The following is a 42,563-nucleotide window of genomic DNA, read 5'->3' as shown; positions in this document are numbered from 1 at the left end:
AAGGCTGGCCTGTAACCGAAATCGAAGCTCTTATGCCTTGGAACTTCAAGTCTAACGCCATCGGCTGACCGCTTACATCACATTGGTTTCAATGAGATGTGAAGCGTCTTTATCCGCACATCCGAAATAAAGCATATAATTTGCCAACGCTGCCGAAACCCCTGCCGTGCCATGGGCATATCCGATCAACGTATTATCACGCATCAGACTGTTGGCATTTGCTTTCAACACCCGATAGGCAAGACCAGCAACGCGCTGGATCGCATCTGCGAGCGGAAACTCTTTGAACTGTGAGTGCAAACGGATCAACATCATTACGGTACCGGCAACGCCACTTATGATGTCCATTTGAAAGTAATTTTGATAATCAGTGGCGACCAGCGCATAAGTAAGCTTGGCGAGTTCTGCTTCTACTGTTTTCAGGACCCTGATAGGGTTATTCTGGCTAATTTCACACAGTGTCCACAGTGTACCGGCTGTACCAGTATACGCTCCGAGCGTAGCATGGGGTATAAGTGCTAACTGTTGAGAAATTTGTTGTGCTATTTGCGTTGCAAACGCTCGAAAATCGGCACGTTCCAATCGACGGCCAATGATATAATAAGCTAATGCTATACCGGCCAGACCGTCATAAAGACTTATTTCGCTAATACCGGCTCGAATAGCTTTATCTTCCATGGCGTTGATTTGTCGCCAGTAGATAATTTGATCGTGTCTGCAGGATTTCTCTTTTACTGTATCCATTGCATAGTTTGCGTATTCATTAAACCATGCAATATCAGCTTCTGCGCAGGGCGCGAATTTTGGTGAAGATGCGGTCGATGCAGAGTTGGTATTTGCGCCAACCCGAACATTAAAAGCGCAAAATGCATGCTCAATATCATCAGTTATTAGCTTAACAACATCAACACTATTGCGCGCCAGTTGATGCTCAAATTTGCGCAGCGGGGAATGGTGGATAGGGATATCGAGCAAATCTCCGTTGCCGTCGATGATTCTGTTTCCGCCAAAATCAATTTCAAAATAGGGTACATCGCCATTTAGCAATTGTGTGATTTCAGATGAGAGAATGCTTTCATCATAATAGTCCCCACACAAAACATTAGCATCTTTATGCATGCTATTTCCATGCAAGGAAATGGGATGTCCCATATTATATAATATTTTTATGTATTCAACTGTAGCTCTGAAAAGAATTCGCACGCGTACTGTCTGAAATATGCTACTTATAATTTTCAGGAATTCTTCTTTATTTTGACTTATTAATTTAAGACTATCCTCGCATCCGCGAATGATGTCCTCTTTATAATCTCTAAAGTCAATCAGCTTTCCGTTGATCTTGACCTCAATTTCGTTTTTACCTGTCACAAAGACGGCGGCTTCCATTCGAAGAGAACTGGTTCGCCGCTGTGGATTGATCATCGTTTCAAGGTCAGTCTTAGTTTCTGGCGAAGCACTCAGCGGGCTTGTCTCAACCTGATCCTCCACGGCGTGGGTGGGCAAAAGCAGGGATGAATAGGAATGATAGTAGCTTGGGTTATCCTTTTTCATATCGGGTGTGCATGAAAACAAGGTTTCCAGGTCAACAATAACCGGAAAATCACCGTGAGCGATGACATTTTCCATGTGAAGATCAGTGGTCCCAAAAACTGACGCAAACGCAAGAAGCGACCCATAACGTCGGTAATAATCATGGATATTATCTGCCGCACATTCGAGATGATTGATGGCTTCGATCCACCCATAATCTCCTTTGTTTATTACCCGCGGTGCCTTATGGATGATTGAGCTCCGACCATTCCACCAGTCGATAAACTGTGCGTATCCTTGGTCGATATTCAGATTGCGGGGTTTGTAATAGACTCTTCCTGAAAAGCCAGTATCTGTTTGATAATCAATGCGCGCGGCACACTGCAAACCACGATGATAATCTCCGATAGGTGCTATTTTTCTCACTTTAAGTGCAGAACAATCACCACCCAGGTCGCAGATAATGTCATGAAAATCTGATGCGATGCGCTCAAGAAGGATCAATACATTTGAACAGATAAGTTTAACTTGCTCTTGCCAAAGAGACTGTAGTCCTGGATATTTTTTATAAAAAGCATCCAGATTGTTTTGCGTTAAAACATTTATAGAAAAGTACTCAAAACGCTCTTCCTCAGTTCTCCCTTGAAGCACGCCTCTTTTTTCAGCGTGGTTGAGCTCGAGGATCAGTGTGCGTTCCCACAATCTTCGAAAAACAGGAATGAACGATAACCGAATAAAATCGTCCAATACATCAATAGGAACCAAATCTGTTTCATGTGATCTGATTTCTGCAATTTCTTGAAGTAGTATTCTCTGATATATAGTAGAGAAGGCCTGATCGAAAAAAATCTCATGAGAATTTTTCACGTGAACACTACCGTAATTAGAGCACATCCCGAAAGGTGTGAAACGGTTTTCGGATAAGATGCGCGTAAAAAACAAACAGTTAGACGCCTATCTGATTCAATCAGATCGAAACGCGTTCTAATTTAAAAAAACATCGATTTCGATCTCAAACACAGCACTGCTTCCATTGATTGTTCCGGAAAAAGAGAACTGTGCTTTCCTGCTATTCTCAAAAGCACAATTATATTGTGCTTCTATTGAGACAGACCGATGGGGCCTTATTGGGCGCAGAAACTGCCAGTTCACGCGTTTAAGAAACAGAAAACGGAAGATCTGTCCTTGCTGAGCAAGTAAATATGAACAAGCCTGAAAGCCAAGGCTTTGTGTCGCACGATCAAGCAGAAGGAATGGTAAATTAAAACGATCTATTGTCTGAAAACTTACAATAAAAGTAATTATATTTCCGTCAATTTCGGCTTCAGACAGGTCAAATTTTTCGGTTTCGAAGCCTTCAGTGAAATAAGAATACTGATGCGTCTTGAGCGTTTCGATCAACTTCATGCGTCGATCCTATTTTGCGGTTGTCTGGAGTGATTATAAGAGCCATTCCAGACAACCTTTAGATGGTACTCAGACTATTGCCCGCAACCACTGCCGCCGCAACTGGAGCAAGCCGCCGTTCCGCAGCTATTCTCGCTACAAAGATCGCTGGAATGCCTGAACGAAAGCTTTTCGCCTACAACTTCTGCTGCAAGTGCAATGTCAAGAAATGAAACAATCATTGAATACGATCCTTATTTGAATCAAATTAGGCTTACATGCTCCGCATGAAGCAAAGCAGTAGCGATATAAATATTAGCAGAATGGATCGCCACGTCCTATTCCTATAAAGCGCTATAAATATTGTAGCGCTGGTTTGTGCCGCGCACTTTGAGCCTCAAAACCGAACTGAAAACTAAGTTAAGCGATTTCAGTAGCTTATGATCCAAAGCTACGGACAGTATGGCCTAGGCCGAAACCGCCAGGCCCGGCTATGTCAGACGAAGCTTACGTTATGCAAGCGACTGCACCGACGGGACTGTCGAGCTCTATTTCAGTAGGAATCGGGATCTACATGCCGCCAAAATTTTGCTGAAAGGCTTTGACCTGACACGGCGGATCAGAACGGATCACCATTGATGGCAGCCAGGCCAATTACAGCCCGAACGAATATTGCCGCAGAATGCTCAATTGAGTGTTGTGCACCGGAATGTTTCCAGCAATGCCTTGTTATAGGCAGGATACAGGGCACTGAAATCCAGTAGGAAAGACACAGATTTTCCTTGCGCAGCAAACGAAACACGATATTGCCCGTCCGTAATTTGTGTCACTTTTCCCTGATCAAGCAGCCGAAACAGCGACCAGGGGCCGTCTGCACTGGCAATTTCATGCCATTTATCGGTAAAGATTAATACTTTTGACGAGTTCTCATTGTTGGAAACCGGCCCGCTTACCGAAACTGTATCATTTTGCTGAGCGCTTGCGCTAACAGATGTGTCTCCGATCTGCATGATTGCTATGGCAATATTGTCCGGTAATTTTTGAGCCCTGATTTTTACAGTAAAGGATGGCATTTTCTGATCCGCTTGGAAAAAACTGCGACGGATCAGATCAGCCTTTTCAAACATGTCCAGACTGGCCTTGTTCAAAAATCGTGCGGAACTCTTCCGCCATCGCCAAGGCAATGATTTCGTATCGACATAGGGCTGCAAAGCTTCATTGGTAAAATGTGCGAATATACCGTCAGGCCCGAATAAACGGGTAAAGTCTTCCAGTGCAATTTCGTCTGATGTATTTTGCTGAAACGGGTAGCGGTTTGTTGTGAGCATTTTACAAATGCCATAATTTTGCTTATCCCATAAATTGCCAAGTGATTTCTTGATGGCTGTGCCCAATGTCGGTTTCGCATTCTCAGAAAACTGCTCCATCCACGGACGCAGTGGGAAAGGGAGTTCCGGTGTGAGTTCCTGTAACCGCCGATACTGCTCAAGCAGCTTGGTTTCGAGATCAGCACTCCCATCGGATGTGCTGTCTGCAGTGTCTAGACGAGCCTGAAGTTTTTCAATCCCGCTAAGGATTGAGAATAGCTGATCGGACAAAGGCAGCTCTGTTCCCGTGGTTTTATTATTCTTAAGAAAAGCCCGTAAAGACGCAAAGGGCAGTTTATCTTTCCACGATGAGCGATTATTTGCCAGCTCCAGATCACTGCTGACTTTGGTGTCAAACGGTATAAGCGCCGTTTGCTCCGCAATATTACTGAGCAATTTAAGCAAAGGGGCTTTGTAAGTCCCACGTATTTGCATGCCCTGTTGATTTGATACGACTGTAACCTCCGGTGGATTAATGCTAATATTCAGCAGATATTCTGTCCAGCGTTGATAAAAGTGAGTAGAATAAGTTGTGAGTACATCTTGTGCCAGCGTCGATGGATCTGCCGGTCGTATTTTTGACCAGACTTTCTCCGTCTTTATGACACTCTGAATAGCATCCGAAAAACGGGGAATAATAATTGTATCAAATCCGCTTTTTGTATAAAGTCCTGGTATTCTGTATTGGCTGGTTTCTGGACGGCGAAATGATATTATATCATCCGCATCCGGTCCAATAATCTCTGAGGCCTGCCAAGGGGAGAGACCTGCAGCCTGACTATACTGTTCCAATAGATAAAGCGCGCGACTGGCTTGGGAAAGATCAGTGAGTTGTAATTGGGCTTGTTCGATTAGGGCGTTATCCGGCCTGATCGGAACTCTACCTGCTCTGAACAAGTCTTTAATCTCACGCATCATCTGATCGTTTTGCGCATAATCTTGCCCTAATGTTTTAAATACATTTTGAGTTAGCTGCTGTAGGTCCTGCTCCGAAAGTACCAATCGTCCGGCAAGACTCAGATAGAGGGCAAGCGCATCAAAAAGATGATTCCGGCTGCTATAATTCGTTCCCGTAATACGCAGTTCTGTCTCCAGCTGCTGCACTATTTGCGGTAACAGATATTTATCGGCCAGTTGGTCGTGGGTTTCTATCAGGCTGCGGCGGAGGTCTGAGCCGACAGCCATCCTGCGCAGAAGGTTGGTATTTTGTTCATCCATCAGCTGTCGTGTCATGAGCAGCGGGGTCACAACAGATGTGAGAGAAAAGCTCTTTTGAGGATGCTTGTTCATATCAGAAAGAGCGGCATCGGTAGCGCTCAGTTTTGCAGAAAAGGCTGCAAGATATTCCCGTGACTGCCAGAATATATATGTCCATACACCGGCCGAAAGGCCTATAATCAGCAGAGAAGCAAGTACAAGGCCAGTTCGTCTTTTTCGTCTGCGTTGGCGTATGGCTGCAATATGTTCTGCTGTAGCTGTATCGTTATGAACATATAACAGGAAACTCTTCAGAAATCTGACATGATCTGTCGTGCAACAAGCTATTGCGGCAGCCCGTGGCGGTAAGCCTCCTATACCAGACAAGAATAAAGCCAGTTGTTCAAGGCGTTGTTTATATTGGTTGAGAAAATCAGCAAACCGAGCGGGGAACCAGAATAGAGCATGAGGCTCGTGCTGACCAGAAAAACGGTTCAGCTTTTCCGCAATCTGCGCTTCAATATCTTTTTGTAACGTTTTGAATCCTCGGGCGAGCATTGCCTCATATGCCGCCGCGTCGATTTTTGCTGTCACCGGAATGGTAATCCCCAGCAAAGCGTGGTTTTGTAGATCACTCACGGATTGGAAATATTCGGAAAATCCACTGATTGTTTGAGCATCTTTCAGCAGAAAATAGACCGGGGGAACATAACCGAGTCTGTGGTGCAGCTGTTTCGTCATGTCCATGATTGCAGCTTGCACATTCTGCCATTGCTGCTCATTGGTAATTGTTGCGTAATCGGTCGTTATGATCAAGCTGTTCACGGGCAGGGTCGTTATCCGCCGCGCACATTGACTGATAAGGTCAGTCCATAAAGCAGATAATTTCTGATCGGCAGACCTTATGGTTGAACAGCATTCCGCATAGATGGCAGAGGTGAATTCGGCCCATCCCGCTTGTCCGCGCCGGTCAAATTCGGAAGCAATGAGCTGGCCGCATGGGGCCAGCCGGATAATCTGCGGAATAAGAGGCGATGGATTTGCCTCACCCAATTGCATAATCAGGAACAGACCTTTTTTCTTGTTGCCAAGTTTGACTTTATGCTTTGCAAAAAAATGCTCAGTATCTGTATCGGTTGCTATATCGGGCTGTGTCGGTTCAATATCCGCCGCGGCGGTTTCTGAGAGAATAGATTTTTTTTTGACTGTCAGATAATATAATATTCCCGTCATCCAGAGCAGGAAAATTACTGCCAGCGCATAGAGGCGGTGGAGGTTATTTGCCAACGGATGATAACCGTAAAAAGACAGCAATGAACCCCAGCTCCAGACTGCTGAAGAAATCAGACTAGCCCAGATGAAAGTTACGCAAATCCATAAATATGAAATGGAGTATTTTTTATAATCTTTCATTTTAAAGATCATTACGGTTTATGACCAATTTTTGCCGCTTGGGCGTCAGATAAATCTCAACACGGCGATTTAGGGCGCGTCCCTCCGGCGTTGCATTGTCGGCAACCGGGTCAGCGGCACCCTTGCCGATAGCCCGGATGACAATGTCTGGCATCGCAGGCTGCAATAATCCGGCAATGGCCTGCGCGCGAGCCTGCGACAGAACCTGATTGGAGGGAAACCGGCGCGAACGAATTGGCTGGCCGTCTGTATAGCCCACCACGGTAACATCCGCGCCGGTCAGAGCGACAGCTTCAGCAATACGTTTAATTAAATCGATCGCATTCGGGGCAATCTTATCCGAGGCGGAGGCAAAAAGCGGATTTTTGAGAATACGTATGAACGGCGTTCCGCCTGCCGGTTTGAACAAGGCAATATCTCTGCCGTTAATTTCTGTCGCCAGAATTTCATCCAGTTGAGGAGCTGCCATAGCAGTCTGTACAGGAGCAGGTTCTGGATCCGGATGCTCATCGGCGGGAGAACGAACGGATAGTTGATAGCGCGTCAATGCATGGAGCTGCTCAGCCGCCTTGCGCTGTGCAGGCAAGATAGACATATAAAAAGCGACACTTGACAGTACATTTGCACCGATCAGCACGGAGAGTAGAACCGGCAGAACCGGCAGCCGTTTCCTGCGCGGACATGCCGGAAGCTGTTCAGCACTCAGCCCGACAATCGGTAATCGGCTGCCATAATCTGTAGCAAGCAGCTGGTAAAGCCGGTCAAGAATACGTTTTTTTTCTTGCGCCTGATGACCATGTAGACGCAGCCTTCCTTCAAAGCACAGTGCAAGGCAGTAATAGAACAAAAGCAGGAGTGGTTTATTAAGCGGTTGCGCCGCGAGCGCTTTGTTGAGAATTTCAAAAAAACGATCACCGCTGTTCACATCGCGGTGAAAATATGCGGCCAAACCATATTCCGCCCAGCCCGCCCTGACACGCCATGACTGACTTAAGACCGCATCATCAATGGTAGCGCATAAAATGTAATGGGCGACAGTAATGTCGTGATCTTTTACCTGCAGCTTGCCGAGGGTCTGACGGTAATGGGACAACATGCGCATGGCGAGACGATGCAACCGTCCGAGATCATGTATTCGTTTGGTAGATTTGAGAGAAATAGCAAAATTAATCAAAGATGCCGCATGGCCGACGAGAGCAGGATGAGTGTCAGGATCAAAACAGAAGTAAACCGGTCTGCTCTGTATTTTTCTCGCCACCGGATCGTGCTGCATCACTTCGCTGGATTGTCTGTTTTGTGCGGCAATATTCATTGTTTGAGCACCCATATCTGCATTTCGATATCAGGAAAGGGTGCTGCCAGATGGAGGGCAATGGCTTTGGAATGCAGGAGATCCCCCCAGATCAGTGCGTTGCGGTCCAGTTCAAAATAGACGGTAGATGGCTGATAGGGTAACTGGCGCGGAACGACGGTAAGTATCCGCAGGCCGATGCCGAAAATGGCCAGTTTCACCAATTTGACAATCTCTTCGATCGGGCCGATCTTGATCTGCGATGGTAAACGGCTCCGTATGTCTTCTTCAGGCAAAGAAGAACGAACGGCAAGAATACAGGTGGCATTCTCAAGTAATGCCGGATTGCCCAGTTTCCCGATATAAAGCCCGAATTGTTTTTTCACGAGATTGATCGAAATGACGCGCTTTTCAATCATGGAGGCCAAATCATTACGCAAAATCCGCAGCAATGCCGGAAAACACCGGTTCAAATCATCATGGTCATAAACCGGCAGCGGGACAGGGCGTTTTTCCACTCTTGTGAGTGCAGCTATATCGCCGGTCAGGGCAAGACATAGCTCGAAGAACTCTGCTGGCGGTGTTGTCGCAGCATGATCCAGCATATGCTTGAGCCGTGGTTCTGTGCGGTTGAGCGCTGACAAAAGCAGAAAATCCGCTGTTTCGGAAAGACTGAGTTGTGCCGGGCTGCCAATTCTTTGCGCGAGGACTTCCGCACGCCTTTCAATAAGCCCGATAAGCTCTTTCATGGCACTGATAAGGTTGGGACTTGCAGCACAATTCAGGCAGCAGGGAATAAAATTCTCATCCAGTTGCACGGATTTATCCGGCTTCACCTCAAGCACGCGGGCAATTTCAAGAACTGCCAAGCCGGTTAGCCGCGTGTCAGCGGCATCCGTCCGCTCGCTTACCAACTGAAGATTAAATTGCCCAATTTCAACTGGTGCCGTCGGGCTGATATCACCATTGGCATCCGCTACGTCAATTTCTTGCGTCCGGATACGACAAAATTTGCCAGTCTGCAGTCCGGGAGCATCGCTGCGCGCGATACCTGGTTCCTGCGCTTCACGGCGAGGCAATGCCAGATACACTGAATAACCCGCAGAGGTTTCCTTCAATTGCAAGGGTGCAGGCAAGGCTGCGTCAATCGGCGCTTCAATCATGCTGCCATCGGGCATGACAACGCGCAGCGCCAGTAGCGCCAGCTCACCGCGGGTCAGAGCACCGGTATCAATTTCCAATTTGGCAATACCGCGGAAATAGCCGGGCATCATATGCAGCAGAAGGTGCGTCATCCTTTCTGTCCAGCGGTCGGCCTGCTGGAAATGTTGGGGACGCAGAAACATACCTTCTCCCCAGATGACTCTGTTCTCACGATGCATAGGTTATATCCCGTGATTTGTTATTGGAGATCGTTCGCTCGTCAAATACCGCATCGCTACGATGCCATTGATGTGTGTCTGTAGCACCCAGCCAAATGTGATAACCAAGACGGCAATCTGCGGAGAGGCAGGCTGGAAGCACTGCAGTTTTTTCAAGTACCAGCTGAACGTCGAAGCTGAGTCCAAAGCCACAATAAAACCTGATCAGGTCGGCAAGCTGTTGTGCTTCAGGCTGGTCCGGCAGAAACCGGCGGAATTGCGAGTAGTCAAGCGGGCCGAGAATGACGCGAAAATAGGCAGCTGCATTTCTAGCCGAGGCGCCGATGCAGCTATCCGCGCCAAGCCGGGAACGTCCATTAAGAAAACTGCGTTCATCTTCCGGAACCGGTTGCCAGCGCGGCTGGAATTCAGCAATCTCAATCGGAATGCCGAATATATCTGTGAGCATAGCTTTGAGGCTTTCGGCATTGCGCCGGTCATCGGCAAACAACGCCGCATACTGCATGGCGAAAAGCTGCGGTTCATTTTTCTCATCCCTGTGCTCACATCCGGCAAGTGCTAGAATGGCATTCGAGAATGGATTTTGAGCGGGTTGGGTCCGGCGGCTTTGTCGGTGCGCACTGTATTTGGCGCTTGCCTCAACGAGCAGATCGGCCAGATTTCGCTGAAACAACGCAATAAAAGCAGCATAAGAATCGTTCCTGTTCAAAGTCTGCGCCAGCGCTGTTTCCTCATAACAAGGCGGCAAACATCCTGTGGCGCCGGTCAGGGCGGCGAGTGTTGTGGCAATATGGCTGCCATGCTGCCGGTCCTTGACCAGTCTGACCGGTAGCGGACTCAGCGATAGCTGCAATTGCATCATTAGTGCATCGTCTGGCAAATGCTGCCTGAGACGACGATAGGTAACGGCCGTGTCAAAACCGGAAATTTCCCGCTCCTCAGCTGTCGCTTTTATGGTGACCGACCCGCTCATACCGGCTTCCGAATAGATGGACAGAAAGGAAAGCGGACAACCGGCTCAGCAAGGTTCTCCATCCGCGCGGTTACACGGCTGAAACTGTTGATGGAGGTGTAAAGCTGTAAAAATCGATTGAGGACGGAAGCGAAGATAAAGATTCCGGCAGGGGATATGGTATCGGCGGAGAAGCAGATGTCAAAATCGGTCGCAGCTGCAAAACCGCCTTGTCTGAGCCGGTACATGGACGAGCGAGGTGTAACAGATTGAACCGAGTCGATAAATTTCTGGCCGTCGGCATCCTCATTTGCCTGATAAAGACGCAGAATTTCGCGCAGAGTTTGACCTGTATCATTGCTGATGGAGAGATGATTTACCCGCAGATGCGCAATAAACCGCCATAATTGATCACCGGATAATGGTTTTGCCACCGATGATGTGAAGGGCATTAGGCATCGGATTGCAGCAATCATACTATGCGGCTTTGCCGGCAAAAGTTGCAGACTGCCGTTGTTGTAAGGCAACTGATTGGGCAATTGTCCGTTGGTACAAAGCGCCTCAATCTGTGCGACAAATGATTGACCGCGATCCAGCGCGCTACCGCTGAAGCCGATCATACAATCCTCATCTTCACCGGCCGAGGAATCTCTGACAATCTGCCAGACCAGGCTGCTACTGCCGCTGCAGATCTTTGCATGACCAGCAGGATGGCAGAGAATCGTTGCTCCGTTCTCACTCACAGCAGTCACACAATCGACGGAATGAAATTTACGAGTCTGACGGAAGCGGTAATCTGGCACAAAAGGATATTGTTCCCGTTCACCGTTCACATGCACAGGCTCGCAACGCTGTTGGAACAGATTGATCACCGGTGTGGTATTGAGACTGATACTGTCGGCAGTCAGGTTTTTTCTCAGTGCACTATCCTGTCGGTCGAGATAAATGGTCAGCGTCAGTTTTTTGCTTTGCCAGTTTTCAAGGCCGGATATATCGAAGAACAAAAATTTGTGCTTAAGAGCGAAGAATTCACTCAGCAGCCGCAAACCGGTATGAAAATGAGCGGATGGCTGTAACAAACCCTCTTCATCTGCGAAGCCTGCCGGTACTATGTGATCGCTTGATAGAAATTCCGGTTCTTCCGTGTCCTGTGTATTGCAAAGGCTCATGCCCACCGCATTTGCAAGAATGCGCATATAAAGCAGGCTTGCCTGTTCCCATGTGCCGGAGAGATGAAAGCGAAGGGTCTTCAGACCGGCTGCTCCGAGATGGCCGTCCTTCTTTAATGGCGAGAGCGATATTATGAGTGCGCTTTGTGCTGTGTCGAACGGACATGATGATAGGACCTCCCTATCCGTTTCATAGCGGACATCAATGATCTTTGCGGGAATGAGGTCCACGGCCTGCGTGGTGCGAAAACGGCATTTATCGCCGTTTATATCATCGCTTAAAAGTTCAAATCCGCGCGGCACCCGCTGTACTGCTGTGAGATCCGGCGAAGGCACCAAACTGACAAGGCTCATCGCGGGACGCGGCGCCAGAAGATGCGGATAAATCGCCTCAATCAGACCCGCAGATAATTCAGGAAAACTATCTTCAAGCTTGTGTCTGATCCTTGCGGATATAAATGCAAAGCTCTCAATCAACCGCTCAACATGGGGGTCATCTGCAAGACCCTCCACCAATCGCAACTTCGCTGCCGCTTCCGGATATGTGCGGGAAAACACGGTTGCACGTCGCCGCAACGTCTGCAACTCATCATGATAAAACGCCAGAAACTCTTTCTGCATAGTGCTCTTCCAGTTGAATATATCGGGATGAAAGATCAATCACAGACCGGAAAGCCAATATTTGCAGCTCAGGCGTGCAGCAAAGCTCAGCCTCGATTATCAGTTCCAGACATCTTGGAGAAATACGCTTCGTATCAGACAACGAGACATAAACCTGCCGCAGCCGCGGTTCAAAAATCAAAATCTGGCGCTTGATCATCGCTAGAAAACTATTGCATGCGGTCTCGTCATCCACGCTTATTGCAGCCATTTCCGGCAAGCCATAAAGGGGCAGTGCTCCGATGTGATCATTACCTGATACTGATGCAAACCCAGGATAGCGGCGCGTATTAAACAAGGCGATGAGATTGCGGCGAATATCGTCGGCAACTTCATCCTGTATCGCTGTACCTGACGGCATAGCAATCACAGGTTGTATCAGGCGATCAAGGACTGAGGGGATAGAGCGCATTTTCTTCATGCGGAATAACCTTCCGCAACGCGCGCAGTGGCAGGCAAGGTTTCGTCAATAAGCAGCCGGAATGTTGCATGGAGTTTATCCAGATGCAGATGGGGCTGTAATTCCAACATGCAGCTATACAGACCGGGCCGCCCTGCAATCTCACGCACAGATACGCGAGAGGCGCGCAAAGGATAGCGTATCCGTAACGCAGCGTCACGATTATGGCCCGCCAGCGTATAGGTAAGCAGCCAGTTTTGCAGTCGGTCTTGTAATTTATCCACGCTCGTATGGCTGCCGATTTCATCCCTCATGATTGCTTTCAAACAGTGGGCAAAGCGTGAGACACACAGCACATACTGCAGCATACCCGACAAGGCTGCATTATCATGAGCTCGTAGGTCCGGCGGCAGATACAGGCTCTGACTGACGTTAAAAACCAGACCCGACATAAGATAAGAGGTTGCAACCGGAATGATGCCTGCAGCGCAGAATTGCTGTTGCTGATCGGTAGTCAGGCGAACTTCAACCGGCGGCTGGCAGAGTATTCTGTCGAGATCATCCGGCCCTATATAAGGCGGCAGTATATTTTCACCGATATAGCCGCCTTCCATCGTATTCTCAGTGATCCCGCAAAGCTCGGAGAACCAGCCGTGCCGGATAAAGTTGCGCATGACATTGATCGCAAAAGCAAAACAGCCATTACCAAACCGCAACGTTGACCCATCGGGCGCGACATATTCCTCAAAATGAAAACTGTCTTGTCGCAAACTGGCTCTGTAAGGACTGCGCAATAAAATGCCCGGCGCAACAAGACCGAGAAAACGGCTATCCTCGTGCTGCCGCAATTTATTCCAGCGGGTAAATTCCAATCTGGTGATCCGGCTGATCAAATCCGGTAGTCGGTTCAGATCCCCGTAACCGGACAAACCCAATGCACAGGGCGCTGCACCGGCCACAAAGGGGCAGAAGGCTGCAGCAGCAATGGCGGCAAGTACCGTAAGTATATTTTCGGTACCATCCGGTCCGCTTAGGTCGGGACCCAGCATATAGTCACCGATGAGGAGCCCGAAAGGTTCTCCGCCGGGCATGGCAAATTCCTGATTATAAATCAGCTCAAAAAGCCACGTGTGATCAAACTCGCAACGGTTGCAATCCTGGCTGATTTCCAACCAATCCGCTTGCAATAACTTCAGACGGACCTGATTGCCTTTCGGCAATGCATGGACCAACAAAAGCACCCCCCGCCACCGACACTCTGCAGCAATGAAATCGGGATGCTGCATAATGGCATTGACTTGAGCATTGATCAGCTGATCGAGCCGCACGATGACACGATCAGCAGTCAAAGGCGGTGTTTCCGGTTTGTTGCTACTTGATGCCGGACTCAATGATCAGCCTTTTGCAGGGATACGCGCCACAAGCCGCAAAGATGTGGTCAGTTCTTCCATTTGCAGCCATGGGCGCATCCATGCCACCGCATTATAAACGCCAGGTCTGCCAGGCACTTCCTCTACGCTGATACTGGCATCTCGCAGCGGATATTTGGCACGGGTATCCGCGCTAGCATCTTCATTGGCATTGACATAAGCCGATATCCACCGGTTAAGCCATGCCTCACAGTCGGATGCCTCCATGAAAGAGCCGATTTTATCGCGTCCCAGAACCTTCAGGAAATGTGCGAAACGCGAGGTTGCTAGAATATAGGGCAGACGCGCTGATATAGCTGCATTGCTGGTTGCTGCATAACTGTCGTATATACTTGGCTTCTGCGTGGTTTGTGCACCAAAGAAAACCGCATAATCCGTGTTTTTGTAATGGCACAGCGGCATGAAACCCAGTTTTCCAAGTTCTGCATCGCGTCGGTCTGTAATGCCGATTTCTGTTGGGCATTGCAGATCAATATCGCCATTATCACTGATAAAGGTATAAAGCGGCAGATTCTCGGTCTTGCCGCCGTTTTCAGCGCCTCGAATAGCGGTACACCAGCTGTTTTTGGCAAAAGCATCGGTCAGGCGCGCCCCAAAAACATACGCAGCATTCATCCAGCAATAATTCTCATGCGGCAGTTTTCCCTGCGGATAGGCAGCGGTTTCGTCAAAGTTGAATTCTTCAATCTGTGTCGCATTGGGTGCATACGGTAACCGTGCCAGAACGCGCGGCATTGTCAGCACCATAAAGCGCGCATCTTCCGTTTCACGGAAACTGCGCCACTTGATATATTCAGACGTCTCAAAAATTTTCGCCATATCGCGCGGGCGGCTGAGCTCACGATAATCGTCAAAGCCAAACATTGCCGGTGCTGCGGCAGCGATAAACGGCGCAAAGGATGCGGCGGCAACACCGGATATGTTGCGCATCAGATCAACATCTTCCGCAGAGTAGCCGAAACTGTAATCACCGATCAGCGTGCCGATCGGTTCGCCTCCAGGGCTGCCGAACTCAGCCTCATAAACAGCTTTGAAAAAATGCGACTGATCGAATTCAACCGCCCGTGCCAGATCTTTTTGCAGCTCCTGTTTCGTAACATTAAGCATACGCAGCTTCAATTGCGTGCCGGTTTCACTGTTTTGAACGAGATAATGCTGCCCGCGCCAGCTGCCTTCCAGAGAGCTGAATTCTGGTGCCTGCATGATCGCGCCCAACTGCCTTGAAATCAAAGCATCGAGCCTGTCAACGGCGTCACGGATTGTTATCGAAAAATTGCGGTTGAAGGTGACTGTTCCAGCCAGCGCCTGATCGGTCAAGGTGCGCAATAATTGTTCCACCCGGTCCGGCGCTGTTTGTTTGGTCGCTGCAATGATCTGCGGCAACAGGCCTGCTTCCTTGGTGTCTGTTTTGATATCCGTATCGGCCTCTAATTGTGCACTCATGTCTGAAACATCCTGATTGGGGGGGGGCTTTATACTGAACCTTTACGAGCTTTACTCATTGAGGTCCGGTTAAGTCCGTGCGGCGATTGAGCGTTTGCAAGGCGTGATGCGTCAGCATCCTAGTGCCTTGATATTATTGTGGATTTTCGTCGGAAGCGATCTGAGCTGTGGTTTGGCCTGCAGGCTGCGCATCGCCGAGTTCCGCGATCAGTTTTTCAAGATCGACCTTGTTTTGCAGTATATTCTCGAGCATGGACTCCAGATCCATAGAGAGATCGGCCTTGCTCATCAGGTCTCGCAGAATATTCCGGATTTCGAGCAACCGCTTCAGCTCCGGTACCTGCTCCACAATCGCAGCAGGCTCAAAATCGCTCATTTTCTCAAAATGCAGCGTGACCGGCAGATCGGTGCCGGTGTCTTCCAGCATATTGGGCACGCGCATGGAGACGGCCGGCGCGATGTTGCGCATTACATCATCAAAATTATCACGGTCGATTTGAATGAATTTCCGTTCATTGAACGGCTTTGACCTGTCGCCGGCATTCCCGGAAAAATCACCGAGTACGCCAACAACAAAGGGCAGTTCCTTCTCGACAGATGCCCCCTCGGTTTCAATTTCATACTTGATGTGAACCCGAGGCTTCCTTACGCGGTCTATCTTGTCATATGTACTATTCATTGCCGATCTCCTTTGCGGGACGAAAATTTAACGATTGTCGGAGTTGTCAGGTTGAATGCCCGCGCTCATCAGAATGACGCGACGCGTATCGGCATCGGGCAGCAAATCCTCAAGCAAAGCGTCAAAGGGCAGATGTCCGCGGCGGATCAGCGTTTCCAATGCAGGCGCAAGCGGGGACTGCGGTTCGTGGCGCCGAAAAAAATGCGCGACATCACCGAGCAAACGCAAAGCCAGCTCACGATTGGTAATCTTTATGGGATAAAGTTCTGCCGCCTGATCTGCAGGCTCTGGAGGGAGTTGCAAGACATCATTCGAAGTCTGCTCAGCCTGAGAGTCGGTCTCATTAAAACCGGTTAGATCATTAATGGCGCGGGTGCACGCATCCAGGGTGGCTAGAAGATTGGTGCGTGATGCAGGATGGGCAGGCAGCAGGCTGTCAAGGTGGGCCAGCATTGCCTCATAGGCCCTGATGCATGCGCCGATTTCCTCACGTTGCGCCTGCATCGCGGAACTGCCCGTATCGCGAATTGTTTGTGAGAGTACACGAAACGGTTCTTGTTCCCGCGCTGACATTCCGCATTGATAATGCCACAAACTATGCTCGCCATAACGGCTTTGCGGCACAAGCGGGCAAAGGCGCAGCGGCTGAATGAGCACACCTTCACAGCCCTCGCCGCTGAGTTCGGTAATCGGTGCGATCCAGTATTGCGGGCTATCCGTTATCGGTTCGATAGAAGTGAGAGCAGTGCCGTGATTATCGGCAAGTCCGTGCGTAAAGCTGAAGGCTTCTGCAAGCCCCGCAAACCCTTCGAGGCGGAGAGCCGCTTCTGCCAGCCAACTGCATAATTCCAGATCAGCGCAACCGGCGGCGAAAAGATCCATCAACTGCTGACGGATCATTTTCCAATGTTCAAGTGCCGTCGCAGATATGTCGCCATGCTTTTCTTTCTGCCTGGCAGACATACGCAAATCTTTAGCGGTATAATATAAATCTCGCACGGCTGAATCGTAACGCGGGTCGAGAATACTTTCTGCATTATTTTGCATTATTATATTCTATTATAGATGTTCTTGAACAAAATGTGATGGCTTAACTATATATTCTATATTAAATACGAGGGATGAGCGGTATATCAATAGCAATATATAGTGGGTCGTATATTGTTATTTTTCTAAAATTTAAAATATGCAATTCATGGAATGCTCTTCTTTGTAGAAAAGATAGGCAGTTTTAATCCTTTTTCCTATTTAGTTTGATCAATTCCAGCAATTTGCTTTGCGAAATTCATGAATTTAAGGAACCGTAAGAATGGGGCTCTATCTTAAGATTGACGGCATTGATGGCAATGCGACTCACGAAGCACACAAAAATTGGATCAATATCGCTGCTATTGATTTCAACATCAGTCGTTATATCACCAGTAACACCGGGGCTGTATCCAATCGAGAGGGAGTTCAGCCCGCCTTCAGCGATCTTCATATCAGTAAATACTACGATAAATCAAGTATAAAACTTAAGCAGATGGCCTCGTCAGGGATGCCTTCAAAGAAAACAATAATTCATTTTGTTACTACTGGTGATCCAGGTGAGACTTATTTGGAGATTACATTAAATAATACCCTGCTATCGAATTATACGTTAAGCGGCGGCGGTGATCAGATGCCGCAAGAGCAAATTGCTTTAAATTTTACTGATATCGAATGGAAGTTCATAGAGTACGATCAAAATAACAAGGCTCAATCGCCTTTAGTTGCAGGATATGATCTTGCGACCTGTAAAGTAAAATAAATGAGATAGCACGGGTGGTTTCAATCTAGGAATATTTGGAGATACGCGGGCTTTTCCCTAAATCTAACTTCATAATTCAGAATTTTTATTCTTACCGCAGCATATTACGGAGTAAAAAAGGGAAATGTTTGCAGAAATGCAAAGTACATATAGTTCGGATAGTCGTTGTCTGCGCCTGACCGTGCCGGGCCTATCCGGCGAGTTCCATGCTGTATGTGCTGAAATCCATGAATACGTGAATCAGCTATTTCGGGCAGAAATAGAGTTTACAAGCTTTGAAGAAATCCATCCCGAAAAACTTATTGGCAGGAACGTCGAGATCGAATTCAGCTTCTCGACATCTGTTTCACCTGAAACGTCTGCCAGGCCAGTCAGTAGATATCTTAACGGCATTGTGACGCAATTGCAGTTTCAGTCTCCAGACACCCAGAAACCGCGTCATTGCCGAATAGTCGTTCAACCCGATCTGTGGCGGCTCAGTCAGTCTTCAGACCACCGCATTTGGCAGCATATGAGTGCCGTTGATGTGGCTGGGGCGTTAATCAAAGAATATAATCAATCCTCTCCTGAATTCCGTCTGCAGACACAGCCTTCGGTTGTCGAATATAGTGTGCAATACGGTGAAACGGATTTTGAGTATATGGTACGCCGATTGGAAGAGGCGGGGCTTTTCTGGTGGTTCCATCATGACAAAGGCCGGTGTCGGTTTTGTATCGGTGATCGGCCTGCGTCCTGGATGAGCGCGCAAGAATGGGCGGATGGCACAGCCTCGTTTTTTCTCAATAACCGTCAGAACGGGCGGGAGCATATCTTCTCATGGCAAGAAGCATTCCAATATGTACCGCGCAGCCGTGCTGGCGCGGACTGGAACTTTGAAATGCCAAATGCAGCTATAACGACACAAGTGCCGTCACTTATTCAACAGGCAGATTCATCTGGAAAGGGTTTTTTTTCTTATCCTGTTGGCGTTCAGACAAATGAAGAGGCAGAGAACAGACAAAAATTGCTGCTGTTGGCAGATGAAGCTCAGTATTGCATGATTGACGGTCGCAGTACGGTGCATTTGCTGGCGCCAGGGCGGATGTTCACGCCGGCCTATCTAAAGGGTGGACAGATGCCAGATCACGTCATTATCGGTATCACCCATTACATCTCCGCAGCTGCCCCCTCATCGGGAGAGCAGAATCCAGTATACCATAACAGGTTCACAGCAATACCAGCCAATATACCACTGATACCACATAACAAGCGCGCTGCACCTCATATTGAAACTACGCAGATTGCCGTTGTGGCAGGGCCTGACAATGAGCAGATTCATTGTGATAAATATGGTCGCGTAAAATTATGGTTTCCATGGGATCGCAAGGCCAAAAAAGATGGTTCGGATACGTGCTGGATACGTGTTGCGCAGATTTGGGGCGGATCGGGCTGGGGCGCGCAAATCATTCCACGTGTGGGAACTGAAGTTGTGGTGTCCTTTCTGAACGGCAACCCGGATAAGCCGGTGGTAACTGGTGTGGTGGCAAATCCCCAGACCATGCCTGCTTATAAATTGCCAGATTGTAAGACGCGGCTGACAATTCGCTCCCAGAGTTATAAAGCCGAAGGTTTTAACGAGATTTCCCTTGAAGATGCAGCAGGTGAAGAGCATTTCTTTATCGCTGCACAAAAAGAAAAAACTGAACTAACTGGCGGTAGCCATATGAGCCGGGCTGCTCAACACGCAATCAATGCCATCGGTGGCAATCAATCTCACCGGACTGGCGGTAGCAGTAAGACGGAAACGGCGGGATCCGTACATATTGCGGTTGGTGCAGATGGCGCCGATGCAAGGAAAGTATTCAATGATCTTTCGGCCTTGAATCGGAAAACTACGGAGCTTTTGGACCAGGGGGCAGGGCTTTCCAGTGGCAACGGAGCCGACGGTTTAAAGGCTCTGGCGCAAGCTTTGCGTACGCAAAAACTCGGTTTCTGGTCGCCTGACGGCCTCCAGAAACAGAACGATTATCTGAAGGATGATGGGCTGAATGCCGGCAAAACATTGGCAGAACTGGGTGTTGAGCTTGGCAAAGATATCAACCAGGCCTTTCAAGGTACAGGTGAACATCATACCATTATCAGCCGCCTGCGTTCCGAAACTATTGGTCATGCCTGTGTCGATCAGGTTGCTGGAGGCAAGGTTCTTCATGTCGGAGGCATTTATCTGAACCATACGGCACAGGAAAAAATAACCACTGTCGGCAAGAAACTAAGCATGCTTAGTGGCGAAGCTACTGATATCCAGTCAAAGAAAATTGAAATCTTTGCTGATAACCATATACGCCTTTCCACTCCAGGCGGTTACATAGAACTGAATAAAAGCGGCATCATCATTCACGGGCTTAAAATAGATATTCAAGGTAATCAGGTTGATTTTCAGCAAGGCGGTGCGGGCACCGGAGTGACAAAGTCACTCCCGGACGGTTGAGGGAACAGATATGGTTGGAATGCCAATCGCACTATTGGGACATAACCATATGTGCCCGCGCACGGAAATGGTGGGCAATGTTTCTATTCCGCACACTGGCGGGCCGATCATCAATACGCAGCAAAGCTTTGTCACCGTATATGGCATACCGGTAGCCACCGTTGCGGACAAGGCGATTTGTTCAGGCGTCGGCCAGTTGGACGAGATTAAGGGTGGATCATCTACTGTTCATATTCAGGGCAAAAAAATTGCCCGCATGGGTGATCGTTGCCAACACGGAGGACTCATCGTGCAGGGCATTGCGTGGATCACACTCGCATAAATCAGAAATAGAGCGGCTGAACTTCAAGGCGATAAAACGTACACCAAAAGACTGACCGAGGACCATTATTCCTCATTCAAGTCAACAATAAATCCGTGGTAACATCTCAATTCATTCGTTTGGCATGATTAATCAAAAATGAAATGATCATTTTTTAGTTTTTATGAGACGAAAAATCACGACGCGGAGAACAGGATCGCCGTGTTGCGATTGACACCCGTTAATTCCGCTGCTGAGCGAGCCTTGGTATCGCGCAAAATACTTCGAGAGCTCAAGTTGAATCCTTTTCGGGAGCCTGCTTTGCCGCCTACTCTGAGCATCCGACAAAATAGCCTTTCTGAGCTATCTATCTCCGCGCCTTGATTAAATTACCGTCTCCCCCTTCATAATGGACCTTATCCGGAGGATGAGAGGTAGTTTGCGGTTTCCAGTGGGCGTCAATGAGTTCTACGAATCTTCCAATCCTGTCCCAAAGGCCGCTGACGGGTTGCTTCGCGGCTTGTCGTAGGAGAGCTTGTGATTTGAAAAAGCCTTTCTATGGGATCCAAGCCCGGACTGTAGGGCGGCAGAAAATATCAGCGCCGCGCCCGTCGCTTCGATTATCTCACGTTTTACCGGCTGTTTATGACTGGAAAGATTATCGACGATGACGATATCGCCTGGCTTTAGAGGCTGAATCAAAAAGCGACAGGCCGTGGCGAACATGGTGATTTTCGAGTACCGGAACGCAATGTACTTAAAGTACATGAGCACCGGAACGCAGATAAACGCCATTTACAGACCGGCATGGCGACTTTTGGAACAGGCTTTTAGTGCCGCAGTGAGAACTTGACTGACATAAGCCACGAACCATTCACCATTGATAAGTCCATCACTGACGAGGGGCAGGACCATTCATCGTGTTTCACTGTTCGGCAAGTTATATGTACGCGAACGCGCAAGCAGCTGCATTCACATGGCCGATCATTGGGCGCTGCGGCCGGGTTCTTGCACCCGAGCCGTTCAGCAGCAAATGTAGGCTGAGCGCGGCGCAGTAGACATGGAGCGGCGGCGCGTTAGTTCGGGCGAGTGTCCGCTAGGTTCACATCAGGTTCGCTGAACCTACCGAGCGCTACATATCTGTAGCGCACTTTGCAAGTAAGTATTTGATTGTCTTGGAGTTCGAATGGTGGGCGTGACAGGGATTGAACCTGTGACCCCTACGATGTCAACGTAGTGCTCTCCCGCTGAGCTACACGCCCATTCGATGTGGCGCATACACCATATCGCGTTGCGCCCGTCAATGCCCTTTTATGAAGTTTTTTCGTCTTTTTGTTGATGACCAAACAAAGGGGCCCAAATCGGCGAAATCCCCTCAGGCGGCGATCAGCATTTTTTCGATTTCGTTCACCAGATCACGCAGGTGGAACGGCTTGGAAAGCACTTTCGCGTCGCGCGGCGCGTCCGAATCGGGGTTGAGGGCGACAGCGGCGAAGCCAGTAATGAACATGATCTTCAGATCCGGGTCGATTTCTGTCGCGCGCCGTGCCAGTTCGATACCGTCCATTTCCGGCATGACAATGTCGGTCAGCAGAAGGGAGAAAGGCTCTTCCTGCAATCTTTCATAGGCACTCGCGCCATTGTCGAAGTGCGTTACGTGATAACCGGCTTTTTCCAACGCCTTGACGAGGAAGCGGCGCATATCATTGTCATCTTCAGCTAGAAGGATTCTCTTCATTGTTCCGTCCGAATTCTGTGTCGTGTTCATCGCCCAAAAGCTGACCCTTAACGACTCAATATCCACCGTAGAAAACGCTTCTTTGGTAAATATGGAATGAATGCTCGCGTGAATGTTAATTGTTATGGCGCGTATTTGGCAACAAGCTGTTCAGTGTGACAGGATTGTCGCATATGCACGCTGTGCAAGGAGGCAAGATTCGTCTTTTGGCCATTTGCACGTATGGGCTGTCTGACGTAATTTATTGTGTTACTGACGTGGATCGTTGTCGGATGGCCTGAGGTTTCGGTCGAGAACGGATGAAGAATGAGTTTGGAGCGCGATTTTAGTCTGATACCGCCCTTCGAGATATGCGCTCCGGCGGAACAGCGTATTCCGTTTGTCTTCAATTCACCGCATAGTGGGCGCTACTATCCACATTCCTTCGTTGAGGCCTCGCGTCTCGACGCTCTGAGCATACGTTATTCGGAAGACTGCTATGTCGATGAGCTTTTTGCTTCGGCCATGCGGCTCGGTGCCCCTTTGCTCAAAGCGCATTTTCCGCGTGCGTTTCTCGATGTGAACCGCGAGGCCTATGAACTCGATCCACGCATGTTCGCAGAGCCGTTGCCGCCTTTCGTCAATAGTCAGTCGGCGCGCGTTGCAGGCGGGCTCGGCACAGTGCCGCGGCTGGTCGGTGAGGGGCAGCTGATCTATCCGGGGCGCATTCCGCTCGCCGAAGCGTTCTATCGCATCGAAGGTCTCTACAAGCCTTATCACCGGACGCTTGATGTATTGCTTCAATCCACGCGCCAGCGTTTTGGCTATGCGGTTTTAATCGACTGCCATTCAATGCCTGGCGGCACACGACTCGGCGAAGTCGGGTCACGCCCGGATTTCATCGTAGGTGATCGTTTTGGCCGGTCATGCAGCGAAAGGTTGACGCAGGCTGCAATCGATTTGCTGCAGGATCTGGGCTACACCGTCGCACACAACAAGCCCTATGCGGGCGGGTTCATTACCGAGCATTACGGGCGCCCTGCCATAGCCTGCCACGCTCTCCAGATAGAAATCAATCGCAGTCTCTATGTGAACGAGCAGAACCTGCACAAGCTTGCCAGTTTCGAAACGCTCTGTGCCGATTTGCATGGGTTTCTGAGCGACCTGACATCTCTGCCGGATGATCTCTTTATCGCGCCGCCTCTGGCTGCGGAATAATCCGTTCCGTTGAGCGCTTCTCGCAGATAAAAAGAACCGCGCCCGAACGATACGAGCGCGGTCAAAGACTAGGGAGGAAATGCCCCGAAAGGCATCGACAGGAAAACCTGTCTGAGATTTAAGTTACGTCTGAATGGCGTTAACGTCAAGAAAGCGCGCATATTTTTTGAGCTAATTTCACCATGCTCATTATATAGGCAAAATTAGCATGGTTTGCACAAGTGTGCGCCATGTCTTGGAAACAGGAGTTCGGGGTTGCTGATCGACAAGGCATTTTTTTCTGAAGTGGCTGCTGCCGCGGCGCGCGAAACACTTCCGCGTTTTCGTCAGTTGACGGAAATCGACAACAAATATAGCGTCGGTTTCGATCCGGTAACCGAAGCGGATCGGGCGGCGGAGCGTGCGATTCGTGCAGTTATTGGCAATGCTTTTCCCGACCATGGTATTCTTGGGGAAGAATATGGGCCGGAGAATATCGACCGCAGTCATGTCTGGGTTATCGATCCTATCGACGGAACCCGCGCCTTCATTTCCGGCCTGCCGGTCTGGGGCACGCTTCTGGGGCTGACTGTCGATGGCGATGCCAAAGCGGGAATGATGTCGCAACCCTTCACAGGCGAACTGTTCTATAGCGATGGTGACGGCGCTTATCTCCAGCGGGTTGATGGTGCGCCACGCCGCCTTTCCGTACGCAGGAATGCCGCCTTGGCCGATGCAACGATGTTCACGACGACGCCCGCTCTTTTCAAAGGTGAAAGCCGTAAGGGATTTGATCGTCTGGAAGGCGCTGTTCGGCTGTCGCGTTACGGGGTTGATTGCTATGCCTTCGCTATGCTGGCAAGCGGCTTTGCCGATATCGTGGTCGAGGCCGGTTTGCAACCCTATGACATCGTTGCTCTTATTCCGCTAATTGAGCAGGCTGGCGGTGTGGTGACGCAACGCGATGGCAGCCCGGCGGAAAAGGGCGGTGATGTCGTGGCAGCAGCTTCTCCTGAACTGCACAGGGCAGCGCTTGATCTGTTGAATAGCTAAAGCATGTCTCCCAAAAGTGGGAACCGGTTTTGGGAGACATGTGTAAAAACAAAAGCTTAAAGCGTGTCGCGTTTGAATATGATAAAACGCGACACGCTTTAAATACCGGAGGCTAAGGGTTCAATGGTCTCCGGCATGGTTTCCACTTCCGATGATCCGGGAATGAAGGCATCGAAGGCGGCCCAGAGCTGCTCACGATAAAAGTCAGTTTCCTGAAGCATTTCATGACGTGCGCCGGTAATTGTGGTTAATGAAACATTGCGTGTTCGTGCGACAAAACGCTCGATCACCGACGTGGAAACCACACGATCTGCTCCTGCGGCAATGATGAGGACAGGCACCGTCGGTCCATTATAGAAATCCGGTTGGTTGATGCGTCGCGAGGTATCGAGTGCGCTCCAGAGCCAGCGTGCTGTTGGACCGCCGAGCGCAAGTTCCGGGTTAAGGCGTGGGATTTCCATATTCCGCATGAAGCGTGCCGGGTCGCTGGTTAGCGGATTGCCTGCAAAGGGACGTGAAGCCAGCCTGCGTCCGCCGGAAGCATAAACCCGGCCAAGGCCAAGCCATCGAAAGGCAGAGGCGATGCGACGTACATTGTCATCGCTAAGCCTTTGTCCATCAAGCCCCATGAAGGGTGCGCAAAGAACCATGCGGCTGATGCGCGATGTCAGCCTGCTCATCGAAGAAAGTGCCACGAGCGCACCTGCGGAATGGCCGAGAATGTAGAAGGGTGGGGGACAATCAGGCAGAGCGATCTGGTTCAGGATCAGGTCGAGATCGTCCGAATAATCGTCGAAACTGCGAACATAGCCGCGCTGGCGATCCTTCAGTAGCCGGTGCGAGCCGCCTTGCCCGCGCCAGTCGAAAGTTACGACCGCGAAGCCGCGTTCGCTCAGATCGGTCATGGTTTCGAAATATTTCTCGATGAATTCGTTGCGTCCCTGAAGCAGGACAACGGTCCCCCTTATCGGCCTCGTTTCCGCTTTCAGGATGGCATAGCGCAGGGTTTTGCCGTCCTTCGCTTCAAGCAGGCCAGCCTTTATTCCGTGCGGAATCGGATTCGCATCGGTTTCGAAAAGCAGTTCCGACATCCGATTGCGGGCCTTTCTGTTTCTGGTTGGGATAGTGCTGTCAGCATAATGGGGCAATTGATGATAAAAAGTAACCGGAAGTTCGAGAACGAACTTCCGGCTCAAAGAACAGCCGGTGCAAGGGACGTTACGCCAGCTGGTCTGTAGAGAAAATTTAAAGAAGCGCTCAGTACCTGCCGGGACGGCGTTCGCCGACGATGCGGCCTGAATAGGCATCGACCATCACGATGACGCGGCGACCGTTCGGCCTCGTGGCACGCACGAAATAAGTGTCACGGTTGAGGCGCATATCGCCGACATCATAGCCGCGGCGTTCCAGCGAGCGCGCGATACGGCGCGGTCCCATAATGTCGCGACGGCCATAGTCATCACCCCAGCTTGGGCGGCGGTCCGGGCCACCATCCCAACCGGGGCGCGGGCCTGGATAAGGACGCGGCGGACGATAGCCGTCATCATCATAGTACTGAACCTGAACGTGCAGTCCACTATCGGCTGCAAGGGTGGGTGTCGTCGCGATCCCTGTCGCGACAGTAGCAAGTGCGGCAAAAGCGAGAACAGCTTTTATCATAACCGTGATCCTTTGGTGAACCCGCTTTGCAGCAGGCATGGTGGGACATTAGCCCCAAGCGGCTGAACGCTCGCCAAAGATGATGTTCATTTTGGGTTCATTGTGCGGCGGATCCCCTAAAATGTAGGCCCCTATCGATCAGGAGTTGTTACGCAAAGTGACAGCGCGTGTAGGACGCGCTTCGCGATCGTTACGCGGGTGCGGCCTTGAAATAAAAAAGAACCGTTCCCAAATGAGTTTTGCGGTCGCCTGAAAGGGGCCGCCGGCATCAAGGAATTCGCCAGAAGGGAGTTTCGCCGCCGTGTATGATCCCGAAAACGCTTAGCGTTTTTCGGAAAAGTCATGCTGAAACAAGCATCCTGTCGCTCTAAAGGAGGGCTAACACATGCGTCACGTAGATTTTTCCCCGCTCTATCGTTCCACGGTCGGTTTCGATCGGCTTTTCACCATGCTTGATACGCTCGCTTCGCCGGAAGGTAACCAGTCCTATCCGCCGTATAATATCGAGCGCACGGGTGAGAACACTTATCGTATCACCATGGCGGTTGCGGGCTTTTCCGAAAGCGAACTCGAAATCGAAGCACATCGCAACCAGCTGACCATCAAGGGTCAGAAGGCAGATGAAAATGCTTCCGATGTTGGCGAAGTTCTCTATCGCGGTATTGCTTCGCGCGCTTTCGAGCGGCGTTTCCAGCTTGCCGACTTCGTTGAAGTCGCCGGTGCGAGCCTGAAAAACGGTCTCCTGCACATCGATCTCAAGCGCGAGATTCCTGAACAGATGAAACCGCGTAAGATTGAAGTTACCAAGGCTGGCTCCGACAGCGCTCAGCAGATCGAAGCCAAAACTGCACACTAACAGTGGATGAGCCTATCGGAATAAGAAAGGCGGCTCTGCAAGGTGCCGCCTTTTCTTTGTGCTTAAACGATCATTTGGCCGAAGCGGTCTACGTCTTCTTCCGTATTGGCGAAACTCGTTACGAAGCGGGTGAAAATTTCGCCGTCGCTGATGCGGTTCAGTTCTGAATGCGGAGGGTTCCAGTCGTAGAAGATTGCGCCGGCATTGCGCAGGCGGTCATAGACCGATTGTTTCATGATGGCGAAGACCTCATTGGCCTCTGGCTTCCAGGCAAGACGCACCTGGCTCGACGTATTGATATGACCGGCGAGGCGCGTTGCAAGCGCATTGGAATGACGCGCCAGTTCCAGCCAGAGATTATCCTGAAGGTAAGCGTCAAACTGGGCCGCCACAAAGCGAGTCTTTGAAAAGAGCTGTGCTGCGCGTTTGCGAATGAACGGCAGATCCTTGGCGCGGGCGGGGTCCATGAAGACCAGCGCTTCCGCACACCAGCAGCCATTCTTGGTGCCGCCGAAGGAAACGATATCGACGCCCTGCTTCCATGTCATTTCGGCCGGGGTCAGGCCAAGCGTAACCAGAGCATTGGCAAAACGTGCGCCATCCATATGCAGCGGCAGACCGGCATCGCGACAGATCTTGGAAATGGTGGCGATATGTTCGGGCTGGTAGAGCGTACCAACTTCGGTCGCCTGCGTAATGCTGACAGCCATGGGCTGTCCGGCATGAACGAAGGCCGGGTTGAAGCGCTTCAGTTCGCGCTTGAGAAGCTCGGGGTCGATGCGGCCATGCGCCCCATCAATCGGGTGCAGACGTGCACCGCCTGTAAAATACTCAGGCGCGCCGCATTCGTCTTCAATCATATGTGCCTCGCGGTGCACCAGCGACACGCCGCCCGGTCGGTTAACGCTGGCGAGCGCCAGTGAGTTGGCTGCTGTACCGGTTCCGACGAAGAACACTGCAACTTCACGTTCAAACAGTTCGTTGAAACGCTGTTCCACACGTTTGTCGATCTCGCTTGCGCCATAAGCTGCCGCAAAACCCGCAGCATGCAACGAAAGGCTCTCGGCGATTTTCGGGTGGGCACCTGCCCAATTGTCTGACGCAAAATGCACGTGTTCCTCCAGATGGGTTGAATGGGCTGTCGCACAGTCGATGTTTCTATAACCTGTCTGACAGAAGCGGGTAAGGCCCGGCCAGCGCGAAAAATATCATCAATTTGCCTATTTATTAGGCAATCAAGAAGTGTGCGAAAGCGCATCAAACTGACGCAACGGTAGTAAAACGCAATTAAAAGCCGAAGGATAAAGCGGTTTCGATATTTTATTACGGAAGTTGCCGAAAAAAATTGCGTTTCCATCTTGTGAGGCAATTTGAATTCTGTCATACATAATTAGGACAGCAATGCTGTCCAATTAGACGCTGATATGTTCCGAAAGCGATCAAACGCTCTTCGTAAAGTTTCAGAGATAAGCGCCGGACTGGCAGGCTGTGGGCCTGACGGTGACAGGCGCTCCGACTGCGATAGGGAGGATTCCGTGCGCCGATTCCGGTGGACAGAAAACTGTCTGTCAAAAGCCTGATGAGAATAGGTGCCAAACATCGTTCCCGGCGGCTTCCCGCCTCTGCGGAACCTCGTCCAACGCCTTGTCGATAAGGCTTTTCATAGAATGAACACACCTGCGGGATGGTTGTCACGTCATCCCGGTATATACTGATCGCGCGCCTCATGATGAGGGCCAAACGGAGGGAATGACGATGACGCATTTGACGCCATCTGTATCGAATGTGGTTTCACACAACGTACAGAACGAAGCGATCAAAGCTGCGACGACGGCTTCCACCCGAACGACGCGAAAAACGAAAGCCGCGGGCGTCCCGCCAGCTCAAGGTCTCTACGATCCGCGCAACGAGCATGATGCGTGCGGCGTTGGCTTCATTGCCCATATGAAGGGCAAGAAGTCGCATGAGGTCGTGGAAAACGGCCTCAAGATGCTGGAAAACCTCACGCATCGCGGCGCTGTCGGCGCCGATCCGCTGATGGGTGACGGCGCGGGCATTCTGGTGCAGATTCCGGATCGGTTCTTTCGCGAGGAAATGGCGCGTCAGGGCATAGACCTGCCGCAGCCGGGCCATTACGGCGTCGGCTATATCTTCATGCCGCGCGACCCGGACCTGCGCGCCCATGCGGAAGAGATCGTCAAGGAAGTGATTGCCGCCGAAGGCCAGACCTTCATCGGCTTCCGTGAAGTGCCGGTCGACAATTCCTCGCTTTCCAAGGCTCCGCATATCGCGGCCACCGAGCCGTTCCACATGCAGGTCTTCATCGGGCGCAGCCCGATGTTGGAAACCGACGACGATTTCGAGCGCCGCTTGTTCGTTCTGCGTAAGGTCATTTCCAACCGTATCTATCAGGAGAATGACGGCGACGATAAGGGCTTCTATGTCGTGTCCATGTCAGCCCGTACGGTTGTCTACAAGGGCATGTTCCTCGCCTATCAGGTCGGCGCCTATTATCAGGATTTGAAGGACCCCCGCTTTGAAAGCGCCGTGGCGCTGGTGCATCAGCGCTTCTCCACCAACACTTTCCCGTCCTGGCGTCTTGCTCACCCCTACCGCATGGTTGCGCATAACGGCGAAATCAACACGCTGCGCGGCAATGTGAACTGGATGGCGGCGCGTCAGGCTTCGGTCGATAGCGAACTGTTCGGCAACGACATTTCCAAGCTCTGGCCGATTTCCTATGAGGGCCAGTCGGATACGGCCTGTTTCGACAATGCGCTCGAATTCCTGCATCAGGGCGGCTACAGCCTCGCTCATGCGATGATGATGCTGATCCCTGAGGCATGGTCCGGCAACAAGCTGATGTCGGGCGAACGCCGCGCCTTCTACGAATATCATGCAGCGCTCATGGAGCCGTGGGACGGCCCTGCCGCCGTGGCCTTCACCGACGGTCGCCAGATCGGCGCGACGCTCGACCGCAACGGCCTGCGTCCGGCCCGCTACATCGTGACCGACGACGATTTCGTCATTCTGGCTTCGGAAGCTGGCGTTCTGCCGGTAGACGAAAAGAAGGTCGTCAAGAAGTGGCGTCTTCAGCCGGGCCGCATGCTGCTCATCGATATGGAAGAAGGCCGCATCGTTTCCGACGACGAGATCAAGTCGCAGATCGCGCAGAAGCACCCCTACAAGCAGTGGCTTGCCAACACGCAGCTCATTCTGGAAGATCTCAACCCGGTCGAGCCGCGCGCGCTGCGCAAGGATGTGAGCCTGCTCGACCGCCAGCAGGCTTTCGGCTACACGCAGGAAGACACCAAGTTCCTGATGGCGCCGATGGCAACCACGGGTCAGGAAGCTATCGGCTCCATGGGCACCGATACACCGATTTCGGCCATGTCGGACAAGTCGAAGCTGCTTTACACCTATTTCAAGCAGAACTTCGCGCAGGTGACGAATCCGCCGATCGATCCGATCCGCGAGGAACTGGTGATGAGCCTTGTCTCCTTCATCGGTCCGCGCCCGAACATCTTCGATCTCGTTGGCACCTCGCGCCGCAAGCGTCTGGAAGTGCGCCAGCCGATCCTGACCAATGGTGATCTGGAAAAGATCCGCTCCATCGGCCACACGGAAGACCGCTTTGACACCAAGACGCTCGACATCACCTATAATACGGGCGAGGGTGCTGCGGGCATGCATGGCGCTATCGAGCGCCTTTGCGACCGCGCGGAAGCCGCCGTCCATGGCGGCTACAACATCGTGATCCTCTCCGACCGCCAGGTCGGGCCAGACCGCATTCCGATCCCGGCCCTGCTGGCGACGGCCGCCGTGCACCATCACCTGATCCGCAAGGGGCTTCGCACCTCGGTCGGCCTCGTGGTGGAATCGGGCGAACCGCGCGAAGTGCATCATTTCGCCTGCCTTGCAGGCTATGGCGCCGAAGCCATCAACCCCTATCTCGCCTTCGACACGCTGCTCGATATGCATCGCCGCCGCGAATTTCCGCCGGAAGTGGACGAGAACGAAGTGGTCAAGCGCTACATCAAGTCCATCGGGAAGGGCATTCTCAAGGTCATGTCCAAGATGGGCATCTCGACCTACCAGTCCTATTGCGGCGCGCAGATTTTCGATGCGGTCGGCGTCAAGACGGATTTCGTGGACAAATTCTTCTTCGGCACGGCCACGACCATTGAAGGCGTTGGGCTGGAAGAAATCGCGGAAGAAACCGTGCGCCGCCACACCGATGCGTTCGGCAACGATCCCGTTCTTCTGACCTCGCTCGAAGTCGGCGGCGAATATGCCTATCGTATGCGCGGCGAGGCGCATTTGTGGTCGCCGGATGCGGTGGCCAAGCTGCAGCATGCAGTGCGCACCTCGAACCCGGATACGTTCACTGAATATACCAGCATGCTCGACTCCAAGTCGGCTCAGGCCAAGACCATTCGCGGCCTGTTCGATATCCGCTTTGCCGAGGATCGCGGTTTGAAGCCGGTTTCCATCGATGAGGTCGAACCGGCGGTCGATATCGTCAAGCGCTTCTCGACGGGGGCTATGTCCTTCGGCTCGATCTCCAGAGAGGCGCACACCACGCTGGCGCGCGCGATGAACGCCATTGGCGGCAAGTCGAACACCGGCGAAGGCGGCGAAGAACCGGATCGGTTCTATCCGCTGCCGGACGGAACGGCGAACCCGGAACGCTCTGCCATCAAGCAGGTGGCATCGGGCCGTTTCGGTGTGACGACGGAATATCTGGTCAATTCCGATCTGATCCAAATCAAGGTTGCGCAGGGTGCAAAGCCCGGTGAAGGCGGCCAGCTGCCGGGTCACAAGGTCGATGCGACCATCGCCAAGACCCGCCACTCGACGCCGGGCGTCGGCCTCATTTCGCCGCCGCCGCACCACGATATCTACTCCATCGAAGATTTGGCGCAGCTAATCTACGACCTGAAGAACGTCAACCCGGTGGCCGATATTTCGGTCAAGCTGGTGTCGGAAGTGGGCGTGGGCACCGTTGCGGCGGGTGTGGCCAAGGCGCGCGCCGACCATATCACCGTGTCGGGCTATGACGGCGGCACGGGCGCTTCGCCGCTGACCTCGCTGAAACATGCCGGTAGCCCATGGGAAATCGGCCTTGCCGAAACCCACCAGACGCTGGTGCTGAACGGGCTTCGCTCCCGCGTGGCGCTTCAGGTCGATGGCGGTCTGCGAACCGGACGCGATGTGGTCATCGGTGCGCTGCTCGGGGCCGACGAGTTCGGCTTCTCCACCGCTCCGCTGATCGCGGCTGGCTGCATCATGATGCGCAAGTGCCACCTGAACACTTGCCCGGTGGGCGTGGCGACGCAGGATCCGGTTTTGCGCAAGCGCTTCAAGGGCACGCCGGAGCACGTCATCAATTTCTTCTTCTATCTGGCCGAAGAAGTGCGCGCGCTTTTGGCTTCGATGGGCTTCACCAGGCTGGAACAGATCATCGGCGAGACCGAGCTTCTGGAAAAGCAGGCCATGATCGACCACTGGAAGGCGAAGGGGCTGGATTTCAGCCGCATCTTCTACAAGCCGGAGGCCGAGAAGCACGAAATCTACTGGACCGAGCGCCAGCAGCACCCGATCGACGATATTCTGGATCGCAGGCTGATCGAATTGGCCGCGCCCGCACTTGAAGACCGCCAGCCAGTCAAGATCGACATCGACATCAAGAATGTCGATCGTTCTGCCGGTGCGATGCTTTCCGGTGAAGTTGCCAAGCGTTTCCGTCACAAGGGGCTGCCGGAAGACACCATCGCCATTACCCTGCGCGGTACGGCTGGCCAGTCCTTTGGCGCGTTCCTCGCACGTGGCATCTCGTTCGAGCTGATTGGCGATGGCAATGACTATGTCGGCAAGGGTCTCTCGGGTGGACGTATCGTTATCCGCCCGCCGGAAGATACGCGTATCGTCGCCGAAGATTCCATCATCGTCGGCAATACGGTGCTCTACGGTGCGCTTGAAGGCGAGTGCTACTTCCGCGGTGTTGCGGGCGAGCGTTTCGCCGTGCGCAATTCCGGTGCGGTTACGGTTGTCGAAGGCGTGGGCGATCACGGCTGCGAATACATGACCGGCGGTGTCGTCGTGGTTATCGGTCAGACGGGTCGAAACTTCGCGGCGGGCATGTCGGGCGGTGTCGCCTATGTGCTCGACGAGGACGGTGATTTCGCCCAGCGCTGCAACATGGCGATGGTCGAACTGGAGCCGGTGCCGGAAGAAGACGACATCCTCGAAAAGCTGCATCATCATGGCGGCGATCTCATGCACAAGGGCCGTGTGGACGTTTCCGCCAACATGACCCATCATGATGAGGAACGTCTGGTGCAGCTGATCGCCAACCACCTGCACTACACAGGCTCGACACGGGCGAAAGACATTCTCGACAATTGGGAAAGCTATCGTCCCAAGTTCGTGAAGGTCATGCCGGTGGAATATCGCCGTGCTCTGGAAGAGATGGAGCGCATGCAGATCGGTGTCGCAGCTGAGTGAGTGTCATTGTCAAGACGCAGTGCTTGTGCGCCGGTAGCATGATCCCGAAAAGTGGAAACCGGTTTTCGGAAAAGATCATGCTTCAGGTTGGCGCACGGCACGGCGAAGCTCGCACCGCGAGAGGAGCATATAATGGGTAAGGTAACTGGTTTTCTTGAAATCGACCGGCAGGTAGCGAAGTACCAGCCGGCGTCGGATCGTATCCGTCACTTCCGCGAATTTACCATCCCGATGACGGATGGTGAGGTGCAGAAGCAGGCCGCGCGCTGCATGGATTGCGGCATTCCGTTCTGCCATGGGCCGACGGGCTGTCCGGTACACAACCAGATCCCGGACTGGAACGATCTCGTCTATAACAACAACTGGGATCAGGCGATCCGCAACCTGCATCTGACCAACAATTTCCCGGAATTCACCGGTCGTATCTGTCCCGCGCCTTGCGAGGAAGCCTGCACGCTGAACCTTGAGGACACGCCGGTTGCGATCAAGACGGTCGAGCAGGCGTTGGGCGACAAGGCCTATGAGCTGGGCTATATCGTGCCGCAGCCAGCCGCCAACAAGACCGGCAAGTCGGTCGCCATCATCGGTTCCGGTCCGGCTGGTCTTGCGGCTGCGCAGCAGCTGGCGCGCGCCGGTCACATGGTCGACGTCTATGAGCGCGAAAGCCGCCCCGGCGGACTGCTGCGCTATGGCATTCCCGATTTCAAGATGGAAAAGCACCTGATCGACCGCCGCATCGCGCAGATGGAAGGCGAGGGCGTGCGTTTCCATTGCGGGGTCAATATCGGCGTCGACAAACCTTTGCGGGGCTTGCTCGATACCTATGATGCGGTGCTTTATTGCGGCGGTTCGGAAACGCCGCGCCCGGCAGGCATTCCGGGGGCGGAACTGGAAGGCGTCCACGACGCCATGCCCTATCTCGTGCAACAGAACCGCCGTGTTGGCCGCGAAAACATCGAGTCCGTTGCCTGGACTTCGGCTCCGATCCTGGCTGGCGGCAAGCACATCGTGGTTGTCGGCGGCGGCGATACGGCGTCGGACTGTGTCGGCACGGCTTTCCGTCAGGGCGCGGTCAATGTGACCCAGCTCGACATCCGCCCGCAGCCGCCGGAAAAGGAAGACAAGCTCAGCGTCTGGCCCTATTGGGCGACCAAGATGCGCACCTCTTCCAGCCAGGCGGAAGGCGCATCCCGTGAGTTTCAGGTGGCGACGCTGGAATTTATCGGCGAGGACGGACGCCTTACCCATGTGAAGTGCTGTCAGGTGGATGAAAAGCGCAAGCCCATCGCCGGAACGGAATTCTTTATCAAGGCCGATCTCGCCTTCATCGCTATCGGCTTTGCCGGGCCTGCGGAAGACAGCGTCGTGAAGGAACTGGGCGAGAAACTCGACATCGCCACTGACCGCCGCGGCGCGAAATCCGTCAAGGCGAATGATCGCGATTATCGTACCAATGTTGACAAGCTCTATGCGGCGGGCGATATCCGTCGCGGCCAGTCGCTGGTCGTCTGGGCGATCCGCGAAGGCCGTCAGGCAGCCCACGCCATTGACGCAGATTTGATGGGTAGCTCGGTATTACCTCGTTAAGAGATTAAAACTGAAAAAGCCCGGCACGAAGCCGGGCTTTTTGCGCTTGATAACTATCTCAACCTCGTCTGCGCCGCGACTTCATCACCCAATAGGCGATGGCGAGAAGCACGAACCACAGCGGTGTGACTTTTAGCGCCGCGGCAGTATCCGGCTCTTGCGTCAGCGCCCAGAGAATGAAGGCGAAGAAGGTGAAGACCATCACGACAGCGGCGCGTCCGCCGGGCATTTTGAATGTGGACTTTTCATGCAGATCGGGCCGCTGGCGGCGATACTGCAGGTAAGACGCCAGAATGATCGACCAGATGAAGATGAAGAGCAGTGCCGAGATCGTCGTGACGATGGTGAAGGCCTCGATGATGCTCTGTCCGGCATAGAGCAAGGCGACGCCCGACAGCAGGAAGATGCAGGAAAAGAACAGTGCATTGACCGGCACGTGGCGCTTGTTCAGCCTGCCGAGGGTCTTTGGTGCGAGCCCGGAGGTAGCAAGGCCATAGATCATACGCGAGGTCGAATAAATGCCGGAATTGGCGCTCGATGTCGCTGAAGTTAGCACGACGAAATTCACCACGTGGGCTGCAATGCCGAGACCGGCAAGCGAGAACATGGCGACGAAGGGGCTCGAATTCGGGTCCACCTGATCCCATGGAATGACCGTGATGATCACAAACAGCGCGCCGAGATAGAACAGCACCACGCGGATCGGGATCGAATTGATTGCCTTCGGCAGATTGCGCACTGGATCCTTGGTTTCGGCGGCGGCGGTGCCAACCAGCTCAATGCCGACAAAGGCGAAGACTGCGATCTGGAAACCGGCCACAAAGCCGAGGAAGCCATTGGGGAAGAAACCGCCATGGTTCCACAAATGCGCGACCGATGCCTGGCTGCCGTTCGGCAGGGTAAAGCCGGTCGAAAGCATATACACACCGGCAATGATCAGCCCGACGATGGCGACGATCTTGATGAGCGCGAACCAGAATTCGATTTCACCGAAATTGCGCACCGTGGGCAGATTGAGAGCCAGAAGCGTGAAGATCAGTCCGAGTGCGGGTATCCAGAGCGCCAGTTCAGGAAACCAGAATGACACGTAACCCGACACGGCCACCACGTCTGCCACGCCCGTCACGATCCAGCACAGCCAATAGGTCCAGCCGGTGAAGAACTGCGCCCATGGCCCCAGATAATCGCCCGCGAAATCCGCGAAAGAACGATATTCGAGATTGGACAGCAGGATTTCGCCAAGTGCGCGCATCACGAAGAACAGCATGAAGCCGATCACTGCATAGACAAGCAGAATCGAAGGTCCGGCCAGCGAAATGGTCTTGCCCGAGCCCATGAAAAGGCCGGTGCCGATGGCGCCGCCAATGGCGATCAGCTGCAGATGCCGGTTGGATAGATTGCGTGCAAGATGGGGTTCCTCCTCCCGATGTGGATCGACAGAAGGCTTTGATGCAATATTCATTCAAATGCCTCTTGTTTCTGGCGGACGCTTTAAAAATCTCCTTGTGCGAATGCGAGGAGGAGCGCCCTTCCTGTCCAGCCTTTTCAGGCAGACGGTGCCTTCTGATAGACGATGAGAGCGCTTCTGTGAACAGCGCGGAATGTAGCAATTGGAATCATATTCAGTAGAGAAAGCCGCCAGCCATCATTCAGTTGGTAGTTCAATCATACTGATAAGCTGCGCGAACTTAGGGATTTGCGCTCTTCTGCGGCCAGGAAAAGTCGTCAGCCCGTCCGGGTGACGGCTTGCCTTCAACTCGGGCCGAATGCTTGGCCTGCGGACGCGCCGCAAGGCTGCCGCCGAGCAGAACGCCACTTTCATCCTTGTTGATGTCGCGAATGCTGACCGGCGCCACACGATCGACAGGCTTTGAAGGATCACGCGCGCCGGTAGCCGGTAACGGCTGTTCTTCTTCCTTCGAACCGCTGAGATAGGCGCGGAGCGGTTTTTCGGCATAGAATGCCAGCTTGCGCTTGCCAGCCGAAGTTATGTTTATGCCGTCATTGCCGCGCAGGCGTGCCGTCTGGCCATTAATATCGAAGCCGGTCTGTGTGAAGTTTCCGTCCTCATCGACAAAACCGTCCCATACGTCGGCAAATTTGCCGCCCACCTTTTCGGTGGCGGTACGATAGATTTCATTGAGCGCCAGCATATCCTGCGACATGCCCTTCGGGCGGAATGGCGGCTGCCCGATCCACACCAGGGGAAGATGCTTATCACTGATTACCTTGATGAAGGCAGCGACCCGCTTTTGATATTCTTCATTCCATTCCGGTGACCGGAAAGGTAGGCTCAAGCCTTTCTCGGTAATTGCCTGTCTGTCGTTGGAACCGATCATCACAACGATAGCCGCCGGTTTCTCCTCATCAACGATCTTGCCAATATTCTTGGGCCAGTCGAAATGGTCGTTGCGTACGAAGCCGGAGGAGCCGTTTATCCGGGTTATAATCTGAAAATCAGAATCCGACGCAAAAGCGACTTCAAGGCCTTCAGCCAAGCCATTGCCGATAAAGTCGCCGACGACGAGGACTTTTTGGGCGTCCGGTTTTTTCTCTACGAATTGGACCGCAGGGCTTGCCGCTGGCGGCGGTGTCGGGCGTGAAGCGGGAGAGGTTGCCTTGGGGCGCTTTGCCTTAGGCCGGGCGCGTTGTGGAGCACGTTGTTCATATTGACGTTGTGGTTGTGCCTGGCGCGAGCCGAACAGTAGATCGAAAAGCGTTCTCGGACGTTCCTGTGCGGAGGCCGCAGCGATGCCCGAAAATAGCAACGCTGCTACCGCAAGCATGACGCCAGCAGCGTTCACCAGTCGTCTCCCAATCCGATTTTCGCGCATCAGTCTTGCCTTCATGGGCTGTATATTAGCTTGGCAACCTCGAAAAACAAAATGGAGCGCACTTCTGATTAAGTGCGCTCCATTCGATCAATCCGACAGTTTAACGACGACGCAGAACCGACAAAACTTCCTTGCTCGGATGACCGTCAGGCTGAAGTCCGTTGCGCTGCTGGAAGGCTTCGATGGCAGCCCGCGAAGTGGAGCCGATTTTGCCATCTATATTACCGTCATAATAGCCGAGGGCTTTCAGATGCGTCTGCAGTTCCAGTCGTTCGTTCATGGAAATCGGCGTAAACGGGCGATTCCAGTCCTGACGAAGTCCCTGATAACCACCGATTCTGTCGGCAAGCAAACCGACGGCCAACGCGTATTTATCGGCGTTGTTATAGCGCTTCAAGACGAAGAAGTTCTTTGTCATCAGGAAGGCGGGACCTTCACGGCCGTCCGGCACTTTCAGAGTCGCCTTTTCATTAGGATCGGGGAAAGCGCGTCCGTTGGCGCGAACGAGACCAATCTTCTGCCACTCGGCAATCGAAAGCGAGCCGGAAGGGAATTTGCGGCCTTTTGGCAGTGCGACCTCGTAACCCCATGTGCGGCCCGGTTGCCAGCCATTACGATGCAGGAGATTTGCCGCCGTGCCAAGCGCATCGGGAACCGAGTTCCAGATATCACGCTTGCCATTGCCGTCCATATCGACGGCATAGGCTTGATAGCTGGTCGGAATGAACTGTGTGTGACCGAGCGCACCGGCCCAGGAGCCGGACAGGTGACCGCGGTCGATATCCCCTGTCTGGAGAATCTTCATTGCGGCAATCAGCTGCGTGCGACCATATTTGGCGCGGCGCTTATCGGCATAGGCAAGCGTTGCCAGCGAACGCACTGCATCGCGCATGACATCATCTCGCTTGAGAATTTCACCGTAATTGCTTTCCATCGACCAGATGGCGAGCAGAATATTACGATCAACGGAGAAACGCTGTTCAATGCGCTGGAGCCATGGACCCCATTTACGGGCCATGCCTTGGCCAACCGATACCGACTGTTCGTTCACACGGTTATCGACATAGTTCCAGACAGGTTCGGTAAATTCCGGCTGATAGCGTGCTTTTTGTAGAACGACTGGGTCCGGCGCATCCACGCCGCGAAATGCGCGGTCGAATGTGGACGGAGAAACGCCTGCCTTTATGGCGACAGGACGAAAACTGACGACCCATTGGCGAAATTGCGCATCAGCCAGTGCCGAACCGCTGGTCAGTGTCGAGGCGAGCACAGCTATCGCAACCGTTGCAGCTGCTTTCAGCTTCATCGTCTGGCCCACTGTGAATGGAAATCGCAGCATTCTGTGTTTCCCTTCTGCAATCAAATTTAGCCGATACCGGCGCGTTTCCCTTCGACCTGGAATCTGCTCGCCCCGGATTGCATTAATCAATTAATACCATCCTATGTTGAATTTGAGCCAGCAGAAAATTCCCGGTCGAATTGTTGAACGCTCAAATTAGAACCTGTCGGTTAGCAATTGGTTTACCATCGTGGATCCGGATTAAAATTTGCCTGAAGTTTCGAAAAATTTTTGAATCAAGCAACATTAAGGTCGGGTCATTGAATGTGATGGGATGGGCCACGCAATTTCGTCGTTCTTTAATGAAAAGGCCTTATTTGAAATTCAGTCGTTTCAATGCTTTGATAGCAAGTCTGAAATAGTGAAATCGAGGAGAGGAATGAGTTCGATTCGAAAAATTCGCAAGGCCGTGTTTCCTGTCGCAGGTCTTGGCACCCGCTTCCTGCCCGCCACCAAATCCATCCCCAAAGAAATGCTGACGGTCGTGGATAAGCCCGTCATCCAGTATGTGGTCGATGAGGCGCGCGAAGCGGGTATCGAACATCTGATTTTCGTCACCGGACGCAACAAAGCGGTCATCGAGGACTATTTCGATGCGCAGGTTGAGCTTTATTCCACGCTTGCCGAGCGCGGCAAGACGGCGGAACTGGAGCATCTTCAGGATATCCAGCCGCAGCCGGGAACGACCAGCTTCACCCGCCAGCAGGTGCCGCTCGGCCTTGGCCATGCGGTCTGGTGCGCCCGCGAACTCGTTGGCGATGAGCCATTCGCTCTTCTGCTGCCGGATATGGTCATGCAGTCCAAAAAGGGTTGCCTGAAGGAGATGGTCGAACTTTACGAAAAGACCGGCGGCAACGTCATTGCTGTGCAGGAATGCGACCCGGAAGAAGCACATAAATACGGTATTGTCGGCAAGGGCGAAGCAATTGGCAGCGGCTTCGAGATCACGCAGATGGTCGAAAAGCCTGCCAAAGGTACAGCCCCTTCCAATCTCTACATCAATGGCCGCTACATTCTGCAGCCGGAAATCTTCGAGCTTCTGAGCAAGCAGGAAAAGGGCGCTGGCAACGAAATTCAGCTGACGGATGCGATGCTGAAGCTTGCTGATGCTCAGAAATTCTTCGGCTTCAACTATCAGGGCCTGACTTTCGACTGCGGTTCCAAAGCCGGTTTCATTGAGGCCAACGTTGCTTTTGCGCTATGGCGTAACGATATCCGTCCTTCGGTCGAAAGCTCGATCGGCAATCTGCTGAATACAATCAAGCCAGCCTGATAGAATTGGTCCGGTCTCTGGTCACGCCCCCTGCAAAAGGGGGCGTTTTTTTGCCTGTAGCATTTTTTCCGTGAAAATTGCTTTTTTAGTCGATGACAATAGGCATTTGGCCTAGCATATACCCCAAAAAGTGTGAAACACCTTTCAGGTGCAATCCCTACAACAGGTTCCTCCCCTTCAGAAGGAATAAAGCATGCAGGAATTCCAGCAGACGATGGGTGCAGGCGCGCTCATCTCGATAGCGGTCGGTGCTGTTATATTATTGCTTTTGCTTATCATCCGGTTTCGTGTCCATGCCTTCGTAGCACTTATAATTGTCAGCCTTTTGACGGCGCTTGCCACCGGTATTCCGGCAGGCAATATTCTGACGACCATCACGTCCGCTTTCGGATCCACCCTTGGCGGGGTGGCGCTGCTGGTCGGCCTTGGCGCAATGCTGGGCCGATTGCTCGAAATATCCGGCGGCGCGCAGGCGCTTGCCGACGATCTCATCCGGCGGTTCGGAGAAAAGCGAGCCCCCATGGCGCTTGGTATCGCATCGCTGATCTTCGGCTTTCCCATCTTTTTCGATGCGGGGTTGGTGGTGATGCTGCCAGTGGTCTTCACGGTCGGGCGGCGCCTCAAGGGAAGCCTGCTTCTCTATGGTATTCCGGTCGCTGCGGCCTTTTCGGTGATGCATGTTTTCGTCCCGCCGCATCCAGGTCCGGTGGCAGCATCCGAGCTATTGGGTGCCGATGTAGGGCTTCTAATTCTTGTCGGCATCGTAGTTGTCATACCTGTCTGGTTTATTGCCGGGCATCTTTTCGGCGCGTGGATCGGCAAAAGGATCAATCTTCCGATCCCCGACAGTTTTGATGCCGGGAAGAATGTAGAAGAGGCCGTGAACCCTCCGAGCTCCAGCCTGGTTATCTTGCTTCTTTTGCTGCCGCTGGTTCTCATCTTCATCAATACGGGTCTCGATTTTGCCCGCGCGCAAGGCTGGGTCAGTGCCGATGCCAACTGGTATCAACTGGCACGAATGATCGGATCGACGCCGGTTGCTCTGCTGATTTCGGTGCTGGTGGCGTCCTATGTGTTGGGTCCACGGCGCGGTAGAGACCTTGCCAGCGTCGAACGTATTCTCGATTCAGCGCTTGGCCCGGTTTGTTCCATCATCTTGATTACTGGTGCCGGCGGAATGTTCGGTGGCGTCCTGCGTGCTTCAGGTATTGGTGACGCCTTATCAAATGCGTTCGCTAATACAGGATTGCCCGTCATTGTGGCGGGCTTCCTGATTGCAACGATTCTGCGTGTAGCACAGGGGTCGGCAACGGTGGCGTTGATTACAGCTGCCGGGCTTATTCAGCCTGCTGTTCAGGCTGCAGGATATCACGGGCTTGAGACTGCCGCAGTGGTGATCGCGCTTGCCGCAGGATCAGTCATGCTGTCCCATGTCAACGATTCGGGCTTCTGGCTTGTTGGGCGTTTCTTCAACATGGACGTCAAGACAACGCTGAAAACCTGGACCGTCCTGGAAACCCTTATCGGTCTTCTTGGGTTCGGCATGGCGTGTATTCTGTTCTGGCTCGCTTGAGCTAATCACAAAACGGCATCCCGCAAGGGATGCCGTCAGGCTGCTGACAAACCCCTGGCTATGCCTGGGGTTTTGTGATTCATTGGGATATGTTGAAGAAACCAGCCGCCGC

General features: G+C 52.4%; 29 protein-coding genes, 1 tRNA gene and 1 pseudogene. 10 read left to right on the top strand and 21 right to left on the bottom strand.

Annotation, left to right across the window (positions count from 1 at the left end; all coding sequences use genetic code 11):
* Positions 1 to 72: 72 nt before the first annotated feature.
* The 12 genes from lanM to JNC70_RS21010 all read right to left on the bottom strand — a co-directional run bounded on the left by lanM (position 73) and on the right by JNC70_RS21010 (position 17,346).
* Positions 73 to 2,397, bottom strand: coding sequence for a type 2 lanthipeptide synthetase LanM (gene lanM, locus JNC70_RS21065; protein WP_374788914.1), 2,325 nt, complete (start codon positions 2,395 to 2,397; stop codon positions 73 to 75).
* A gap of 117 nt (positions 2,398 to 2,514) precedes the next feature.
* Positions 2,515 to 2,937: a hypothetical protein gene (locus JNC70_RS21060; protein WP_104755307.1), complete on the bottom strand. Its 423-nt coding sequence runs from the start codon at positions 2,935 to 2,937 to the stop codon at positions 2,515 to 2,517.
* A 665-nt stretch (positions 2,938 to 3,602) separates the two neighbouring features.
* Positions 3,603 to 6,893: an ImcF-related family protein gene (locus JNC70_RS21055; RefSeq protein WP_167394048.1), complete on the bottom strand. Its 3,291-nt coding sequence runs from the start codon at positions 6,891 to 6,893 to the stop codon at positions 3,603 to 3,605.
* A 1-nt stretch (position 6,894) separates the two neighbouring features.
* Positions 6,895 to 8,205, bottom strand: a complete 1,311-nt coding sequence (gene icmH / locus JNC70_RS21050; protein ID WP_167394047.1) for a type IVB secretion system protein IcmH/DotU — start codon at positions 8,203 to 8,205, stop codon at positions 6,895 to 6,897.
* The gene (gene tssK / locus JNC70_RS21045) at positions 8,202 to 9,530 is read right to left on the bottom strand and encodes a type VI secretion system baseplate subunit TssK (protein WP_167394046.1); all 1,329 of its coding nucleotides are present in this window, start codon (positions 9,528 to 9,530) and stop codon (positions 8,202 to 8,204) included. The genes icmH and tssK overlap by 4 nt, the downstream gene beginning before the upstream one ends.
* Positions 9,531 to 9,555: 25 nt before the next feature.
* Positions 9,556 to 10,539, bottom strand: coding sequence for a type VI secretion system baseplate subunit TssG (gene tssG / locus JNC70_RS21040; protein WP_104755303.1), 984 nt, complete (start codon positions 10,537 to 10,539; stop codon positions 9,556 to 9,558).
* Positions 10,536 to 12,308 (bottom strand): type VI secretion system baseplate subunit TssF, encoded by a 1,773-nt coding sequence (tssF, locus tag JNC70_RS21035; RefSeq protein ID WP_104755302.1) that lies wholly within the window; start codon positions 12,306 to 12,308, stop codon positions 10,536 to 10,538. Before tssF ends, tssG begins: the two co-directional genes overlap by 4 nt.
* The gene (gene tssE / locus JNC70_RS21030; protein ID WP_104755301.1) at positions 12,277 to 12,768 is read right to left on the bottom strand and encodes a type VI secretion system baseplate subunit TssE; all 492 of its coding nucleotides are present in this window, start codon (positions 12,766 to 12,768) and stop codon (positions 12,277 to 12,279) included. Before tssE ends, tssF begins: the two co-directional genes overlap by 32 nt.
* A complete protein-coding gene (gene tssC / locus JNC70_RS21025) occupies positions 12,765 to 14,096 on the bottom strand; it encodes a type VI secretion system contractile sheath large subunit (protein WP_167394045.1) in 1,332 nt (443 codons plus the stop codon). The genes tssE and tssC (JNC70_RS21025) overlap by 4 nt, the downstream gene beginning before the upstream one ends.
* 45 nt (positions 14,097 to 14,141) lie before the next feature.
* The gene (gene tssC, locus JNC70_RS21020; protein WP_104755299.1) at positions 14,142 to 15,620 is read right to left on the bottom strand and encodes a type VI secretion system contractile sheath large subunit; all 1,479 of its coding nucleotides are present in this window, start codon (positions 15,618 to 15,620) and stop codon (positions 14,142 to 14,144) included.
* 133 nt (positions 15,621 to 15,753) lie between these two features.
* Positions 15,754 to 16,299: a type VI secretion system contractile sheath small subunit gene (gene tssB / locus JNC70_RS21015; RefSeq protein WP_104755298.1), complete on the bottom strand. Its 546-nt coding sequence runs from the start codon at positions 16,297 to 16,299 to the stop codon at positions 15,754 to 15,756.
* 27 nt (positions 16,300 to 16,326) lie between these two features.
* Positions 16,327 to 17,346: a type VI secretion system protein TssA gene (locus JNC70_RS21010; RefSeq protein ID WP_104755297.1), complete on the bottom strand. Its 1,020-nt coding sequence runs from the start codon at positions 17,344 to 17,346 to the stop codon at positions 16,327 to 16,329.
* Between the two features lie 262 nt (positions 17,347 to 17,608).
* Between JNC70_RS21010 and JNC70_RS21005 the strand changes: the two genes are divergently transcribed.
* From JNC70_RS21005 to JNC70_RS20995, 3 genes are all read left to right on the top strand, one after another.
* Positions 17,609 to 18,088: an Hcp family type VI secretion system effector gene (locus JNC70_RS21005; RefSeq protein WP_104755296.1), complete on the top strand. Its 480-nt coding sequence runs from the start codon at positions 17,609 to 17,611 to the stop codon at positions 18,086 to 18,088.
* A gap of 124 nt (positions 18,089 to 18,212) precedes the next feature.
* The gene (locus JNC70_RS21000; RefSeq protein ID WP_104755295.1) at positions 18,213 to 20,555 is read left to right on the top strand and encodes a type VI secretion system Vgr family protein; all 2,343 of its coding nucleotides are present in this window, start codon (positions 18,213 to 18,215) and stop codon (positions 20,553 to 20,555) included.
* A 10-nt stretch (positions 20,556 to 20,565) separates the two neighbouring features.
* Positions 20,566 to 20,877, top strand: a complete 312-nt coding sequence (locus JNC70_RS20995) for a PAAR domain-containing contractile injection system baseplate protein (protein ID WP_104755294.1) — start codon at positions 20,566 to 20,568, stop codon at positions 20,875 to 20,877.
* 395 nt (positions 20,878 to 21,272) lie between these two features.
* Here JNC70_RS20995 and JNC70_RS20990 read toward each other — a convergent pair.
* The 3 genes and pseudogenes from JNC70_RS20990 to cpdR form a co-directional block, all read right to left on the bottom strand.
* A pseudogene (locus JNC70_RS20990) lies at positions 21,273 to 21,558 on the bottom strand (transposase); the annotation flags it as partial.
* Positions 21,559 to 22,043: 485 nt separating this feature from the next.
* A tRNA-Val gene (locus JNC70_RS20985) sits at positions 22,044 to 22,118 on the bottom strand.
* 113 nt (positions 22,119 to 22,231) lie between these two features.
* The gene (cpdR, locus tag JNC70_RS20980; protein ID WP_002966536.1) at positions 22,232 to 22,594 is read right to left on the bottom strand and encodes a cell cycle two-component system response regulator CpdR; all 363 of its coding nucleotides are present in this window, start codon (positions 22,592 to 22,594) and stop codon (positions 22,232 to 22,234) included.
* Positions 22,595 to 22,900: 306 nt separating this feature from the next.
* On the opposite strand from cpdR, the gene JNC70_RS20975 reads away from it, so the two are divergent.
* Both JNC70_RS20975 and hisN read left to right on the top strand, forming a co-directional pair.
* A complete protein-coding gene (locus JNC70_RS20975; protein ID WP_104755293.1) occupies positions 22,901 to 23,791 on the top strand; it encodes an N-formylglutamate amidohydrolase in 891 nt (296 codons plus the stop codon).
* A gap of 255 nt (positions 23,792 to 24,046) precedes the next feature.
* A complete protein-coding gene (hisN, locus tag JNC70_RS20970) occupies positions 24,047 to 24,823 on the top strand; it encodes a histidinol-phosphatase (RefSeq protein ID WP_104755292.1) in 777 nt (258 codons plus the stop codon).
* Positions 24,824 to 24,921: 98 nt separating this feature from the next.
* On the opposite strand, the gene JNC70_RS20965 is transcribed toward hisN, so the two are convergent.
* Together JNC70_RS20965 and JNC70_RS20960 are read right to left on the bottom strand one after the other, a co-directional pair.
* A complete protein-coding gene (locus JNC70_RS20965) occupies positions 24,922 to 25,914 on the bottom strand; it encodes an alpha/beta fold hydrolase (protein ID WP_104755291.1) in 993 nt (330 codons plus the stop codon).
* A gap of 166 nt (positions 25,915 to 26,080) precedes the next feature.
* A complete protein-coding gene (locus tag JNC70_RS20960) occupies positions 26,081 to 26,482 on the bottom strand; it encodes an antifreeze protein (protein WP_104755290.1) in 402 nt (133 codons plus the stop codon).
* Between the two features lie 385 nt (positions 26,483 to 26,867).
* Between JNC70_RS20960 and JNC70_RS20955 the strand changes: the two genes are divergently transcribed.
* Positions 26,868 to 27,338: an Hsp20 family protein gene (locus tag JNC70_RS20955; protein WP_104755289.1), complete on the top strand. Its 471-nt coding sequence runs from the start codon at positions 26,868 to 26,870 to the stop codon at positions 27,336 to 27,338.
* Positions 27,339 to 27,400: 62 nt separating this feature from the next.
* Here JNC70_RS20955 and JNC70_RS20950 read toward each other — a convergent pair whose 3' ends face one another.
* Positions 27,401 to 28,450, bottom strand: coding sequence for a threonine aldolase family protein (locus tag JNC70_RS20950; protein WP_104755288.1), 1,050 nt, complete (start codon positions 28,448 to 28,450; stop codon positions 27,401 to 27,403).
* Between the two features lie 643 nt (positions 28,451 to 29,093).
* Between JNC70_RS20950 and gltB the strand changes: the two genes are divergently transcribed.
* Together gltB and JNC70_RS20940 are read left to right on the top strand one after the other, a co-directional pair.
* The gene (gene gltB, locus JNC70_RS20945) at positions 29,094 to 33,845 is read left to right on the top strand and encodes a glutamate synthase large subunit (protein WP_104755287.1); all 4,752 of its coding nucleotides are present in this window, start codon (positions 29,094 to 29,096) and stop codon (positions 33,843 to 33,845) included.
* A gap of 132 nt (positions 33,846 to 33,977) precedes the next feature.
* On the top strand, positions 33,978 to 35,432 hold the full coding sequence (locus JNC70_RS20940; protein WP_104755286.1) for a glutamate synthase subunit beta: 1,455 nt from the start codon (positions 33,978 to 33,980) through the stop codon (positions 35,430 to 35,432).
* A gap of 58 nt (positions 35,433 to 35,490) precedes the next feature.
* Here JNC70_RS20940 and JNC70_RS20935 read toward each other — a convergent pair whose 3' ends face one another.
* The 3 genes from JNC70_RS20935 to JNC70_RS20925 form a co-directional block, all read right to left on the bottom strand.
* A complete protein-coding gene (locus JNC70_RS20935; protein ID WP_104755285.1) occupies positions 35,491 to 36,894 on the bottom strand; it encodes an amino acid permease in 1,404 nt (467 codons plus the stop codon).
* Positions 36,895 to 37,120: 226 nt separating this feature from the next.
* Entirely contained in the window at positions 37,121 to 38,266 is a 1,146-nt protein-coding gene (locus JNC70_RS20930; protein WP_104755284.1) for an SGNH/GDSL hydrolase family protein, read from the bottom strand.
* A 100-nt stretch (positions 38,267 to 38,366) separates the two neighbouring features.
* On the bottom strand, positions 38,367 to 39,605 hold the full coding sequence (locus JNC70_RS20925) for a lytic murein transglycosylase (protein WP_104755283.1): 1,239 nt from the start codon (positions 39,603 to 39,605) through the stop codon (positions 38,367 to 38,369).
* A gap of 379 nt (positions 39,606 to 39,984) precedes the next feature.
* Here JNC70_RS20925 and galU point away from each other — a divergent pair, with 379 nt between their 5' ends.
* The gene (gene galU, locus JNC70_RS20920; protein ID WP_104755282.1) at positions 39,985 to 40,878 is read left to right on the top strand and encodes a UTP--glucose-1-phosphate uridylyltransferase GalU; all 894 of its coding nucleotides are present in this window, start codon (positions 39,985 to 39,987) and stop codon (positions 40,876 to 40,878) included.
* A 193-nt stretch (positions 40,879 to 41,071) separates the two neighbouring features.
* A complete protein-coding gene (locus JNC70_RS20915) occupies positions 41,072 to 42,451 on the top strand; it encodes a GntP family permease (protein ID WP_104755281.1) in 1,380 nt (459 codons plus the stop codon).
* Positions 42,452 to 42,563: the final 112 nt, after the last annotated feature.

This window comes from Brucella oryzae (genome assembly GCF_041929965.1).
Taxonomy (GTDB): Bacteria; Pseudomonadota; Alphaproteobacteria; order Rhizobiales; family Rhizobiaceae; genus Brucella; species Brucella oryzae.
Note: the sequence above shows the minus strand (reverse complement) of the source record. Positions and strands in the feature narration are given on the sequence as shown.

Bases quoted from the DNA above. Each gene is read 5' to 3' on its own strand.
- JNC70_RS21060 (WP_104755307.1), bottom strand. From the start codon at position 2,937: ATGAAGTTGATCGAAACGCTCAAGACGCATCAGTATTCTTATTTCACT.
- JNC70_RS21055 (WP_167394048.1), bottom strand. From the start codon at position 6,893: ATGAAAGATTATAAAAAATACTCCATTTCATATTTATGGATTTGCGTA.
- icmH (WP_167394047.1), bottom strand. From the start codon at position 8,205: ATGAATATTGCCGCACAAAACAGACAATCCAGCGAAGTGATGCAGCAC.
- tssK (WP_167394046.1), bottom strand. From the start codon at position 9,530: ATGTTTCTGCGTCCCCAACATTTCCAGCAGGCCGACCGCTGGACAGAA.
- tssG (WP_104755303.1), bottom strand. From the start codon at position 10,539: ATGAGCGGGTCGGTCACCATAAAAGCGACAGCTGAGGAGCGGGAAATT.
- tssF (WP_104755302.1), bottom strand. From the start codon at position 12,308: ATGCAGAAAGAGTTTCTGGCGTTTTATCATGATGAGTTGCAGACGTTG.
- tssE (WP_104755301.1), bottom strand. From the start codon at position 12,768: ATGAAGAAAATGCGCTCTATCCCCTCAGTCCTTGATCGCCTGATACAA.
- tssC (WP_104755299.1), bottom strand. From the start codon at position 15,620: ATGAGTGCACAATTAGAGGCCGATACGGATATCAAAACAGACACCAAG.
- tssB (WP_104755298.1), bottom strand. From the start codon at position 16,299: ATGAATAGTACATATGACAAGATAGACCGCGTAAGGAAGCCTCGGGTT.
- JNC70_RS21010 (WP_104755297.1), bottom strand. From the start codon at position 17,346: ATGCAAAATAATGCAGAAAGTATTCTCGACCCGCGTTACGATTCAGCC.
- JNC70_RS21005 (WP_104755296.1), top strand. From the start codon at position 17,609: ATGGGGCTCTATCTTAAGATTGACGGCATTGATGGCAATGCGACTCAC.
- JNC70_RS21000 (WP_104755295.1), top strand. From the start codon at position 18,213: ATGTTTGCAGAAATGCAAAGTACATATAGTTCGGATAGTCGTTGTCTG.
- JNC70_RS20995 (WP_104755294.1), top strand. From the start codon at position 20,566: ATGGTTGGAATGCCAATCGCACTATTGGGACATAACCATATGTGCCCG.
- cpdR (WP_002966536.1), bottom strand. From the start codon at position 22,594: ATGAAGAGAATCCTTCTAGCTGAAGATGACAATGATATGCGCCGCTTC.
- JNC70_RS20975 (WP_104755293.1), top strand. From the start codon at position 22,901: ATGAGTTTGGAGCGCGATTTTAGTCTGATACCGCCCTTCGAGATATGC.
- JNC70_RS20965 (WP_104755291.1), bottom strand. From the start codon at position 25,914: ATGTCGGAACTGCTTTTCGAAACCGATGCGAATCCGATTCCGCACGGA.
- JNC70_RS20960 (WP_104755290.1), bottom strand. From the start codon at position 26,482: ATGATAAAAGCTGTTCTCGCTTTTGCCGCACTTGCTACTGTCGCGACA.
- JNC70_RS20955 (WP_104755289.1), top strand. From the start codon at position 26,868: ATGCGTCACGTAGATTTTTCCCCGCTCTATCGTTCCACGGTCGGTTTC.
- gltB (WP_104755287.1), top strand. From the start codon at position 29,094: ATGACGCATTTGACGCCATCTGTATCGAATGTGGTTTCACACAACGTA.
- JNC70_RS20940 (WP_104755286.1), top strand. From the start codon at position 33,978: ATGGGTAAGGTAACTGGTTTTCTTGAAATCGACCGGCAGGTAGCGAAG.
- JNC70_RS20935 (WP_104755285.1), bottom strand. From the start codon at position 36,894: ATGAATATTGCATCAAAGCCTTCTGTCGATCCACATCGGGAGGAGGAA.
- JNC70_RS20930 (WP_104755284.1), bottom strand. From the start codon at position 38,266: ATGCGCGAAAATCGGATTGGGAGACGACTGGTGAACGCTGCTGGCGTC.
- JNC70_RS20925 (WP_104755283.1), bottom strand. From the start codon at position 39,605: ATGCTGCGATTTCCATTCACAGTGGGCCAGACGATGAAGCTGAAAGCA.
- galU (WP_104755282.1), top strand. From the start codon at position 39,985: ATGAGTTCGATTCGAAAAATTCGCAAGGCCGTGTTTCCTGTCGCAGGT.
- JNC70_RS20915 (WP_104755281.1), top strand. From the start codon at position 41,072: ATGCAGGAATTCCAGCAGACGATGGGTGCAGGCGCGCTCATCTCGATA.